Origin of the sequence: Hymenobacter aerophilus DSM 13606 (genome assembly GCF_000382225.1) — a bacterium.
Classification (GTDB): Bacteria; Bacteroidota; Bacteroidia; order Cytophagales; family Hymenobacteraceae; genus Hymenobacter; species Hymenobacter aerophilus.
In genome coordinates, this window is sequence record NZ_KB907826.1 from 1 (window position 1) to 47,532 (window position 47,532).

Consider the following 47,532-nt stretch of genomic DNA (forward strand, 5'->3'; position numbering starts at 1 on the left):
TGGCGCATGGAAAGCGCGTGCTTTTGCATACGCAAGTCAGACAGTGATGCCATAAGTTAACCAAGTTTTTGGTCAACTTTTTCTAGGACGAGACAATCTTCAACATGGCCGCCGGCGAGTCGCCAAACTTGCACAGGGCCTCGCAGTGCTGGCGCAGTTCCGAGAACCGAACGTAACGAATGGTGGCTCCGGCGGCCCGGATAGCGGGACGCGTGAGCTGCGCTTGCACTTCCTTTTCACGGGCATCGGGTACTACCAAATACAAATCGGTTTCGTGCTCGGGCATGGAAAAGGCTAAATCCGTCAGGCGCAGGATGCCGCTGTAGATGCTAGTGCTTTTCTCTACTTCGAAGGCCGCTACTACGCGGCTGGTGCCGGGCGCGAACCACACAATGTCAATCAGGCGAATGGTGCTGGCCACGTCGGCCGGCACGGGTAGTTCGGGGTGCTGGTCGAGGCACAGAAACGAAAGTTTCTGGCCCCCGCAAAGACGGTTGCGGTCGTTGATAGCCGTGGTTACGTCGCAGCCCAGGGCTTTGCCAATCCGCAGTAAGTGGTGCTGCATCTCGGTGTGCTGGTTTTCCTCCTGAACTTCGTTCTGGACTTCTTTGTGGCGCTTCTGGGCCTGCTGCTGGTACTTGTCACGGTCTTCATCGGTGGCAAATTGCTGGTCGCCCACAATCAGCTTCTTAACACCCACGTCGAAGAGCAGGCCGCTCAGAGCGCCATAATCCAGACTCAGATGCTGGCGGTGTTCTTGATTGAGGTCGCGCAGCCGAGCACGCATTCGCAGGTATTCGGACCAGGAGCCAAGCTTGATTTTCTCCCCGAACAAGGCATTGAACCCGTTGACGATGGCCGTGTTGCAGGGCGGCATCAGGGTAGGATGCAGGAAATAGAGGATGCTGGCCACGGCTGGTCCCAGCCCCTTTATTTTGCGACGGTCGAGAATATCGATTTCGCGCAGCAGCTGCTGTTCGGTAGTGGCCGCCAGGCAGCTTTCCAGAAACTGGCCGAAGGCCCGCTTGTTGTCCTCGTGCTCGTAGATGTCGGGGATGCGCAGCTTGGGCTTCCAGTAGAACGGGTGGGCTGCGCCCTGAAACACCTGCTTTTGCTCGCTGATGACGCTGAGCACGAATTCGAGCGAAGTACCCTTGAAATCGTTACCGAAACTGCCGACCTTGATGTCCTTCACCACCTGCTGCACCCCGCGCCGGATGGAGCGGAAGGCCTTCAGCCGGTCCTCGTTGTTGATGAACCACGTATTATAGACGGACTCGGAATCAGCTTTGTAGGACTGGATGAGGGGTGGGAGCGCGGCAGACATAAGAAGACGTAAGACCAATAAAGCAGCTAAGTTGCCTAGAACTCGCGCCCCAACCACTATGCTGCTGGCGTAAGTAGATGCCGACCCCGGTCGGGCCGGCTACATCCGGTGGCCGGGCATCGGCATGCCGGGCATTTCGTCCATGGCTTCCCCCGGCCGCATGGACAAGTCGCCGTAGCGGGCAGCCAGGTAGTAGCCTGCTGCCAGCATCAATACCGTAAGCAGGGTAACGAAGGCCTTGCGCCACCCCGAAACCTGCGCTTCCTCGTTCAGGTTCATGCCCGGAAGCACGGTGCTGTTGTGGCCGGAGTGGGTGGCAGTTGATGCGGTGGGTAGGCTGTTGGAACTTATGCGCATTGTATCCTTATTGTGGTCCATATGCGCTGGAGCGGCTTCTTCTTGTAGCGGGGAGCCACCGTGGCCCAGGGCCCGCTCGGTGCCCATGCCGTGTTTGAGCTTATTTTTGACCAGCCAGTAATTAACCGGATAGGCCACCACCACGCCAACCAGCGTGGCCGCCGACATGGAGGCCCAGAACCAGGGCGAGGTGGCTTCCATGGCCCGCATATCGCTCGTCATCAGAATAACCATGGTAAGTAGCATGCCAGCCATCATGGCGTTCATCGACATCCACTCCGGCAGCAAGGAGGTACGCAATGCTTCGCCATAGCTCACGCCCATCATATCCTTCATAAACAGCGCCTGGAAGATGAGCAGGCCAAAAGCGAATCCAGCCACGTATTCCACCCAGATGTCTACGCCCATCCGCAGGCTGAAAAAGCTGGTGATGACCGCCGCCACGATAATGCCCGTGGCGTCGCCTGCCGCGCAGTGGATGGTGGAGCCCACTGCCTGCTTCCACAGCGGGGCGATGAACTGCTCGTGGGTGCCCGGGGAGGGCTCGCGACAGGAAAACCAGTAAATCAGCAGCCCTACTGGCCCGGTATAAAGCAGGACGAGCACCCAGCCCCATTTCATTACTTTCATCTCCGGAGTGCGCGTAAACAGGTCCCAGGCCACATAGGCAACAGATAACAGCGTGAGCCCAAACCAAATCCAGAGCGCCCAAGCCGGAGCCCAGGGGGTGTCGTGCATGTTCATAGGAGTAGGGATAAGGATGAAAAAAAAAGGCAGCGGCCTGAATTGGTCCGCTGCCTTTTTAAAAGTTAAGCCGGGGCCTAGTAGCCCTTATTCTTGAGCAGCCATTCCTGCATCTCCTTGATTTCCATCATCTGCGAATCAATAATTTCCTGGCCCAAGACTTTGGTTTCCGGGTGGCGGCCCAGGTCCAGGATTGCTTGCGAGGTTTCGATGGCACTCTGGTGATGGTCCTGCATCAGCTGGGCAAAGTCGCGGTCGGTGTTGCCGGTAATGACGCGCAGGTCGTTGGCGCGCATCATTTTCTCCATAGCCATCTTCTGGCGCGCATTGAACGCCGGCACAAGGGGCGTTTCAACCTTATGCCCGGCCAGGAACGTATTGAAGCGGGCAATTTCCGCTTTCTGGGCAGCAATGATGCGTGTCGCCAGGTCGCGCATCTGTGTGTCCTTTCCGTTTTTGAGCTCCTCCTGCGACATGTCAATGGCACCCTGGTGGTGCATGACCATCATCATGGAGTAGTCCTGGTCGGGGTCCTGGGTTCTGGGCATCGCATCCATCATTTTCATCATGTCGTGCATGATGGTCATCATGGTGTTCTGGTCGTGGGCCTGCACTGCCAGGCTATCAGAATCGTCCTTGTTGCACGAAGAGACAGTCAGCGAAACGGAGGCCAGGGCCAGGGCTAACAGAGGAAGGCGGAGTAGCTTTTTCATAAATCAGGTTGGAATGACGATTTTTTGATGGCTAAAACGCAGTGCCTGCAGCCAGGATTTATGTGAACGAACCTGCCGCTTACATAATTTGCGGCTCAAATCAACGAATCCAGCCCGCGGCGGGCGGCGGGGCCGGGGCCAAGCTGCTGGAAGTCGGTCGGCGTTAGGCCGGTTACCTGCCGGAACTGCCGCGAGAGGTGCGCCGGGCTGCTGTAGCCCAGTTGCTGCGCTACTTCGGCCATGCTCATCTCAGCGTAGCTGATGAGCTCCTTGGCCCGCTCCACTTTCTGGCGGATAGTGAACTTCTCAATCGTCAGGCCTTCGGAGGCGGAGAATAAGTGGGACAGGTAGTGGTAGTCCTTCCCCAGGTGCTCGACCAGGTAATCGGAGTAGTTGAGCAGCCGCGGGCTCGGCGGAGGGTAGTGAATCAGGGCGACCAGCAGGGTTTTAATGCGGTCTACCAGCTGGTCCTGGGGGTCTTCCAGCAGCTCGAAGCCTGCCTCGTGTAAGCGGCTCCGGATGGCCGCCCAGTCAGGGGCCGCGCCGTCGGGCGTTGATACGTCGGCTTCGCCCAGCGCCACGCGGTGGACCTGTAGTCCCAGGGCCGCCAGGTCTTCGTCTACCACCCGGATGCACTGGGGGCAGACCATGTTCTTAATCAGCAGCCGGTACGCGCCCGGCGGCGGCAGCACGTGGGCGATACTGACGTCGACTTTCATAGGATGCCGCATTATTTCACCACCAGGCTGCCCCGCAGCATGCCCATTCCGCAGGTGAACGTAAACGTGCCCGCCTTTTCGGGCAGCAGCTCCACCAGCGTGGTTTTGAAGGCCGGCAGGTCGCGGCGGATGCTGAAGTCGGGCATCAGCAGCTCCTCCGAGCAGCTATTCTCCTCGTCGCGGTAGAAGCTGAGCTGCACGGGCTTGCCTTTTTCGACCTCAATAATGTCGGGTGAATAGCCGCCCTTAACGGTGATATCCACCTCCTGCACGCCGCTCGATGAAGAAACGGCGCTGGTCGTCTGGCGGGCCGAGAAGAAGAAGTACCACACGACAAACGCCGCCAGGCCCAAGCCGACGATGGTAACGATGATTTGAGAAGTATCCATGATAGGCGAGAGTTAGTGGTTGTCGAAGGAGCGCAGGCGCAGCGAGTTAGTGAGCACCGAAACCGAGCTGAGGGCCATGGCGGCCGCTGCCAGCATGGGCGAGAGCAGGATGCCAAAGAAGGGGTAGAGCAGCCCGGCCGCCACGGGAATGCCCAGCGTGTTGTAGATAAAGGCGAAAAACAGGTTCTGCTTGATGGTGCGGATGGTCTGACGGCTCAACTCGATGGCCGTGACCACGCCGTTCAAATCGGAGCGCATGAGCGTAATGCCGGCCGCTTCCATGGCCACGTCGGTACCTGAGCCCACGGCCAGGCCAATGTCGGCCTGGGCCAGGGCGGGTGCGTCGTTGATACCGTCGCCGACCATAGCCACGATGCGGCCTTCACCCTGCAGCTCCTTGACCTTGCCGGCCTTGTCGGCCGGAAGTACCTCGGCGAAGTAGCGCGTAATGCCCACCTGGCCCGCCACCTGGGCGGCCGTCTGGGGGTTGTCGCCCGTCATCATCACCACCTCGATGCCCAGGGCCTGGAGCTTTTTGATGGCGGCCACCGACGTGTCGCGCACCGTATCGGCGACGCCCAGCAGGCCCACGGCCTGCCCGGCGACAGCCACATAAAGCACGGTTCGGGCCTGGCTCAGCAGCTGCTCAGCCTGGGCAGTCAGCTCGGGCGATAGGTCAATGCCCTCTTCAGCTAGCAGGCGGCGGTTGCCGATGAGCACGGCCTGGCCATCCACGGTGGCGGCGGCGCCTTTACCTTCCACGGCCCGGAAGTCGGTGGCCGTCATTTTATCCCCGCTCTGGTCGTCGGCGTGGCGCACCACGGCCTCGGCCAGCGGGTGCTCGCTCTGCCGCTCCACGGCGGCCACCACCTGCAACAGGCGCGGAGCGTCCTGGCCAGGCGCCACGAAGTCGGTTACCGCCGGCTCGCCCTTGGTAATAGTACCGGTTTTATCCAGCAGCACGGTGTTTACTTGGTAGGCCTTTTCGAGGGCCTCGGCGTTGCGGATGAGCACGCCATGCTCGGCCCCCTTGCCAGTACTGACCATAATGGCCGTGGGCGTGGCCAGGCCCAGCGCGCAGGGGCAGGCAATAATGAGCACGGCCACGAAGTTGACCAGCGCCAGCGGCAGGCGCGTGTCCGCCGGGGCCAGGTCAAACCACAGCACGAACGTGAGAATGGAAATGACCACCACCGTGGGCACGAAGATGGCGCTGACCTTGTCGGCCAGCCGCTGAATGGGGGCGCGGCTTCCCTGGGCATCTTCCACCAGCTTCACAATCTGCGAAAGCATGGTATCGGCCCCAACTTTGGTTACCTCGAAGCGGAAGGAGCCGGTTTTGTTGAGCGTGGCCCCAAATACGGGGTCGCCGGTTTTCTTTTCTACGGGCAGGCTTTCGCCGGTGAGCATGGCCTCATCCACGGCCGACTGCCCCTCGGTAATGCGGCCATCGGTGGCCACTTTTTCGCCGGGGCGCACCACCACGATGTCGCCGAGCTGCACCTGCTCAATGGGTACATCCGCTTCCTGGCCACCGGAGCGCACCACGCGGGCGGTTTTGGCCTGCAGGCCAATGAGGCTGCGCATGGCGGCCGAGGTCTGCGTTTTGGCCCGCAGCTCCATTACCTTGCCCAGCAGAATAAGGGCAATGATAGTGGCCGTGGTATCGTAGTACACTTCGGGCATCAGGCCCCGGCTGGTGAAGAAATCCGGCACCACGGTAGCAGCCAGACTGTAGAGAAATGCCGCGCCGGTACCCACGGCAATGAGCGTATCCATGTTGGCCGACCGGTGCTTGAAGCCGTTCCAGGCCGACACGTAGAACTCGCGCCCGCTGTAGAGCAGCACGGGCAGCGTGAGTAGGAGCAGGGCGTAATTCAGCAAGGGCATGTTTACCCGCGCCATCATGGCCGGCCAGAGCATCAGCATACTCAGTGGCATGATGATTATGGCCAGGACCGTGGCCACCCAGAAGCGGCGCTTGAGCTTCTGGTAGGCCAGGGCCTTCTGGCGGTCGATTTCGTCGCTACGCTCGGCCGCGCTGGTATCGGGCGCGCGCTCCAGCACGCCATAGCCGGCATTGACCACGGCTTCCTTGAGAGTAGCTGGGCTGGCCTGGCCGGGAACGTATTGGATGGTAGCCTTCTCGGTGGCGAAATTAACCAGCGCGCTCTGCACGCCGGGGGCCCGGCTCAGCGACTTTTCGATGGCCGAGGCGCAGGAGGCGCAGGTCATGCCTTCGATGTCGAGGGTTTCAGTTTTGGTGGCGGGTTCCATGAGTAGTTATGTATAAAACAGGGTAGCAACCTTTTAGCCGGTTGGCCAAGCGTTACCATCCCTCTACAAAGAAACGGCTTACCGCGGCCGGGGTTGGTACTGAATCCGGCCACAGAATAGCATAATTTGACGGATACCCTGAAGAAAACCGTCCTACAGACCAAGGAGGCATTTCTTACCGCTACTCCAGATAAGGCATGCAAAATTGCGGCGGCCACTTGTATAATTTTGTGCTCGGCGGGCAGCCCGCACGCGAGGCCTAACCTGCTAATTGCCAGGCGTAGCCTCAGAATGAACCCTTTGGCGCAATAAATCAGTTAGAATAAGACAAGTAGCATCACCTTCTACTGGCATTACCAGTGGGCAGCCCGTCAGCTTTTTCGGGATATAAGCCTATTTTTGCAGTTGCTTCGTGCTCATTTATGTTCCGTAACCTGTTCCCCTTCCGCCGTTTGCTGGCGACGAGCTTTCTGCTCGTCTTCATCAACGTGTTCGTGGGGCAGTGTGTATGCGCGATAGTGAATCCGGAGCCAGCGATGCAGATGGCAGTGGCGGACCACCCCGTTGCGGCTAAACCAGCGCACCCGGGCTGCCCGGGCCACGGGGCCGTAGCCGAACACTCTACCAAGCCGGACCAGCACCCTGCCAAGTCGGCCGGCAGTCAGGATGACTGCTGCAAGGATAATTCGGCGGCGCTGCTTTCGGCGCTGACGACCCCGGCTCAAAAGGCCCTGTTTACCCCCGCGCCGGCCGTGCTGCCGACAGCCATAGAATTTCATTACCGCCCCTTGGCGGGCAAGTGGGACCAGACGGCTACCGTTGCGCTGGTTCCGCCGCGGCAGCTAAAACCCAAAATTCCGGACATCCGGATTTACATTCAGTCGCTGACTGTCTGATTCTTTCGACGCGCTGAGGCTCGCGCCGGCATAGCTACGCTATGTCCGGGGCGGGCCTTTTCGTTTGCTCGTCCGCGCGGCCTGGCCGCGCCCCTCCTCCCTTATTTCCTGGTTTTACCGCCCCTGCAATGAAGAGTTGTTGTGAGGCGGCCAGTGGCTCGGCCCCGTCGGGGCCAGGTCGCCGCTGGCCCTCCTACCTGCTCTACGCCGTAGTGGCTGCCGCCCTGGGCTTCGTGCTCTGGCAGCAGTGGCAGGCGTAGCCTTCCGGGCCCTGGCCGGGCCCTATTTCCCACCGTTTTCCGCCATTTCCCTCTTTCTATATGAAGCGCCTATTTGTTCCGCTGCTGGCCGTGGTCAGCCTGTTTACCGTTGCCGGCTGCTCATCCGATACAGCTTCGAGCAGTGACACCGTTACCACGCCCACCGAAGGCCCCGCGGCGGGTACCGACGAGCACGCCGGTGGCCACATCTATTCCTGCCCCATGCACCCGGAGGTGACCAGCACCAAGGCGGGCGAAACGTGCCCCAAGTGCGGCATGAACCTGGAGCACACCGACCTGCCCGCCAGCAACGGCAAGACCTACCAGATGAAGTTTACCCCCCAGCCCATGCAGCTGGTAGCCGGGCAACCCGCTAAACTTTCTTTCACCCCCCAGGAAACCGGCAACGAAGCCGCGCCGGTGCCGCTGGCCGTGGTGCACGAGAAGAAGATTCACCTGATTATCGTCAGCAAAGACCTCTCGCAGTTCTACCACGAACACCCCGAGTACACGGCTCAGGGCGACTACCAAGTGGATTACACCTTCCCTAAAGGTGGTGAGTTCGTGCTGTTCCAGGACTACTCGCCCACCGGGGGCGGCCACCAGCTGGGCCGCCAGCCCGTGACGGTGCAGGGGCCGAAATACGCGCCCGTCAAGTTCAAAAACGACGATATGGCCTGGGAGCAGGATGGCTATACGGCCACGCTGGCCTTCGATAAACCACTGAATACCGGCCAGCTGCTGGGCATGAAAATCGTCATCAGCAAAAACGGCCAGCCCGTAACCGACCTCGACAACTACCTGGGCGCGCTGGGCCACGTGGTGGTCATCAGCGAAGACACCGAGCGCTACCTGCACGTGCATCCGAACGACCAGGCCGACAAAGGCCCCGCTATCGGCTTCAACACCAACTTCGAGGCGCCCGGCCTCTACCGCGTGTTCCTGCAGTTCAACCACGCCGGCAAAATCCACACCGGCGACTTTACCATCAATGTAAAAGGCCCGGCCGCCAGCTAGGCGGTTCTTTCGGTCGCGCTTTTTCCCTTCACTAATCCCCTGAACTCATGAAAACCCAAGCATTTCTTTTTGCCCTGCTGTGCTCCGGCACGTTGCTGCTGAGCAGCTGCGACACTAAAACCGCCACGGAAACCGGCGCCGCCACGGAAACCGGCGCGGCCGACGACATGGCCCCGATGGACCACTCGACGATGGACCACTCCACGATGGGCGGCGACTCGCCCCTGAAGGCCTCAATGGATGAGATGATGGCCAAGATGGACGCCATGAAAATGAAGGGTAACACCGACCATGACTTTGCCCACATGATGCTGGAGCACCACAAAGGCGCGGTGGCCATGGCCGAAATCGAGCTGCGCGACGGCAAGGACGCCACTATGCGGCAGATGGCCGAGAGAATTAAGGCCGACCAGCAGCAGGAAATCGGGGAGCTGGAAGCCGTGGCCACCCGCCTCGACAATGCCCCGACCAACTACAAGCCCCAAGACCCGAATGACCCGTTCACGGCCCAGATGAAGACGTCGATGACAACCATGATGCAGAACACGTCGGCTACCGTGGCTAACCCGGACATGAACTTCAATATGATGATGACGACTCACCACCAGAGCGCCATGGATATGGCCAAAGCTGAAGTGACCCACGGCAAAGACAGCAAGCTCAAGGCAATGGCTGAGAAGATGATTGATACTCAGCAGAAGGAAATAGACGCCTTCAAGACCTGGCATGCCCAGAATGCCGACAAAATGTAGCCTTCCGCGCTTCCTGCTTTTTTCTCTCAACCCACTTTTCGTTTTCCCATGAAGATTTCCCAAATCCTGCTCGCCGCCGCCCTCGTGGCCACCGCTTCTTTCTCGGCCCAGGCCCAGCACAGCCACCAGCCCGGCGCAGCCGCGCATGGCAATAAAGCGGCCGGCGAAACCCACGCCCATCAGTCGCCCCACGGGGGTGTAGTCCGGACAGCCGGCGCCTACCATTTGGAGCTGGTGCAGCAGACCGGCGAAGTACACGTGTACCTGCTCGATGGCAAGGAGGCCCCCATGGCCCTCACAGGCACCACCGGCACGGTAATGCTGCTGACCACGGCCGGCAAAACCAGCACGGTAGCCCTGACAACCGCCGGCGACCACCTCGTAGCGCAGGTTCCGGCTGGCATCACCGTACGCACGGCTATTGTCAGCCTGAAAGCCCAGGGCAAGTCGCTTTCGGCCCGCTTTGAGAAGCTGGACGGGGCGGCTAAAACCAGCAAGGCCGCGGGGCCTGCTTACGAGTGCCCCATGCAGTGCGAAGGCAGCGCCAGCGACAAGCCCGGCTCGTGCCCGAAGTGCGGCATGGCCCTCGTGAAAAAGGCGTAGGCGGAGCCTGTTTTTCGGACGCCCGGCGTCCGGAACCTCTCCGTCCCGGGCCGTCTGCTGCTGCAACAGCGGGCGGCCCATCGGCGGATCCTAACCTGACATTATGAAGTATCTAAAAACCCCAAGCGGGGCCAGGGGCATGCTCCTGCTGGCTTTATTGATGGCCCTGTTGCTAGGGCCAGGCCGGGAAGCAGCCCATGCCCAAACCACTATCCGCCTCGATAGCGCCGAAGCCCGGAGCCTGCGCCGCCATCCGCGACTGCGGCAGTCGGACCGCGAGATTGAGGAGCAGCGGGCCCTGAAGCGGGGCTCGTTTGCGCCGGCCAATCCGGATGTGCTGTTTTCGGCGCCCACGGGCGAGCGGTGGGCGCCGGGCGTGGTGCAAACCATTGACCTGCCCAACGTGTACCGGCGGCAGCGCCAGGTAGCGGAGGCGGGCATCGGCCTGGCCGAGCGTAACCGCGAGGTAAGCCGCGCCACGGTGCTGCGCGACACCCGGCTGGCCTACCTGAGCCTGCAGTTTGCAGAGGCCCAGGTCCGGCAGCTCACCTACCAGGACAGCCTGTATCAGGCACTGCGGGTGGCCACCGAGCGACTGTTTACGGCTGGGGAAATCACGTCGCTGCAACGCATCAGTACCGAAGCCGAAGCCCGGCAGGTAGCCGTGCAGCTGCTGCAGGCCTCCGCCGATTTGCGCGCCGCCCGGCGCCGCCTGGGCTTGCTGCTGGGCGAGCCCACAGCCGACTTTATTTCCAGTACCGACCTACGCCGTAGCGGACCCGAGCTGGTGCAAACCGGCGGGGCATTGCTCAGCGTCCTGCCCGCCGAAGACAGCGCGGCCCTGGTGCGCAGCCCCACGCTGGCGGCCGCTACCCAGAACGTGGCCCTGAGCCAGTCGGGTATCAGTCTGGTGCGGGCCCGGCGCACGCCGGCCCTCACGGTGGGGTACCAGAATCAGGCCTTTGAGAACTCGGCGCTCCGCTACCGCTTCCAGTTTGGCGTGTCGGTGCCTGTCTGGTTCTGGACCTACCGCTCGCAGCTGCAGGCGGCCACGGCCCGCAGCGAGGCGGCCGGCTACCAGCTGCAGGCCCAGCGCCTGGAGCTGAGCAGCCTCTACCAGCAGGCGCTGGCCGATACGCGCAAGTTCTCGGCCGCACTGAGCTACTACGAGCAGACCGGCGTGCCGCAGTCGGGCGCCATCATCAGCCAGTCGCAGCGCCTGTTTAGGGCCGGCGAAATCAGCTACCTGGTCCTAATTCAGAGCCTCAACCAGGCCTTTACCATCCAAAATACTTACCTGACCACCATCCGCGACTACCGTCAGGCCCTCATCGAACTTAACTACCTGCGGGGTGAATAACATGAAACAACTCCTGATTTTGCTGCTGGGCCTGTTGCTGCTGAGCGGGACAGCCCGCGCCCACGGGGGCGAGGACCACGGCGACGGCGCCAAAGCGGGCACGGCGGCCGGCGCGACATCGTTTTCCGTGGCGGCGCTCTCGGAACAGTTCGAGGTGCTGCTGCGCTACGAGCCGCTGGAAGGCGGCCAGCCCGCCGACCTGCGCCTGTTCCTCTCCGACTACGCCACCAACGTGCCCATCAAGGGGGCCAAGCTCACGCTCACCACGCCGGAAGACGCCAGCCTGCAGTGGGCCGTAACGGAGCAGGAGCCGGGCATCTACCTGGTCGAAGGCCAGTTTCCGGCCGACAAGACCTACAGTTTCACGGCCAACATCGTGGCCGGCGACAAGGCCGATTTGCTGCTGCTCGAAGGTATTAAGGTGGGGGAGAAACTGCCCGTGGCTACCACGGCTCCGGCGGCCGCCGTCTCGCTTTTTTCCTCCTGGAAAACCATTATGGCCCTGATCGGGGCCTTCGTACTCGGCATCGGCCTGACGGCCCTGCTGCTGCGCCGCCGCCGCCCTGCCGCGCCGGTTTCCACCCCTAATTCTGCCGTTTATGAAAACCAAGCATAAGTTTCTGGCCCTTACGGCTGCCACCGGTCTGGTGCTGAGCGTGCTGCTGCCGCCCCCGGGCCTGGTGCAGGCCCACGGCGGCGAAGACCACGGCGGCGAGGCCAAGGCCAGCACCGGTGTGGCCCTCACCGACGAGGTACTGCTGCCCAAGGAAAGCCAGTTCCTGTTTCAGGTGCAGACCAACCTGGCCGCCTACTCCACTACATACAGCCGGGCCACGCTCTACGGCACGGTGTCGGCGGCGGCGGGCGGCGAGGGCCGCGTGGTGGTGCCCCAGGGCGGCCGTATCGTAAGCCTGGCCGCGCGGGTGGGCCAGCAGGTGCGCGCCGGCCAGACGCTGGCCGTTATCGAGCAGACGCTCGATGCCACCCAGCAAATTGGGCTCAGCACCGAGCGGGCCAACGCCCAGGCCGAGCTGCGCGCGGCCCAGCAGGACTATGCCCGCCTGCAGAGCATTGCCGACATCGCCGCCCGCAAAGACGTGGTGGCGGCCGAGCTGCGCCTGCGCCAGGCCCGCCAGAACGCTGGTATTCAGAACGGCCAGGCGGGCCAGCGCCGCGTCAGCATCAGCGCGCCGGTAAGCGGCACCGTGGACGTGTTCAGCCTCGCCGTGGGCCAGCAGGTCAGCCAGGGCGACGAGCTGTTCCGGGTCATCAACCCCGGCAAGCTGCGGGTAGAAGCCCAGGTATTTGCCCAGGATTTGGCCAAGGTGACGCCGGGGGCCGCTTTCCGGGTGGAGGGTCTGCAGGGCCAGGCGGGCGTGCCGGCCCGGCTCGTGGTGTTCAGCAACGTGGTGAACCCCGTCAATCAGGCCCGCCAGCTGGTGCTGGAGCTGGATGCCACCGAAGGCAGCGCCTACCGGGCCGGCCAGGCCGTGAACGTGCAGGTAGTGGGCCAGACCGGCGGCGGCAAGCCCCAACTGGTGGTGCCCACCTCGGCCATCACCGACCTCAACGGCAAGCCCGTGGTGTTTGTGCACACCGAACCCGAGCGGTTCAAGATTCGCTACGTGCAGCCCGGCGCCGTCAGCGGCGAGCAAACCGTGCTGGTGCAGGGCGAAGTGAATGAAAACGACCGGGTGGTGACGGCCGGTACCTATCAGCTCAAGTCCATCTACCTCAACCAGTAATTTGAAGCTATTAGCTGATGGCTATTGGCTGTCAGCTTTTTTCTGAACGAGAGCTATCAGCGAAGGGCCAAAATGAGACCCCTGCTGTGAGCTAACAGCTAAAAAAGATGCTTGACAAGATAATTCGCTTTGCCCTGCAAAACCGCCTGCTCATGCTGGCCTTTGCCCTGGGCCTCATCATTGCCGGCACCTACACGGCGCAGCAGCTGCCGGTGGATGTGCTGCCCGACCTGGACCGCCCCCGGGTAACCGTGTTCCTGGAAGCGCCCGGCATGGCCCCCGAGGAAGTGGAGGCCCTGATAACGCTGCCCGTGGAAACGGCCCTAAACGGGGCCACCGGCGTGTCGGCAGTGCGCTCCAACTCGGCCATCGGCCTGGGCATGGTGTTCGTGGAGTTCGACTACGGCACCGATATTTTTACGGCCCGCCAGATTGTGAGCGAGAAGCTGCAGACCACCGCCGGGCAACTGCCGATGGGCATCACGCCGGTACTGGGACCCATTTCGTCGGTGATGGGCCAGATAATGCTCGTGGGCCTGTCGGGCGGTAAGGAAACCAACGCCGCCGATTTGCGCACGCTGGCCAACTACACCGTGCGCCAGCGCCTGCTCAGCATCCCCGGCATTGCCCAGGTAATCCCCATCGGCGGCGACAATTTGCAGTATCAGGTATTGCTGGATATGCCGCGCCTGAATGCCACCGGCCTCACGGCCAACCAAGTGGAAGAGGCCCTGCGCAAGTCGAACCTGAACACCACCGGCAACTTCTTCGACCGCAACGGCTCGGAGGTGCTCATTCGTAACCTGGGCCGGTTGCGCTCGGTCGAAGACATTGAAAACATCGTGGTGGGCTACCGCGAGCAGTCGCCCATCCGGGTGGCCGATGTCGCCAACGTGGAGTTTGGGGCCCGCTTCAAGCGCGGCGACGGCAGCGTGAACGGCCAGCCAGCCGTGATTCTGAGCATCGAGAAGCAGCCCGGCGCCGCCACCGTGGGTTTGACGGAAGCCGTGGAAAAGGCCCTGGTGGAGCTGCAGCCCTCTTTGCCCCCCGACGTAAAAGTGAACACGCGCCTGTTCAAGCAGTCGGAGTTTATCGAGTCCTCGATTACCAACGTGGAGGAAGCTTTGCGCGACGGGGCCATTCTGGTGGTTATCGTGCTGTTTGCCTTCCTGCTGAACGTGCGGACCACCTTTATTTCGCTGGTCGCCATTCCGCTCTCGCTGCTGGTTACGGCGCTGGTGTTCAAGGCGGCCGGCATCAGCATCAACACCATGACGCTGGGCGGGCTGGCCATTGCCATTGGCGAGCTGGTGGATGACGCCATCGTGGACGTGGAAAACGTGTACCGGCGCCTGCGCGAAAACAAGCAGCGGCCCGACCCGCAACCGGTGCTGCGCGTCGTGTATTCGGCCTCGTCGGAGGTGCGCAACTCCATCGTGTACGCCACCATTATCGTGGTGCTGGTGTTTTTGCCGCTGTTCGCCCTGGAAGGCATGGAGGGCCGGATTTTCGCGCCGCTGGGCGTGGCCTACATCACCAGCATCGTGGCCTCGCTGTTCGTTTCGCTCACCGTGACGCCGGTGCTCTGCTACTACCTGCTGCCCAAGATGAAGCAGATGGACCACGCCGAAACCGACGGCGGGCTGGTGCGCTGGCTCAAGAAAAAGGATACCCGGCTGCTGGGCTGGGGCCTGGCTCATCCTAAAACGGTGCTGGGAGTTACCGGCGCGCTGTTGGTTGGGGCCCTCGCCTTTATTCCCTTCTTCGGCACCGAGTTTCTGCCGCCCTTCAACGAAGGCTCCCTGACGGTGAATTTCTCGGCCCCGGCCGGCACCTCGCTCACCGAGAGCAACCGCCTGGGCACGCTGGGCGAGCAGCAGATGCTCAAGATTCCGGAAGTGGCCTTTACGGCCCGCCGCACCGGCCGCGCCGAGCTTGATGAGCACGCCGAAGCGGTGAACAACTCGGAAATCGAGGTGGCCTTCAAGACCGAAGCCGAGCTGGAAAAAGAGGGCAAAACCATGCGTAGCCGCGACGAGATTCTGGCCGACATGCGCGAAAAGCTCAGCCTGATAACGGGCGTGAACGTGAACATCGGTCAGCCCATTTCCCACCGCCTCGACCACCTGTTGAGCGGGGTACGGGCCCAGGTGGCCATTAAGGTATTCGGCAACGACTTGCTGGAGCTGCGCCGCTACGCCAACGAGGTGCGGGCCGCCGCCAGCACCGTGCCCGGCGTGGTAGACCTGCAGGTGGAAAAGCAGGTGCAGATTCCGCAGCTGCTGATTCGGCCCAAGGACGACGCCCTGCGCGCCTACGGCATGGGCCGCGGCGAGCTGGTGCGCGACCTGGAAACGCTGTTTCAGGGCACCGTGGTCTCGCAGATGGTCGACGGCCAGAAGCGCTTTGATTTGGTGGTGAAGCTGCCCGAAGCCCAGCGCAACGACCTGGCCGCCATCAGCCAGACCCGCATTGAAACTCCCAGCGGCGCGTTGATACCCGTGAGCCAGGTGGCCGATATAGTGTACGAGCCGGGGCCCAACACCATCAACCACGAAAACACCCAGCGCCGCATCACTATCTCGCTCAACGTGGCCGAGCGCGACCTGGGCTCCACGGTGAAGGAGATTCAGGCCAAAATTGACCAGCAGGTGAAGCTACCGCCGGGTTACTACCTCACCTACGGCGGGCAGTTCGAGAGCCAGCAGTCGGCCTCGCAGAAGATTCTGTGGCTGAGCCTGTTTTCGCTGGCCGGTATCTTCCTGGTGCTGTTCTCGCACTTCAAGTCCTCGCTGATGGTGGGGCAAATTATGCTCAACATCCCGCTGGCCCTCATCGGCTCGGTGGTGGCGGTGCTGCTCACGGGCGGCACGTTCAGCATTGCCTCGCTGGTGGGCTTCATCACGCTCACCGGCATTGCCTCGCGCAACGGCATCATGATGATTTCGCACTACATCCACCTCGTCGAGCACGAAGGCGAGAAGTTCGGCATGCCCATGATTATCCGCGGCTCGCTCGAACGCCTCGTGCCGGTGCTGATGACGGCCCTGGTGGCCGCGCTGGCGCTGGTGCCGCTCACGCTGGCCAAGGACGCGCCGGGTAAGGAAATCCTCTACCCGGTCGCCACCGTGATTCTGGGCGGCCTGCTGTCCTCCACCTTCCTCGACATCATCGTGACGCCGGTGGTTTTCTGGCTGGTAGGCGAAAAAGCGTTGGCCCAGTACTTCGCCTCCCATCAGGAAGTGAGCCTCGACGCGCACCCGCAGGAGCTGGACGCGCCGCCCTTCACGCCCCCGGCCGACCAGAATATCATTCAGCCAGTTGCCTAACGTCCCTATCCGTGTCCTTTCCCTTTAGATATTTACCCAATAAGGCCGGCTGCATATTGTATGTCAAGCATATGGTGTGCGCGCGCGGTATTCGAGTGGTATGGCGGGAATTGGAAAAGATAGGCCTGACGGTACATGATGTGCGCCTGGGAGCCGTCACGGTAGCCCACGCGGCCGACGAGTTGGATTGGCAACGTATTCGGGAAGCGCTGGCCGAAGCGGGCTTCGATTTGCTGGCTGACCCTGAGTACGCAATGGTGGCGCAGGTAAAACGAACGGTCAATGAACTGCTGCGCCGCCCCAATGCCATCCGACACCGGGACTTTGTTCCGACTCTGACGCAGGCGGTAGGCCTGAGTATGCGCCAACTGCACCGCCTGTTTATCCAGCTGCCTGACCAGGAAAGCCTGCTCGGCTACATTACCCACCAACGGTTAGCCTACGCGCAGCAGCTGTTGGCCGCTTCCCAATGGGATGTCGGCCGGATTGCCCGGCAGCTGGGCTATAATAGTCTGGCGCACTTCTCGGGGCAGTTTCGACGATTCATGCACTGCGCACCGTCTGTTTATCGCCAGCAGCTCCACGCCGTGGAAGAGGCGGCGAACAGTAAAGCAGCAACGCCAAATGATGCAAGCTGAAGGGTAGCCAGCGCAAAACCGGCCGCGCAGCACAGAGTATACCAAGGAAGATTCCACTAACCCTTTTAAGCTGTTTCCCATGCATAACAAGAACCAATCCCTGCTCGACGCCCTCAACGCCTGCGTCGCCTCGTGCGAGCACTGCGCCACCGCCTGCCTGCAGGAAGATGATATCAAGATGATGGTGCGCTGCATTCAGCTCGACCGTGACTGCGCTGACATTTGCGCCCTGACGGCCCGCTACGTGGCCCGCGGCTCGGACCATGCCAAGCATCTGCTGAGCCTGTGCGCCGACATCTGCAAAGCCTGCGGCGACGAGTGCGCCAAGCACACGCACATGCAGCACTGCCAGGAGTGCGCCGACGCCTGCCGCCGCTGCGAAGAAGCCTGCCGGGCAGGTATGGCTGCTTAACCGCGGGCCCTCCTTCGTTCTCAGCAAAGCCCGGTCGTTTAGCGACCGGGCTTTGTCGTTTCTACGCTGCACAATCCTTTGCCGGCCATGAATGACGAAAATCGTGCGTCTGCCTGCTGCTTATCATGGTAGCGCCCCCGGAAACGCCGGAAATTAGGATAGTGAAAACCAACGGCGTTTCTGGCCCATCATTTCCACTGCCGGCGTTAACCCTTTTACTGGACGACATATGGCTGCTACTGAGAACACCCTGCTGCACTTTACGCTCCGCATCTGGCGGCAGAAAAACCGGCAGGCCCAGGGGGCGATGATGGAGTATGTAGTTGAGGGTATTTCTGCCGAAATGTCGTTTCTGGAAATGCTCGATGTACTCAATGAAGACCTGCTGCACGCCGGCCACGACCCGGTGGCTTTTGACTACGACTGCCGGGAAGGCATCTGCGGCTCGTGCTCCCTGTTTATTAACGGACGCGCCCATGGCCCGCAATTTAACACGGCCAGCTGCCAGCTGTACATGCGCACGTTCACCGACGGCTCCACCATCACCATTGAGCCCTGGCGGGCCCGGGCCTTCCCCCTCAACAAAGACCTGAGCTGCGACCGGTCGGCGTTCGACCGCATCATGCAGGCCGGCGGCTACGTGAGCGTGAATACGGGCGGCGCGCCCGACGGCAACGAAATCCTGATTTCGAAGGCCATTGCTGAGCGGGCGTTTGAGTCGGCGACGTGCATTGGGTGCGGGGCCTGCGTGGCGGCTTGCAAGAATTCGTCGGCCGTACTTTTTGTGGGGGCTAAAGTGAGTGAGCTGGCGCTGTTGCCCCAGGGCCAGCCCGAACGCCAGAGCCGCGTGGAGAACATGGTGGCTCAAATGAACCGGGAGGGGTTCGGCTCCTGCTCCAATATTGGCTCGTGCGCGGCCGAATGCCCGGCGGGCATCACGCTGGCCGACATTGCCACCCTCAACCACGAGTACCTAATGGCCAAGGCCACGTCCGAAATGCTGGCTTAACGGTGGTGGCCAGCCGGCTACTGCCCGATTTTACCCTTACCACCCAATGCAAATGATACCCATGACCACTGTTTCCGAGGTGCTGAACCATCTGAATCGAGAAGGCTATACCGTCGACTTCAACCTCCACGCCAACTGCCTGGTCTGCCACGGCAATGCCCTGCAGATTTCTCCGAACGATTTCCTGGTCGATAAGCACTACCGCTTCGAAGGCATGTCGGACCCCGGCGACGAGGCGGTGGTGTACGCCATTTCCTCGGTCCGGCACGGCGTGAAAGGCACGCTGGTGGACGGTTACGGCATTTCAAGCGAGGCCCTGAGTTCGGAGATGGTTCAGGCCCTGCGAGAAAACCCCGCCTTCTCCGCCTCGCACGATGAAACGGTGGCCCCAGCCTAAAAATCAAGGGCAATCCTTTCCAGCCGAAGCCCACTCGGTTGGTAGTTGGGCTTTGCCGTTTTGGCCTCCTCCTTTCCTGCTGCTTCCTTGATACTGCCGAAACTGGACGATTCGGCCAGTGATAACACTTTGTTTATCAACGATTTTCTCACCAACACTACTTCCCCCTTCCCCATGAAAAACGCACTGAAACCATTGCCCGCGCTGCTACTGCTGCTCAGTGGCGCTTGCCTGCAAGCCCAGGCCCAGACCACCCCCGCCACCAAGCCGATGAGCGGCCAGATGTCCAAAGACCAGATGGCCAAGGACGGTTGCACGATGAAAGACGGCAAAATGATGACGATGATGGATGGCAAAATGATGCCCATGACCAAAGACATGACCATGAGCGACGGTAGCGTCTGCAAAACCGATGGTACCTGCACCATGAAAGACGGCACCACCATGACGATGAAGGACGGCCAGTGCATGATGATGGACGGCAAGATGACCACGATGGAAGAGATGCACAAAAATGGTAAAATGAAGCGGGGCGCCAAGATGGGCAACATGAAAATGTAGCTGCCGCATCTACCCTGAAAAGGGGCGCGCTGGTGGCGGCGCGGCCCTTTTGCATTTAGCTGTCTTGCCAGCCTCCTGGTCGCAGAATCATGCAAGCTCTAAGCTTAATCCTGCACCCTTACCACGGCACTGGCCGCGTACCTTGTTTGTTATAAACCCGTAGCCTGACGTGCTCAGCTACCCTAGCTTTTACTTACCATGCAAACCCTGAAATTCAAAACTAATATCAATTGTGGCGGCTGCATTAAGTCGGTAACGCCCACGCTGAACCAGGAAGCCGGAGCCGGCAATTGGCAAGTGGATACGGCCAACCCCGACAAGCTACTCACGGTCAGTTCCGACAAACTAACGGCCGAGCAGGTAGTGCGGGCCGTGGAGGATGCCGGATTCAAGATTCAGACGGTATAAGCGGTGAACTCGCAGAACGAAAAAGGCCCGGCAAGACCGGGCTTTTTTGTTTTCAGACGCTGGCATTCAGGCGACCTAGCTGGGTTAAAAGGCGCTCGAAATTATGCAACAGTCCGTGGAAACAGCAACCAAACGGCCCCCACGCTACGGTCGTAAACCAAGCGCTTTCCAACTAGCCGCCCTCTTGAATTCAATTCTGGCAGGCCAATTACCCAACGGGTATCTTAACAACATCGACATGAAATTTAATCTGCTACTCCTTCTTCCACTGCTGACGCTGCTGCTGGCTGGCCCGCCGGCCCGGGCCCAGACGGACACGACCGTGTACACCCTGACCATGCGCCAGGAGGCGGTGAACAAGGCCGGTAAGCTGGTGCCAGCCATGACGGTGAACGGCGGTATTCCCAGCCCTACCATTCGGTTCAAGGAGGGTGGCTACGCCGTTATCTACGTCAAGAACGAGATGGACGTGGAAACGTCGGTGCACTGGCACGGGCTGTTGGTGCCCAATTTCTACGACGGCGTGCCTTACCTCAACACGCCCCCCATCCAGCCGGGCCAGACGCTGAAATACGAGTTTCCGCTCAAGCAAGCCGGCACCTACTGGTACCACTCGCACACTATGCTGCAGGAGCAGAGTGGCGTGTACGGCTCCATTGTGATTGAGCCCAAGCAGGAGCGCCTGACCTACGATAAGGACCTGGTGCTGGTGCTCTCGGACTGGACCAATCAGAAGCCTAAAAACGTGTTGCGCTTCCTGAAGCGGGGCACCGAGTGGTACAACATCCGCAAGGGCACGGCCACGCCGCTCAACCGCGTAATTGCCTGCGGGGCCCTGGGGGCCCAGCTCAACTTCTGGAAGCAGCGCATGGAAGGCTTCGATATTGCCGACGTGTACTACGATGCGTTCCTGGTGAACGGCCAGCCGGTGCAGCACTACCCCGAGTTCAAGCCCGGCGAGCGGGTGCGGCTGCGCATTATCAACGGTTCGGCCTCGACTCAGTTCTGGATGACATTTGGGGGCGAGGACCCGCTGCTGGTGGCCGCCGACGGCCAGGACGTGGTGCCAGTGAAGCACAACAAAACCTTTATCGCGGTGGCCGAAACCTACGATTTCCTGGTTACCGTGCCGGCCAATGGTCAGCTGGAGCTCCGGGCCATGGCTCAGGACGGCTCCGGCACTACCTCGGCTTACATTGGTGCGGGCCCGGTGCTGGCCTCCCCGGTGCTGGCCAAACCCGACAAAATCGGGCTCATGCAGCAGATGGCTAAAATGAAGATGCGCATGGGCGCGCCGGCCCTTAAGTTCCGGCCTAACCACGTCGACCCCCAGCAGATGAAGGAGAACTGGGGGATGCAGATGGATATGAAGGGGAAAAGCGGAAAGATGGGTGGTATGGATATGGGCAGCAACAAGATGGGCGCTGACAAGCCGATGGCTGGCATGGACATGGGCAGCGGCGACAAGATGGACGGCATGAAGATGAACGACCAGCCCGCGCAACCCAAGCCCGCTATGGCCGGCATGCCAATGAAGGATACCCAGAAGATGGAGGGCATGAACATGCCCGCCGACACGGCCCACGCCGGGCACCAGATGCCGATGAGCGGCATGAAAAAGGGTGCCGACAAGCCGATGGCTGGCATGGACATGGGCGGCGGTCAGAAAAAGGGAGGCATGAGCGGCATGGCTATGGGCGGTATGGACATGTTCTCGGAGTACGGCTACGACTACCTGCGCGCCCCGCAGAAAACGGCCTACGCCGACAGTCTGCCCGTGCGTGAAATCCTGCTCAACCTCACCGGCAACATGCAGCGCTACATCTGGAGCATGAACGGCGTGCCGTTGTCGTCGGCCGATAAAATCCCGATTCGGGACCACCAGGTTACGCGCATCACCTACAACAACCTGACGATGATGCACCACCCCATGCACCTGCACGGGCACTTTTTTCGGGTCATCAACGAAAACGGCGAGTACTCACCCCTCAAGCACACGGTGAATGTGCCGCCCATGAAGCAGGTCACGATTGAGGTGCTCGGCGATACGTATGGAGACTGGTTTCTGCACTGCCACATCCTCTACCACCTCACTGGCGGCATGGCCCGCATCGTGAGCTACGACACGCCCCGCGACCCGCGCCTGAAGGGCTCCCCGGTGAGCAAGCTGCTACGCGAAACCAACCGCTACTACACCTGGGGCCGGCTTGATGTGGCCTCGCACATGAGCAGCCTGAACCTGATGTCGTCGGATATCCGCAACCAGTTCAACCTGAGCGTGGAGTACGGCTGGAACCGCAATATGGAAACGGAGGCCACCTACGAGCGTTACCTCTACGATTACCTGCGCGTGTTCGGGGGCGTGAACGTGGAAAACACCCGTCGCCGGGCCGCCCCGGCCCCCACCGAGCAGGGGCCGGGCCGGATGATGACCGAGACTTCCACCACGGCCGTGGCCGGCCTGCGTTTTCTCACGCCCTACCTGTTCAGCCTCGACGCCCGCATCGATAATAAGTTGCGCCCCCGCCTGAGCCTGGGCCGCGAAATCATGGTTTTCCCCCGCCTGCTGGCGTTCGGCTACTATGAGTTTCAGGCCGACTTCGGCTGGGTGAACAAGCTGGAAAACAACCGGAGCTTCACGAAGGAAGTGGTTTGGAACACCGGGTTGGAGTACATGCTTTCCCGCAATTTCTCGCTCATGGGCAGCTACGACAACCGCTTCGGCGGCGGCGGCGGCCTGAGCGTCCGGTTTTAATTCTGGCCCGGCGGTTTTGCCGCCTGCTTGATAAATGACTCATAATTAGCGTCTTTCATTGTTTGTTTGCTCACATGACTATTACCCGTCAAACTTTGCTGCTGTGGTGGGGCCTCACTGTTACGGTGTCCTACCTGATAACCGAGTACATCGGCCGCACGATGGAAGAAGGTCACAGTGCCGTACTCTGGACCTGGATACTGGCTATGCTGATTCCGGTAGGCATGACGCTACTGCTCGACAAGCGCAATGCCTTGGTGTGGGTGTGGGCCGGGGCCACGGTGCTGGCCACGGCCGAGAACTACTGGGCGCACGCGGCCGAGGCCAAATCCATTATGCCTTTCAGCTTCCATACGCTCTGGTTTCTGTTCGGGGCCCTGGGCTTCGCCTACACTGCCACGGCTGCAGAGGGCACCCGCCGCAAACAGCTCTACGGCCTGGCCGCCCTGCTCAATTTGGTGGGGGCCGTGGCCCTGTTCTTCAACCACGAGCTGCTCGAAGGCTACCAGTATATCATCCTGGCCGTAATCCAGGGTTTGCCCATGCTGCTCGATGTGCCCCTGCGTCGGCAGCAACATCAGGCGAAGCCGGCTTAGCACGGCCCTTCACTGCTTCGCCTCCGGGCGGAGCAATACCTGCTCCGAGGCAAACCGTCGGTGCATTCATACATTCAGCACAACCGCCTGTTTTCGAGCAGTAACTCCAACAGCTGGCGGTTAAGCACTCACTTCTTTTTTTCTTCCTAATCCCGCCCTCTATATGGAGCACAAAACCCCCTATTCCCGCTTTTTTCTGATGCTGGGCGCCTCGCTGGTAGCCATGTATGTGGTGATGTACCTGAACGTGTACGAGTGGGACCACGTGTATTTCAGCCTCACCCGCCTGTACATGGCCCTGCTGATGCTGGTGCCGATGACCCTGGTTATGATGGGCTTCATGTGGAAAATGTACCCCAACAAGCAGCGCAATGCCCTGATTATGGGCGGCAGCCTGGTGGCGTTCGTTATCGTCACGTTTATGGTGCGCTCCCAGACCTTCGTGGGCGACACGCTGTGGATGAAGGCCATGATTCCGCATCACTCCATTGCCATCATGGTCAGCAAGCGGGCCGATATCCGGGACCCGGAGGTACGGAAGCTGGCCGATGAGATTATCGAGGCCCAGGAGCGCGAAATCAAGCAGATGAAGGAGATGATCGGCCGGTTGGAGCGCGAGCGGGCGGCCCGATAGCTGGCCCGCCTGTGCCAGTCAGGGAACGTTGGACAACAGGGCGGTACGCTGCTATTTTCTGTAGTGGGGGTAGCACAATAGTAGGAACAGAAATTCCCGGTAAGCATGGAATTGCTTTGAGGTATGCGGACCCTGATGCCCTGGACGGGCTTCCGGCTCGCCTTAGGCTCAACAGAACCCACTAGAGTTGCGTACCTTTATCCCAATGCGCCTGCTCACGTTGCTGTTCTCATTTTATATCACCTGCCTGTCCTGCCTGCCGTGCATGGACGAGGCTGTGGGGTGCGTGGAACAGGTGGGGCAGACAACCGTAGCGGCGCATTCCGACCTGGACGGGGCCAGCCGCGCCGACTGGTGCTCCCCATTATGCCAGTGTCACTGCTGCGCTGGCGTTGTAGCCCCGGCTGCCCCCGCCCCGTTGTGGACCGCCGCCCCGGCCCCGGCCTGGAACGTAGGCCCGCATCGGGCCCGGCTGGTGAAACAAGCGCCGACCCGGATGCCGGGCGGCGTGTGGCAGCCACCCTGGGTTTAACCCTTTCTTTTTTTCCTGCTGACCCCACTGGGCCGCCGGACGCTTTATGCTGTCCGGCTGGTCAGGCTTAGCGCGTATTCGTGCTGGGTCGGGTCATGTCGCCGCCGCTCCCGCCCGTTGGGCCGGGGCCGCCGCGCCGCAGGGTTTCACTGAAAGCGTTAGACCTAACCCCCCAGCAACGGATGTTCGACCGGCTGATTCATTTTTCCATTCACAACAAACTTATTATCGGGATTTTGACCCTGGCCCTGATGGCCTGGGGCAGCTACTCGCTCTACCGTCTGCCCATCGACGCGGTGCCCGATATCACCAACAACCAGATTGTCGTGTACACGGTGGCCCCTTCGCTGGCGGCCGGCGACATCGAGCGGCTGGTTTCTTTTCCCATCGAGCAGAGCGTGGCTACGATTCCAGGCGAGCTGGAAGTGCGCTCGTTTTCCCGCTTCGGACTCTCGGTCGTTACTATCATCTTCGAGGATGGTATTGATATCTACTGGGCCCGCCAGCAGATTTCGGAGCGCCTACGCGAGGCCGAGAGCCAGATTCCGGCCGGCGTGGGCCGGCCCGAAATGGCCCCGGTTTCGACCGGGCTGGGCGAAGTCTACCAGTACCTGGTGCGGGCCAAGCCCGGCTACGAGAGCCAGTACGATGCCCGCCAGCTGCGCACGATTCAGGACTGGATTGTGCGCCGGCAGCTGCTGGGTACGCCCGGCGTGGCCGACGTGAGCTCCTTCGGGGGGCTGCTCAAGCAGTACGAAGTATCACTTACCCCGGAACGGCTGCGCTCGTTGAACATCACCATTGAGGAGGTGTATCAGGCCGTTTCGCGCAACAACCAGAACACGGGCGGGGCCTACCTCGACCGCAACCCCACGGCCTACTTTATTCGCACCGAGGGGCTGGTGACTAGCCCGGAGGACATCGGCAATATCGTGGTGAAGAACACGGCGGCCGGGCTGCCCATCCTGGTGCGCGACGTGGCCAGCATCCGCCTGGGTTCGGCCGTGCGCTACGGGGCCATGACCCGCAACGGCGAGGGCGAGGTGACGGGTGGTATCGTGCTCATGCTCACGGGCGCCAATGCCAACGAGGTTATCAAGGCCGTGAAACAGCGCATGGAAACCGTGCGCAAAAGCCTGCCCGAGGGCGTAACCGTGGACGTGTACCTGGACCGCTCCGATTTGGTGGGCCGGGCCATGAGTACCGTCACTAAAAACCTGATTGAGGGGGCGTTAATTGTAATTTTCGTGCTCATCCTGTTTCTAGGTAACTGGCGGGCGGGCCTGGTGGTGGCCTCGGTGATTCCGCTGGCCATGCTGTTTGCCATTGCCATGATGCGACTGTTTGGCGTATCGGGCAACCTGATGAGCCTGGGCGCCATTGACTTCGGGCTGATTGTGGACGGGGCCGTCATTATCGTGGAGGCCATCGTGCACCGGCTGCACGGCGGCGGGCTCCGGGTGCCCGGCAACCGCCTGAGCGCCGGCCAGATGAACGCCGAAACCTACCAGGCAGCCAGCAAAATCCGGAATTCGGCCGCCTTTGGCGAAATCATCATCCTCATTGTGTACCTGCCGCTGCTGGCGCTGGGGGGCATTGAGGGCAAGATGTTCCGGCCAATGGCCGAGACCGTCATGTTCGCCATCCTGGGCGCTTTTATTCTGAGCCTGACCTACGTGCCCATGATGTCGGCGCTGGCCCTGAGTCGCAATACGCAACACAAGCCGAACTTCTCCGACAAAATGATGCGCTGGCTGGAGGCCCGCTACCAGCCCGTAATCAGCTGGGCCCTGCGGAGCAAAACGGTGGTCCTGAGCACGGCCGGAGCCCTGCTGGTTGGCACTATTCTATTGTTTCGCACGCTGGGCGGCGAGTTTATTCCCCAGTTGTCAGAGGGCGACTTCGCCATCGAAATGCGGGTGCTCACGGGCTCGTCGCTGAGCTATACCATTGAAAAGGCCACTCAGGTCGGGGGTATTTTGAAGGAGCAGTTTCCGGAGGTGAAGGAAGTGGTGGCCAAGATTGGGGCCGCCGAGATTCCCACCGACCCCATGCCGGTGGAAGCGGCCGACGTCATCGTGACGCTGAAGGACCGCCAGGAGTGGACTTCGGCCAAAACCCAACCGGAGCTGGCCGAAAAGATGGCCCAGGCCCTGAGCGTGATTCCGGGCGTAACCTTTGGCTTTCAACAACCTATCCAGATGCGCTTCAACGAGCTGATTTCCGGGGCTAAGCAGGATGTGGTGCTGAAGATTTACGGCGAGGACCTCACCCAGCTCGGCGACTACGCCGCCCGCACGGCCGCGCTCGTGCGGCAGGTGCCGGGGGCCGAGGACGTGTACGTGGAGCAGGTAACGGGCCTGCCCCAGATTGTGGTGCAGTTCGACCGCGGCAAGCTGGCCCAGTTCGGCCTGAACGTGGAGGACGTGAACCGCACGGTGCAGACGGCTTTTGCCGGGCAGGTGGCCGGGCAGGTCTTCGAGCAGGAGCGCCGCTTCGACCTGGTGCTGCGCCTGCCCCCCGACCTGCGCCAGGACATCAACAGCGTCCGTCAGCTGTTCGTGGCCACCCCAAGGGGCGAGCAGATTCCGCTGGAGCAGGTGGCCGACGTGGCCCTGCGCGAAGGGCCCAACCAGATTCAGCGCGACGACGCCAAGCGCCGCATTACCGTGGCCTTTAACGTGCGGGGCCGCGACGTGGAAAGCGTGGTAGAAGAGTTGCAGGCCAAGGTTGACCAGCAGCTGAAGCTGGCCCCCGGCTACTACGTGGCCTACGGCGGGCAGTTTGAGAACCTGCGCCAGGCCTCGCAACGGCTGGGCATTGCCGTGCCGGTGGCTTTGCTGCTGATTTTTGCTTTGCTGTATTTCACCTTCCGCTCCGTGCTCCAGGCCACCATCATTTTCACGGCTATTCCGTTGTCGGCCATTGGCGGGGTGCTCTCGCTGTGGCTGCGCGACATGCCTTTCAGCATCTCGGCCGGGGTGGGCTTTATTGCCCTGTTCGGCGTCGCGGTGCTCAATGGAGTAGTCTTGATTGGCTACTTCAACCAGTTGAAGCAGGAAGGCGTGGCCGACCTCACCGAGCGCATTATGCAAGGCACTGCTACCCGTCTGCGCCCGGTGCTGATGACGGCCGCCGTGGCCTCGCTGGGCTTTTTGCCGATGGCGCTGGCCACCTCGGCCGGGGCCGAAGTGCAGCGTCCGCTGGCGACGGTGGTGATTGGCGGGCTGGTAACGGCCACGCTGCTCACGCTGCTGGTGCTGCCCGTGCTGTACGCGCTGGTGGAAAGCCGCCGACGGGCCGCCACCCCGGCTACCCCGGCGGATGAGCCCGGCCAAGGGCTGTCGGGAACTGCTCCGGCGGCTCCGCTGCTGGCGGGAGTCGTGTTGCTGCTACTGTTGGCCGTCCCGCTTACCGGTCGGGCGCAACAAGCCCAGCTGTCAGTGGGCGGCGCGCCGTTTACGGCCCAGCAAGCCGTGGCCCAGGCGCTGCAAACCAACGGCACCGTGCAAGGAGCCCAGCGGGCGCTGGAAGCCCAGCAGGCCCTACGGCGCACGGCTACCGACCTGGGGCGCACGACCATCGGCGTTACCTACGGGCAGTATAATACCTACCGCAAGGACAACCAGTTTAACCTTAGTCAGACCTTCGCGCTGCCGGGCGTGTACCGCCGCCAGGCCCAGCTGCTCGATGCCCAGACCGGCGGCCAGCAGCTCCAGCTGGCCCAAGCGCAGGCGGAATTGCGCCGGCAGGTGCGCCTCAACTACGAGCAGGCCGTGTATGCCCGCCACCGCCTGCGCATCCTTCAGGGCCAGGACAGCCTCTACACGGAGTTTTTGCGCTACGCCCAGCTCCGGTTTAAAACCGGCGAAACGGCCCGGCTCGAACCGGCCACGGCCCTGGTGCGGCAGGGCGAAACCCAGGCGCTGATTCGGCAGGCGCGGACGGGCTACCAAGTGGCCCAGCGCCAGTTGCAGGCCCTGCTCCAGCAAGCCCAGGCCGTAGCCGTGGCCGACAGCCTGCTGCGCCCCCTTGAACCGGTGGTGCTACCGGCCTTGGGTGACACCACTCGCCTGGCGCAAAACCCGGAGGCGCAGGTGCTGCGCCAGCTAATTGCCCAGCGGCAGGCGGCCATCCGCGCCGAGCAGGCCCAGGGCCTGCCCAACATTACGCTGGGTTATTTCAACCAGTCGCTCATCGGCCCGCAGACCATTGGCGGCATTGGCGGGGCCGAACGCTACTACGCGGCCGGCCAGCGGTTCCAGGGGGTGCAGGGCTCGGTGGGCATTCCCCTTTTGCGGGGTCCGCAAAAGGGCCGGGTGCAGGCCGCCCGGCTCCAGGCGCAGGTGGCGACGGTGGCCTACCGCCGCCAGCTGGCCGAGCTGGCCGGCCGGCAGGACGAGCTGATTGCCCGGCACGCCGAGCAGCAGCAGCGCCTGAGCTTCTACCAGCAAACGGCCTTGCCGCAGGCCACCATCATCGTCCGGCTTAGCACGCTCGCTTTCAAAGCCGGCGAAACCGGCTACAGCGAGTACCTGCTCAACCTGGATAGGGCCCTGAGCCTGCGCACGGCCTATCTGGAGGTGCTGCTGGAACACAACCAAACCGTTATCGAATTGGACTACCTGCTCGGCGGACCGGCCCAATAAATTTCTCTTTCTCTTTGACTTCTTCTCATGCATAAGATAGCAATGCTGCTGCTGCTGGCCCTGGCCGGGTGCGGCAACGATACGCCCGAAAACACCTCTGACGCCACTACGCCACCCGGAACTCCGGCGGGCACCCAGGCGGCCACGCCCGCGGCGGACGAGGATAAAGCACCGACCGACGTGACGCTTTCCCCCGCCGAGCAGCGCGCGGGCGGTATCCGGCTGGGCCAAGTGCAGGACCAGGTGCTGAGCGGCGGGCTGAAAGTGAACGGCACGCTCGACGCGCCGCCCGAAAACCAGGTGGCCGTCAGTGCCCTGCTCGGGGGCATCGTGGAGCGAACCACCCTGCTACAGGGCTCGCGCGTGCGGGCCGGCCAGGTGCTGGCCACCATCCGCAACCCCGAATTCCTGACCCTGCAGCAGAACTATATGGAAACCCGGAGTCAGCTTGAATTTGCCCGGGCCGAGTATGAGCGCCAAGCCGAGCTGTACCGGCAAGAAGTGGCTCCGCAGAAAAACTTCCAGCGGGCCCGCGCCGAGTACCGGGCCCTGCAGGCCCAGGCGGCGGGCCAGGTGGCGTACCTACGCCTGGCCGGACTGCCCGTGGGGGGTAAGCTTACGGCCTCGGCCCCGGTTACGGCCCCGCGCGCGGGCTACCTGAAAGCCGTTCGGGTAAGTGCCGGACAAAATGTAACCCCCACCGACGTGCTGTTTGAAATCGTGGACCCCGGCCACCTCGACGTGGTGCTGAACGTGTTTGAGAAAGACGTGCCGCTCCTGCGCCAGGGCCAGACCGTGCGCTACAGCCTCGCCAACGACTCGGCCGGGCAAAGCCACCAGGCCAGCATCTACCTCATTGGCCGGACGGTGGACCAGGACCGCACCGTGCGCGTGTATGCGCACCTGCGCCGGGAAGATGCCAGCCGCCTGCCCGGCACCTACGTGCGGGCCGTCATCGAAACCAACACGGCCACTGTACCCGCCCTGCCCGATAAAGCCCTGGTGCAGTTCGAAGGTCGCTCCTACATCTTTCTGGCCACCGGCCAGCCCGCCGGCCCGGACGGCAGCACCTACCGCATGACCCCGGTGGAAGCGGGGGTGAGCGAAAACGGCTATACCCAGGTCACCATGCCCGAGGGCCTGAACTCCGCCACGACCCGCGTGGTGGTGGAAGGGGCTTACTCGCTGCTGGCCAAGCTCAAAAACGCCGAAGAGGAAGAATAAGGCGCCACTTCAGCGGCTCATATCATCAGTTGTCTCCCTTTCTCCTACTCAACTTACTATGCCCGATTCATCTTCTGACAACCTCAACGAGGAGTTGAACACTGCCAAACAGGTAAACCCCGAAAACGTGGGGGCCCTTACCCGCGAGCAACTCACGCCCGAAGCCGCCACCGCCCCCCGCGGCCAGGACCACGCGCCTACCAATACGGCCGACCACGACGACCATGACGGGCACGACCACGGCCCGGCCGGTGCCCACCCCTACCTAGTGCCCAGCATCAGTCTGGCGCTGCTGCTAGCCGGCATTGCGCTGGATTACTTTGATGTTCCCTTTTTCGTAGGTGCCGTGCGACTCGTCTGGTACGGGGTAGCGTTCCTACTGGTGGGCTGGAAGGTGCTGAAAGCGGCCGTGCTCAGTATTCCCAGCGGCAACGTGTTCAACGAGTTTCTGCTCATGAGCATCGCCACGCTCGGCGCGTTTGCTATTGGCGAGTACCCCGAGGGCGTGGCCGTGATGCTGTTTTATACCGTGGGTGAGCTGTTTCAGGATGCGGCCGTGAACCGGGCCAAGCGTAGCATCCGGGCCCTGCTCGAAATTCAGGCCACCGAGGTGACAGTGGTGCGCGACGGCCGGCCGTTGGTACTGGACCCCAAACAGGTGCAGGTGGGCGACGTGATGGAGGTGCGCCCCGGCGAGAAAGTGGCCCTCGACGGCACACTCAACTGCGTGGCGGCCAGCTTCAATACGGCCGCCCTCACCGGCGAGTCGGCCCCCCAGACCAAGCAGCCCGGTGAGGCCGTGCTGGCCGGCATGCTAAACGAGGGGAGCCTCGTGCAAATCACTGTCACGGCGGCTTTTGCCGACACCAAGCTGAGTAAGATTCTGGCTATGGTGCAGGACGCGGTGGGGCGCAAGGCCAAAACCCAGCAGTTCATTACCAAGTTTGCCCGCATTTACACGCCCATCGTGGTGGCGCTGGCCGTGCTGCTGGTGCTGGTGCCGTTCTTTGTCGTAGATGATTACGTGTTCCGCGAGTGGCTGTACCGGGCGCTGGTATTCCTGGTGATTTCCTGCCCCTGTGCGCTGGTTATCAGTATTCCGCTGGGCTACTTCGGCGGCATTGGGGCGGCCTCCAAAAACGGCATCCTGTTCAAGGGCTCCAACTTTTTGGATGTGCTGCGCGACATTGATACCGTGGTGATGGACAAAACCGGCACGCTCACCGAGGGCGTGTTTGCCGTGCGCCAGGTGCAGCCCGCCGCCGGCACCGATGCGCCCGACTTGCTGCGGCTGGTAGGGGCGCTGGAAACCAAATCGACCCACCCCATTGCCAAAGCCGTGGTAAAATACGCGGCCGAAGCGGTGCACGGCGTACCGGTGGAAAGTGTATCGGAAATTGCCGGCCACGGCCTGCGCGGTCGGGTGGATGGGCGCGACGTGCTGGCCGGCAACACCAAGCTGCTGCGCAAGTTCGACGTGACGTATCCGCCGGAAGTGGATGAAGTCGTGGACAGCATCGTGGTGGTAGCCGTGGATGGAAAATACGCCGGCTACCTCACCGTGGCCGATGCCCCTAAAGCCGACGCCGCCCAGGCCGTGCGCGAGTTGCGGGCCGACGGTATCACCAAGCTGGTCATGCTCTCGGGCGACAAGGACAGCATCGTGCAGCGCGTAGCCGCTGAGCTGGGCATTACCGAAGCCCACGGCGGCCTGCTGCCCGAAGATAAGGCCCGCTACGTGCAGCAGTACCTGGATGCCGGCCGCAAGCTGGCCTTTGTGGGCGACGGCGTGAACGACGCCCCCGTGGTGGCCCTGGCCGACGTGGGCATTGCGATGGGCGGGCTGGGCTCCGACGCGACCATCGAAACCGCCGACGTGGTTATCCAGACCGACCACCCGAGCAAAATTGCCACCGCCCGCCGTATCGCCCGCGCTACCCACACGGTGGTGTGGCAGAATATCTGGCTGGCGTTCATCGTGAAAGGCGTGGTGCTGGCGCTGGGCGCGGGGGGGCTGGCCACCATGTGGGAGGCCGTGTTTGCCGACGTAGGCGTGGCCCTGCTTGCCATCCTGAACGCCGTGCGGATTCAGCGGATGAATTTCCGCTCATCCGCTGACTCACTGGTGGCAAAGCCAGCTAGCGAACTGAGCGACAAGCCTAACCATCCTAACAACCAAGCGACATGAGTGGCAACCACGGACTAAGCGGTAGCGCCGCCGGCCGCAACAAGCGGCAGCTCACCGTCGTCTTCTTCCTGACCCTGACTTACCTAGTGGCCGAGGTCGTGGGCGGATTCTGGACCGGCAGCCTGGCTTTGCTGGCCGACGCTGGCCACATGCTCACCGACGTGGCGGGCGTGGGGCTGGCGCTGCTGGCCATCCGCTTCGCCGAGAAGCCGGCTACGCCCCAGCGGACCTACGGCTACTACCGTTTCGAAATTCTGGCCGCTCTGACCAACGCGGTAGTACTGATTCTGATTTCGATTTACATTCTTTATGAAGCCTACTTCCGCTTCCGCAATCCGGTTCAGGTAGAAAGCACGGGCATGTTATGGATAGCGGGCATTGGTCTGGTCATTAATCTATATAGCATGTACCTGCTACGCGAGGGCAAGGAGGAGAGCCTGAACATGAAGGGCGCCTATTTTGAGGTGCTCAGCGATATGCTCACCTCCATCGGGGTCATTGCCGCCGGCATCATCATGCTCACTACGGGCTGGTATTACGCCGACCCGCTGCTCTCGGCCGGCATTGGGCTGTTCATTCTACCCCGCACCTGGACGCTGCTCAAGGAGGCTGTGAACATCTTATTGGAAGGGACCCCGGCCGATGTGAACCTGGAGGAACTGCGGCAGGGCCTACTGCAGGTGCCGGGCGTGGCAGCCGTCCACGACCTGCACGCCTGGGTGCTCACCTCCGGTGTTAACGCCCTCAGCGGCCACGTGGTGCTTGCCGACGGAGCCACCCACGACGACGTGCTCACCCGCGCCCACGCCTACGTCACCACCAAGCACGCCGTGCAGCACGCCACCATTCAGGTGGAGCGCGGCGACTTCACGAAGCACGAAACCCACCTATAAATTCTACAAGCCTTTTCCCAACTAAAATCTACCCCATGACTACCTACGACGTTATTATCATCGGCTCTGGCCCCGGCGGCTACATCGCGGCCGTACGCTGCGGCCAGTTGGGCCTGAAAACGGCCATCATCGAGAAGTACGACACGCTGGGCGGCACCTGCCTCAACGTGGGCTGCATCCCGAGCAAAGCCGTGCTCGAATCCACTGAGTACTACCACAAGGCGGCCCACCAGTTTGCCGAGCACGGCATCGACCTCGACAACCTGCGCGCCGATTTGCCCCGCCTGATGGACCGTAAGGACCGGGTGGTGCAAAAGGTGTGCGACGGGGTGGTACATCTGATGAAGAAAAACAAGGCCGATGTCATCCACGGCGTAGCAGCCTTCGTGGATGCTCACACGCTTACCGTCACGGCCGCTGACGGCAGCACCCAGCAGCTCACGGCCAAGAACATCATCATCGCCACCGGCTCCAAGCCCAGCACTTTGCCTTTCGTGACGCTCGACAAGGAGCGCATCATTACCAGCACCGAGGCGCTGACCCTGCGCACACTGCCCAAGCACCTGATTATCATCGGCGGGGGCGTCATCGGCTTGGAGCTGGGCTCGGTGTACGCCCGGCTGGGCAGCAAAGTGTCGGTGGTGGAATACACCGACGGCATCATCCCCACAATGGACCGCGCCCTGGGCAAAGAGCTGCTCAAGTCGCTGAAGAAAACCGGCCTGGAATTTTACCTGAGCCACAAAGTAACCGCCGTCACTCGCGTGGGCGATAAGGTGAGCCTGGTGGCCCAGGGCGGGCCATCGGCCGAGCTGCAGCTGGAGGGCGACTACTGCTTGGTATCGGTGGGCCGCCGTCCCTACACTGACGGGCTGAACCTGGCCGCGGCGGGCGTAGCCGTGGATGAGAAGGGCCGGGTGCAGGTTAATGAGGATTTGCAGACCACCGTGCCCGGCATCTGGGCCATCGGCGACGTGGTGCGCGGGGCCATGCTGGCCCATAAGGCTTCTGATGAGGGCGTGTACGTGGCCGAGCTGATTGCCGGCAAGTTTCCCGAAATCAATTATTTACTCATTCCTAACGTGGTGTACACCTGGCCCGAAGTGGCTGGCGTGGGTTATACCGAGGAGCAGCTAAAAGAACAAGGGCTGGCGTATAAAGTAGGGTCCTTCTCGTACTCGGCCTCGGGCCGGGCGGTGGCCGGCGGCGAAACGGAAGGCTTAGTAAAGGTGCTGACCCAGGCCGGGACCGATGAGATTTTAGGGGTGCATATGATTGGTCCCCGTATTGCCGATATTATCGCTGAGGCCGTGAGCATCATGCACTTCCGCGGGGCGGCTGAAGACGTGGGCCTGATGTCGCACGCCCACCCCACGTACGCCGAAGCCTTCAAGGAAGCCTGCCTCAATGCCGCTGGCATCGGGGCGCTGAACATGTAATTCCGACATCATGCCTTTTCTGCTCTCCGCTGCGCCCGCCGTTACGCCTTCCTGGTCCCAAGTACTACTCTACGCGCTGGTGCCCGCCGCCGTCATGGTCGTGGGAGCCGTAATTGCTGTTCTCCGCACGCCGGGCGCAGCCATCCGTAGCGCCATTCTGCATTTTGCCGCCGGGGTAGTTTTCTCCGTGGTCGCCGTCGAGTTGCTGCCCGATATTGTGGCCCGGCACCGGCCGCTGGAAGTAGGCCTGGGCTTCGCCATTGGGGTCGTGGTAATGCTGGCGTTGCGCTATTTCACCCGCAAGGCAGCTAAGCAGGAAGAAGCCGCTCCCACCCCGACCCGGCCTTCGGAAGGGCTGCCGTCCTCCGAAAATGAAGTCGATAAGGCGGTAGCGGTCAGTCCCGCAACGCTGCCGATGGGCTTACTTACTGGGGTAGGTATCGATATCCTTATCGATGGTCTGCTACTGGGCATTGGCTTTGCGGCTGGAGCCGAAGAAGGGCTGTTACTGGCCGTTGCGCTAACCATCGAAGTGCTGTCGTTAGGCTTGGCCACGGCCGTAGAACTGCGGCAGCAGGGCCAGGGTAAGGCCCGTTCCGTAGGCATTGTGGCAGCGTTGTCGGCGCTGCTGGTGGTTGGGGCCGGCGTTGGCATTGCCGTGCTGAAAGGAGCCTCTGATAACGTTATGGAGCTGGTGCTCTCCTTCGGGCTGGCGGCGCTGCTGTTCCTGGTAACGGAGGAGCTGCTGACCGAGGCCCACGAGGAGCCCGAGTCGCCCTGGCTGACGGCCATGTTCTTCGTGGGATTTCTCGTGTTTCTACTGCTGGGCATGGTTGCCTAGTAGCTATTTAGCAGTTCCTTATGCTCTTACGAAGGCTGCGCTCTGGTTCAACGCTGCCCTTCGCTTTTTTTCGAACCATTTATTTTTCACCTTTTCCCTTTACGACGATGGCCGACCATCACGAAGAACACCAGAAAATCATTGAGGCCCACCAGAAGGCCGCCCACTACTTCGAGCACGCGGTGCAAAACCACCGCGCCGCCGTGGAGCACCTGAAAAAAGGGGACCACGAGAAGGCCGCTCACCACGGCTACACCGCCTACGGCTTCGCCTCGCACGCCCAGAAGCACGCCGAGGAAGCCGCCCTGCAACACTCGCACGAGCACGGCGACCACGAGCCCCTGCACGCTCACGAGCAGGGTGGGGTCCAATAGCTTTCACTGAAGAAAGGCCCTTTTCCGGCTGGAAACGGGCCTTTTTATGGCAATTTGTTCCCCTTTTTAGTATGCCGGTCGAATTTCTCAGCGACGAGCAGGCGGCCCGCTACGGGCGCTTCCACACCGACCCGAGCCCGGAACAGTTGGCCCGCTTCTTTTATCTGAGCCCCGATGACTTGGTGTTCGTGGCCCGACGGCGGCGGCGGCCTTCATCAACGGACAAGCAGGAGTGCAAAGGGCATTCGCAAAACTACTGTTTCTCGGATGAGTTTGCCACCCGCCTTCTCCGCCCCGAGAAGGGCGTTTTGGCGGGTTATTTTCGGGAGGGTTTTTCGAACGCTTTTTTCAGTACCTACGCCGGGTGCTTTTCCGTACCAGTCCTCAGATTATTAGAGATGTCATAACTCTTAGCGGGAATTTCTGTTCCTACTATTGTGCTACCCCTAGTGTTGCGTAAAGCGCCCACTTGGAGCTTGACCCGAGTGGGCGCGTTTGTAGCGGCTGCCAAAGCTTCTGGTGTTGTTGCGAATTCTGTACGCCGGCCGCCGAATTGTATAAGCCCGGGACCGAGGTATTTACGTACCTTTATGATAATACCCATCCACTTCCTGCCCTTTTGAAACGCCTCGCCGGCCTCCTAATGCTTTTGCTGTATCTGTGTTCCAGCCCTGGGCTGGTGTACAGCCTGCACCTGTGCGGCGAGCTAGTGACGGATGTGCGGCTGAGTGGCGTTGGGGAGCCCGCCGGCTGCTGCGCTAAATCAGCCAGGCCGGTGAAGGGGATGAAGAAGGACTGCTGCCACGACCAGAAAGTGAGCAGCCCGCTCAAGGACGTGAAGCTGACCACTGCCCAGCTGAAACTGGTGGCCCCCGTGGCCCTGCCGACGCCACCCGCCGTGCGCTTCGTGCGCCACCTGGCCCTTACTTACCCGGCCGACGAGCCGGCCCCGCGCCCGCGCATCACTTCCGGGCCGCCCCCGCCCGCCTGCCCTGCCTACGTGCGCGGCCACGCCTTCCTGATTTAGCTTCCTGGCTTTCCCCACTGCCCCCGGCCCCAAGCCGTGGGCTTTAGCGCGTGTGTTTTTAAGCTGTTAGCTGACAGCCATTAGCTGTTAGCTCTCCGTTCAGAAAACGCCGCCAGCCAGGATTTCGACCCGTCCTGAATCCGGTCGAAAAAAAGCTAACAGCTAATAGCTAAAAGCTCAGGTAAAATGATTGAACGGCTTATTTCCCTTTCCCTGCGCAACCGCGGGCTGGTACTGCTGCTAGCCACCGGCCTGTTCATCTGGGGCGTGTTTTCGGTGCGGGCCAGCAAGATTGACGCCATCCCCGACCTGTCGGAAAACCAGGTAATCGTGTTTACCGAGTGGGCCGGGCGCGGGCCCCAGATTATCGAGGACCAGGTAACCTACCCGCTCGTAACCAACCTGCAGGGCCTGGCCCAGGTGCGGGCCGTGCGGGCCGCCTCCATGTTCGGCATGAGCTTCGTGTACGTCATTTTTGAGGACGATACCGACGTGTATTGGGCCCGCGAGCGGGTGCTGGAGCGCCTCAATTACGCCCAGCGCCTGCTGCCGGCCGGCCTCACGCCCACCCTCGGCCCCGACGGTACCGGCGTGGGCCACGTGCTCTGGTACGTGCTTAAGGCCCCCAAGCTCGACCTGGGCGAGCAGCGTGCGTTGCAGGACTGGTACGTGAAGTTCGGCCTGCAAACCGTGCCCGGCGTGAGCGAGGTGGCCAGCTTCGGCGGCTTCCAGCCCGAATACCAGGTGACGGTCGACCCCACCAAGCTTACCTACTACAACGTGAGCCTGCCCGAGGTGCTGGCGGCCGTGCGCAGCAACAACAACGAGGCCGGGGGCCGCAAGTTCGAGCAGGCGGGGGTAGGCTACATCATCAAAACCAGCGGCTACATCCAGGATGTGGCCACGCTCGAAAACGTGCCCGTGCGCACCCGCGCCGGCGGCGTGCCGCTCCGCCTGGCCGACCTAGGCACAGTGCAGATGACGGGCGAAAGCCGTTTGGGCATCTTCGACCATAACGGCCAGGGCGAGGCCGTGGGCGGCATCGTGGTGATGCGCTACGGCGAAAACGCCGACGAGGTCATCAAGCGGGTGAAAACCAAGATGCAGGACGTAGCCAAGGGCCTGCCCGCCGGCGTGTCGTTCGATATCGTCTACGACCGCAGCGGGCTGATTGAAGAGTCGGTGACCAACATTCAGCACACGCTGCTGGAGGAAATGGCCGTCGTGTCGGTGGTCGTGCTGCTGTTTTTGTTCCACTGGCGCAGCGCCCTGAGCATCCTGCTCCAGATTCCGATTACCATCGCCACGAGCTTCATCCTGCTCAACGCCTTCGACATCTCGTCCAACATCATGTCGCTCACCGGCATCGCGCTGGCCATCGGCGTCATCGTCGACAACGGCATCGTGATGACCGAAAACGCCTACCGCAGTCTGGCCCTGCACCAGGCCGCCGAAGAAGCGGGTACCCTACCTGACGACGGCCCGCCAGCCCCCAAAACCCCCACCACATGACCAACGAAGAGCGCCTCGCCATTATCGAGAAGTCCAGTAAGCAGGTGTCGCGGGGGATATTTTTCTCCACCATCATCATCGTTACCTCGTTTCTGCCGGTGTTTCTGCTCACCGGGCAGGAGGGCAAGCTGTTTCATCCGCTGGCCTACACCAAAACGTTTATTTTGATGATTGACGCCATTTTGGCCGTCACGCTGGGGCCGGTGCTGCTGTCCTTTTTCATGAAGGGCAAGTTCAAAACCGAGGAGCAGAACCCCATCAACCGGGGACTGGAGCGGGTGTACGCGCCCATGATTAACTGGTGCCTGACCTGGCGCAAAACCACCATCGGCATCAACCTGGCGCTGCTGCTCATCAGCATTCCGCTGTTGCGTAGCCTGGGCACCGAGTTCATGCCCCCGCTCGATGAGGGCTCGATTCTGTTCATGCCCATCACCCAGCCCGACGTGTCGAACACGGAGGTAAAGCGCATTCTGCAGGTCCAGGACCGCATTATTATGCAGGTGCCGGAGGTGAAAAGCGTGCTCGGTAAGGCCGGCCGGGCCAGCACGGCCACCGACAACTCCCCGCTGAGCATGATTGAAACCATCATCCAGCTCAAGCCCCGCAGCGAGTGGCGGGCGGGTATGACCAAAGCCAAGCTCATTGCCGAGCTCAACCAGAAACTGCAGATTCCGGGCGTGGTCAACGGCTGGACCCAGCCCATTATCAACCGCATCAACATGCTCGCCACCGGCATCCGCACCGACGTGGGCGTGAAGGTGTACGGCCAGCAGCTCGACACGATTTTCCAGGTGTCGCAGCGGGTGCGGGCGGCCCTAACCGGCGTGGCGGGCGTTGAGGATTTGTACGTGGACCCGATTACCGGCGGCAAGTACCTGCAGATTGACCTGAAGCGCGACCAGCTGGCCCGCTACGGCCTGAGCGTGGACCAAGTGAACGAGCTGGTGGAAACGGCCATCGGGGGCGCCCCGGTGGCCACCACCGTGGAGGGCCGCCGCCGCTTCGCCATTGCCGTGCGCCTGGCCGAGGACTACCGCAACAGCCTGGCCGCGCTGGGCCGCATTCCCATCCAGACCACCGACTATGGCCCGGTGCCGCTCTCGGCGGTGGCCGAGCTGCGCTTCGAGAACGGGCCGCCCATGATTAACTCCGAAAACGCCCAGCTCCGGGGGGCGGTGCTGTTTAACGTGCGGGGGCGCGATTTGGGCAGCACCGTGGAGGAGGCCATGCAGCGGGTGCAGGAGCGGGGCGGCCAGCTGCCGGCCGGCTACTACCTGGAGTGGAGCGGGCAGTACGAGAACCTCATCAGCTCGCAACGGACGCTGCTCTTCATTCTGCCCATCGTGCTGGTCGTGATTTTCGGCTGCCTGTACTTCGCCTTCCACTCGGTGCGCGAGGCGCTGCTGAGCCTAGTCACGATTCCGTTCGCGCTTATTGGCGGGGCCTACCTGGTATACTTCTACGGGGTGCATTTGTCGGTGGCGGTGGCCGTGGGCTTCATTGCTTTGTTTGGGCTGGCCGTCGAAACGGGCGTCATCATGGTAATTTACCTCAACGACGCCATGCAGCAGCTGGTGGCCCGCAAGGGCAACTCCCGCGAAACCATCACGAAGCAGGATTTGCGCGACGCCGTGTTCCACGGGGCCGCCAAGCGCCTGCGGCCCAAGCTGATGACCGTCTCGGTGGCTTTGTTCGGCCTCGTGCCGGTGCTCTGGGCCACGGGCACGGGCTCCGACGTGATGCTGCCCATCGTGCTGCCCATGATTGGCGGCGTGTTCACGTCCTCGACCCATATTCTGCTCGTCACGCCGCTTATCTTCCTGATGACCAAGGAGTACGAGTTGCGCAAATTCGGCAAGATTGACGTGCTGGAGGTGACGCATTAGTTCACCCCACCCCCGGCCCCTCCCCTCCGGGAGAGGGGGAACCAGCCGCCCATACTACTGATTATAACTACTGACCACAACTTGATTAGCCGAACCACAGCCCGAAAAACCACGTCGCCGTGGCTCCCCCTCTCCCCCTAGAGAGGGGGCCGGGGGGTGAGGCCACCATCAGCACGAAAATTATGAACCGCTACCTTCTCCTGCTACTTCTCCTCACCAGCGCCCCGCTGCACGCCCAGCAGCAGCTGCCGCTGGATTCGGTGCTGAGCGCCGTGCAGCGGGCCAACCCGGCTTTGCGCCAGTACGACTACCGGGCCCGCGCCAAAGCGGCGGCCGTGGCGGGGGCCACCAGTTGGGAAGCGCCCCGCATCAGCGCCGGCTACTTCATGAAGCCCTACAGCTCGCCCCGGACTGCCGAAATGGCCGGCGAGCGGGGCATGCGCATGGTGGGCGTGGAGCAGATGATTCCGAACCCGGCCCGGCAGCGGGCCAAGCGGGCCTACCTGAGCGGGCAGGCCGCCGTGGAGCAGGCCGACCAGGGGGCCTTGTTCAACACGTTGCGTAGCCAGGCCCGCGGGCTGTACTTCAACCAGGTGATTCTGGAAAAGAAACAGCGGGTGCTCAGCCGGAGCCAGCAGTTGCTGGAGTTCCTGCTCAAGATTGCCCAGGCCCGCTACCCGTATAACCAGAGTAGCCTGGCCGATATCTACCAGGTGCAGTCGCGGGTGGCCCTGCTGGGCAACGACCACGCCGAGCTGGCCGGCCAGCTGCGCCAGAACCGCATCGCCCTCAACACCCTGATGGCCCGCGACCCGGCCGCCGAATTCGCCGTCGATACGCTGCTACCCACCACTGCTGCCGCGTTGCTGCCCGCCGACACGGCCGCGCTGGCCGCCGCCCGTAGCGACGTACGCGGCCTGAATGAGCAGCTCAACGTGCTGCGCCTGGGCCGCGACGTGGAGGTCAACCGCCGCCGCCCCGAGTTTGCTATTCGCTACGACCACATGAACGGCATCGGCCCCCGGCCCAACCAGTTCACGCTAATGGGCATGGTTACGCTGCCCTTCGCGCCGTGGTCGGCCCGCGAGTACAAGGCCAGCACCGCCGCGCTGGGCCTGGAGGCCCAGGCCGTGCAGCAGCAGCGGGCCAGCCTGCTCAACGACGCCACCGGCCGGCTGCGCACGCTGCAGTCCAACCTGCAAACCCGGCAGCAGCAGGTGGCCAACTTCGAGAAGAGCATCCTGCCCGCCCTGCACAAAAGCTACCAGGTAACGCTGCTGGCCTACGAGCAGAACACGGCCCAGCTGCCGGCCGTGGTGGAGGCCCTCGACAGCTGGCTGCGCATGCGCCTCACTTACCTCGACACCCAGAATGAACTCCTCACCCTGCGCGTGCAATACGACCAGGAACTTGAGCAATAAGGGCATGGACAGACAACATCGACATCAGAAAACGAGGAACGCCCTGCTTCATCCGGCATCCGCTTTGCCTAAGCAGGCCCACGGCTTCGCCGGACTGCTGAAAAGCATTTGTGGGGGTTGGGGGGTGAGGGGCGCTGTGCTGCTCCTGCTGCTGGCCGGCTGCCAGGGCAAGGCCCACGGCCCCGAATCGACGGCCCCGGCCCAGCCGCTGGCTACCTCGGCGGCCCAGCAGTACACCTGCCCGATGCACCCGCAAATCATCCGCGCGGAGCCCGGCAGCTGCCCCATCTGCAACATGGATTTGGTGCCTAAGGTGATGAGCAACGTCGCCGCGGCAGCCGCCCCTGAAGTGGGCCTCGACAACGTACTGGCCGAGCCCAACGCGGCCGTGCTCAGCAGCATAGCCACCGTACGGCCGGCGCCCGTGGGGGCCGCTGCCGCCGCGGATGCTACCGGAGCCGGGATAATTGTCTCGGATACGTTGAGCCTGCCCGGCGTGGTGGCCTACGACCCGCGCCGGAGCCGGGTGGTGGCCGCCCGTTTCGGCGGGCGCATCGAGCGGCTGCTGGTGCGCTCCAACTACCAGCCTGTGCGCCGGGGCGAGAAGCTGCTCGACCTCTACAGCCCCGAACTGGTAACGGCCCAGCAGGAGTATATTTTCGTGCTGGAAAATGACGCCGACAACGCCGCGCTGGTCGGTGGCGCCCGCCACAAGCTGGCCCTGCTGGGCCTTACCGAAACCCAGCTGCAGGGCCTGGCCCGCACCCGCCACCCCACCTACCGGGTGGCCGTGTTCAGCCCCTACGATGGCTACGTGGTTGAAACGCCCGCTGGTGCAGGTAGTAGCGCCAGCCCAGCGGCCGCCTCGCCCGCCAGCCAGCTAAGCCTTACCGAAGGAGCCTACGTAACGACCGGCCAGGCCCTGTTTCAGGTAATAAACACCAGTCAGGTCTGGGGCCTGTTTCAGCCCACGCCGGCCGAGCTGGCCCGGTTGCGGCCCGGCCAGCAGCTGCAAATAGCGGTGGAAGGCCAGGCCAAGCGGCTAACTGCCCGCCTCGATTTCGTGGAGCCCGAGTTCCGGACCGGCGAAAGCACGGCCGCCGTGCGGGTGTACCTACCCAACCCTCAGGGCGAATTGCGCCGGGGCCAGCGCCTCACTGCCCGAATCGTAGCCGGGGCCGCTGCTGCTACCAACGCTACCGCCTCATCCGGCGCAACGGCCCCGGCGAATCCCGGCGCGTTCTGGCTGCCCCGGGCGGCCGTCGTGGACCTGGGCACCCGCCAGATTGCCTTCGTGCAGCGTGGGGCCACCTTCGTGCCGGTGCTGGTGCAGGTAGGCCCGCGCACCGCCACCCAGGTGCAGGTGCTGAGCGGCTTGCGGGGCGATGAAAACGTGGCGGCCAACGGCCAGTATCTGATTGACAGTGAAGGTTTCATTCAAGCAACTACCCATGATGTACCCGCCGCTAACCGCCGCTAAGGCCCCGCTGCCCCGCCTCCCGGCCCGGCACGGGGGACAACCCGGCCGGCTGTGGCTGCTGGCCCTGCTGTTGATGCTGCTGGGCGCGGCCGCCTGCCAGAAAAGCCCGCCCGACACCACGGCCGTAGCCTACTACACCTGCCCGATGCACCCGCAAATCCACGATGACGAGCCCGGCAGCTGCCCCATCTGCAAAATGGATTTGGTGGCCGTTGCTCCCACTGAAAAGGGTGGTACGGCCACGTCCGAAACTACCGCGGCAGGCAAGGATACCGAAACAGCAACCCACGCGTCTCACGTCGGTGGCTATACCTGCCCCATGCACCCGCAGGTGCAGTCCGACAAGCCCGGCAGCTGCCCCATCTGTAAAATGGACCTCGTGCCCCGGCCCGCCACGCCGGCCACCGATGCCACCGGTGCGACTACCTCCGCCGACCTCATCCTGACTGCTCAACAAGTAGAGCTGGCGAACATTCAGACCCTGGTAGTGGGGAGCGAGGCCGGAGCAGGTGCGCCCGGAGCCGAAGCTTCCGGCAGCGCCCCAACGGCACCGGGTTTCGCGCAAAACCCACCCCCAGCCGTGCTGACGGGCACCGTGACGATTGATGTCCGGCGCACCACCAGCGTCAGCAGCCGGGTAGCCGGACGCCTCGACCGCCTCTACGTGCGCCAGACTGGCCAGGTGCTGCGCCGGGGGGCGCCGCTGTTTTCGGTGTACAGCGAAGAGCTGCAGGCCTTGCAGAAAGAATACCTGCTGGCCCGGGCCCAAAGCCGCGAGGCGGGTGGCGCGGGCTCCTATGCCCGCTTCGCCGAGGCCACGGCCCAGAAGCTGCGGCTGTTGGGCGTTACGGCCGGCCAGTTGCGGGCGCTGGAAAAGCGCGGCCGGCCCGAGGCCCTGCTCACCTATTTCAGCCCCCAAACCGGTACCGTGCAGGCCCTGGATGTGGTGCAGGGCCAGTACGTAGCCGAGGGCAGCCCGCTACTCACGCTCACAGACCTGGGCCGGGTGTGGGTGGAGGCCCAGGCCTATCCGGCCGAGCTGGCCCGCCTTTCGGTGGGCACCGCCGTGCGGGTGCAGCTGCCCGGCACGGCCGACACCCGCTCCGGCCGGGTAGTATTCCTCAGCCCCGAGCGCACCGGCAGCAGCCCCGTTACGCTGGCCCGCATCGAAGTAGCCAACCCCGACGGCCGCCTGCAGCCCGGCTCCCCGGCCAACGTGCTGCTGCCCTCAAGTGCCGCGCCGGCCCAATCGGCGGCCGTGGCTCCGAAACCAGTTTCCGACCAGGCCGCCACCCCAACTTCGCAACCCACTATCCTCGTGCCCCAGCAGTCCATCATCCACGACGGCGCCCTTAGCTACGTCTGGCTCCAGACTGGGGCCCGGCAGTTTAGGCGGGCGCGCATAACCACCCGAGCCGCCACGGCCAACGCCGTGCCCGTTACGGCGGGCGTCAGCCCCGGCGACCGGGTCGTCACGTCGGGGGCCTACCTGCTGCAGAGTGAATTTATCCTCCGTCAGGGGGCCGACACCGAAATGAGCGGCATGGCTATGTAATCTTGGCCAGCCGCTAATCCGCTGGGTGCTGCGGTTCAACGCCCGTTTTTCCAATCACTTACCCCCTTTTCTCATGTTGAAAATCACCACTTGGGCCCTGGCCCTCACTTGCCTCGGCGCGGCCACCGGCTGCTCCGAAAACAAACCCGCCACCACGGACATGACGCCCGAAACGTCGATGAGCGGTGCCCCGGCCATGACCACCGACACGGCGGCAATGCCGGCCACCGATATGGCCGCCGTCACCTACACCTGTCCCATGCACCCGGAAATCCGCGAAAGCGGCCCCGGCCAGTGTCCCAAGTGCAAAATGGATTTGGTGAAGCTGGAAGCGCCGGCCGCCCAATAGCGGCGGCCGCAGCCCACAGCTACGCAAGGGCACTTGGCTGGACTAGTAGCAGGCTAATTGTCCGAAAAGTAGCAGCAGAATAGTTGGGGCGCCAATTATGCCTCGCTGCTTGGATACTTAAAACGTCTAAACACAGAGAAGCGGCGTTGTGTACCTGCCATAGGTCCACAACGCCGCTTCTATTACTGGCTAATGGCTAACTCGATTCAACAGCAGCAGCCCCCTTTGCTCCGGACCGCATCTGGGGCCGCACCGTGCTCTTTGAGGTAGTATAAGAGTAGAAACAGAAAGTATGGGTAGGAGAAATTTGCGCGGGCGAGTGTCTAAAAATACGGTCGGAACCGCAAAAGTGGATAGGGGTGAACTTAGTTGCCGCATTTATACTTACAGATTATAGGAGAAAATTATCAATTATAGAATTTCGCGCGGTATCTTTGGGGCATGGTCGTCATTTCCCAGAAGCCGCTGCGGGAGTTTTGGGAGCAGCACCCCGACGCGAAAGAAGCGCTGAGTGCCTGGTACGCCTTCGTGCAGGAAAGCGACTGGGCCCGGCACGCAGACGTGGTGCAGGACTACAACACGGCCGACTACACCCGCGACGGGCGCTACGTGTTCAACATCCGGGGCAACCGTTACCGCCTGGTGGCCCGGATGCACTTCGCCACCCGCACCGTGTTCATCCGCTTTGTGGGCACACACCAGCAGTACGACCGCATCAACGCCGACACCATTTAACCAGCCGTACACTCGCTCACGTTTTACCAGCCGATTCCCATGGACATTCGCACCCCCGCCGATTACCAGCAGGCCCTGGACCAGTTCACGGCCTGGATGGACCACGAACCCGCCGACCTGACGCCCATGCTGGCGCTGCGCGACGCCATCAGCGCCTACGAGAAGGGCCAGGGCTACGAACTGCCCGCCCCCCAGACGCTGGTGGGGCGCTTGGAACTGGAGATGTACCGGCGCAAGCTCAACAAGAAAAACCTGGCCGCGCTGCTCGACATTCCGGCCTCGCGCCTGAGCGATGTGTTGCAGGGCCGGCGCATCAATCTAGACCTGGCCAAGCGCCTCTACAAGCGCCTGGGTATTCCCGCCGACTTCATTTTAGAAGCCGCGTAGCAGTCCTGGCTAAGCACCTGTTCACCCAAACGAGCCATTGATTATTATTTACCTTGAAGCTGCTTAGGAAGTAGGTTCGCCGATGTAGCGACGCATCGTTGTTTCTCGTCGTTGAACGAAAATTGCTGGTATCACTCAACGACGAGAAACAACGATGCGTCGCTACGCCGTTTTGGCGACTCTCTTCATAGCTTTTTAGTAATCGAATTCACGTAAATGGCCGTCGCCAACAACACACGCATGTCGTTAAAACAAGTTTTATGGTGCGGGTTATTTATCGTGGCGAGCTGCAAGAAGGCAGCCGTCGACCCCAAGCCGCTCACACCTGAGCAACTGCTGGTAGGAGCCTGGCAGACACAGCGATACGTGAGAACAGAAACTGCCTCAGACGGGCGCATTGTCCGCCAGGACAGCACCCTCTATTCCGCTCAGAATCCAGGGGCTTCCGTGTTTTTCAACGCCGACGGGACCCTTCCACCTCCCAGCCCCTCCGTTGTGGCGACCTATCGGTTTGACCCGCCATTCATTACCTACTTCTACAACAGCCAGCCGATTGGGGCCACCACCACCAACAAGGTGTTACAGCTTACCGCCCAAAAGCTGGTAATAGAAGCTACAACACCAACGACTACGTCGACCATCACGGAAACCCGCTCCTATAACCGATGAGTCTTGGCAATCAACACTTTCCGGTCACGCCGGTACCGCACAAAGAACGGCAGGGTTGCCGCTTCTCCTGAGCGCAAAAACTCAACCACCCAGGCTTCTTGCTCGAACACGCGGGGGGGGGTACCGAAGCACCGACTCGCGAAAGGTGCTCCGCATACATACCTTCAAACTAAAATGTCTCGTCCTAGAAAAAGTTGACCAAAAACTTGGTTAACTTATGGCATCACTGTCTGACTTGCGTATGCAAAAGCACGCGCTTTCCATGCGCCAAATGGTGGCTGAAATTCATCTGGGCAAGCTCAACATTGCCCAGGCCGCCGCCAAATTTGAGCTCACACGTAAAACCGTTCGGCACTGGATCGACCTGGTCGAAGCAGAAGCGGAGGCCAACGGCTTGCCCCCGGCTCCCCCACCATGCCCACCTGGAGCCAGGAAACGCACAACTCGTCCGGCGCCGCAGGATAGCGAAG

44 protein-coding genes are annotated in these 47,532 nt (G+C 62.1%); 38 read left to right on the top strand and 6 right to left on the bottom strand.

Annotated features, from left to right (window positions below):
- Positions 1-82 precede the first annotated feature (82 nt).
- The 6 genes from H145_RS0115780 to H145_RS21645 all read right to left on the bottom strand — a co-directional run bounded on the left by H145_RS0115780 (position 83) and on the right by H145_RS21645 (position 6,526).
- Positions 83-1,327 (bottom strand): hypothetical protein, encoded by a 1,245-nt coding sequence (locus tag H145_RS0115780; RefSeq protein ID WP_019949125.1) that lies wholly within the window; start codon positions 1,325-1,327, stop codon positions 83-85.
- 99 nt (positions 1,328-1,426) lie between these two features.
- Positions 1,427-2,422, bottom strand: coding sequence for a DUF4396 domain-containing protein (locus H145_RS0115785; RefSeq protein WP_157541678.1), 996 nt, complete (start codon positions 2,420-2,422; stop codon positions 1,427-1,429).
- An 83-nt stretch (positions 2,423-2,505) separates the two neighbouring features.
- A complete protein-coding gene (locus tag H145_RS0115790) occupies positions 2,506-3,141 on the bottom strand; it encodes a DUF305 domain-containing protein (RefSeq protein ID WP_019949127.1) in 636 nt (211 codons plus the stop codon).
- A gap of 95 nt (positions 3,142-3,236) precedes the next feature.
- A complete protein-coding gene (locus tag H145_RS0115795) occupies positions 3,237-3,860 on the bottom strand; it encodes a helix-turn-helix domain-containing protein (protein ID WP_019949128.1) in 624 nt (207 codons plus the stop codon).
- Between the two features lie 11 nt (positions 3,861-3,871).
- A complete protein-coding gene (locus H145_RS0115800) occupies positions 3,872-4,249 on the bottom strand; it encodes a cupredoxin domain-containing protein (protein ID WP_019949129.1) in 378 nt (125 codons plus the stop codon).
- A 12-nt stretch (positions 4,250-4,261) separates the two neighbouring features.
- Entirely contained in the window at positions 4,262-6,526 is a 2,265-nt protein-coding gene (locus tag H145_RS21645) for a heavy metal translocating P-type ATPase (protein WP_019949130.1), read from the bottom strand.
- 422 nt (positions 6,527-6,948) lie between these two features.
- Between H145_RS21645 and H145_RS0115810 the strand changes: the two genes are divergently transcribed.
- From H145_RS0115810 to H145_RS24270, 38 genes are all read left to right on the top strand, one after another.
- A complete protein-coding gene (locus H145_RS0115810; protein WP_019949131.1) occupies positions 6,949-7,422 on the top strand; it encodes a hypothetical protein in 474 nt (157 codons plus the stop codon).
- A gap of 128 nt (positions 7,423-7,550) precedes the next feature.
- On the top strand, positions 7,551-7,682 hold the full coding sequence (locus H145_RS24890) for a hypothetical protein (protein ID WP_262489237.1): 132 nt from the start codon (positions 7,551-7,553) through the stop codon (positions 7,680-7,682).
- A gap of 60 nt (positions 7,683-7,742) precedes the next feature.
- A complete protein-coding gene (locus H145_RS22965) occupies positions 7,743-8,699 on the top strand; it encodes a heavy metal-binding domain-containing protein (RefSeq protein ID WP_019949132.1) in 957 nt (318 codons plus the stop codon).
- A gap of 47 nt (positions 8,700-8,746) precedes the next feature.
- Positions 8,747-9,451 carry a DUF305 domain-containing protein gene (locus tag H145_RS0115820; protein ID WP_019949133.1) on the top strand — a complete coding sequence of 235 codons (705 nt, stop codon included), beginning with the start codon at positions 8,747-8,749 and terminating at the stop codon, positions 9,449-9,451.
- Between the two features lie 48 nt (positions 9,452-9,499).
- A complete protein-coding gene (locus H145_RS22970) occupies positions 9,500-10,054 on the top strand; it encodes a heavy metal-binding domain-containing protein (protein WP_019949134.1) in 555 nt (184 codons plus the stop codon).
- Between the two features lie 160 nt (positions 10,055-10,214).
- Positions 10,215-11,414 (top strand): TolC family protein, encoded by a 1,200-nt coding sequence (locus H145_RS0115830; protein WP_169513204.1) that lies wholly within the window; start codon positions 10,215-10,217, stop codon positions 11,412-11,414.
- Position 11,415: 1 nt separating this feature from the next.
- Complete coding sequence (locus H145_RS0115835; protein ID WP_019949136.1) at positions 11,416-12,030, top strand: hypothetical protein; 615 nt, start codon at positions 11,416-11,418, stop codon at positions 12,028-12,030.
- Complete coding sequence (locus H145_RS0115840; RefSeq protein ID WP_019949137.1) at positions 12,014-13,159, top strand: efflux RND transporter periplasmic adaptor subunit; 1,146 nt, start codon at positions 12,014-12,016, stop codon at positions 13,157-13,159. The genes H145_RS0115835 and H145_RS0115840 overlap by 17 nt, the downstream gene beginning before the upstream one ends.
- A gap of 107 nt (positions 13,160-13,266) precedes the next feature.
- Positions 13,267-16,488 (top strand): efflux RND transporter permease subunit, encoded by a 3,222-nt coding sequence (locus H145_RS0115845; RefSeq protein WP_019949138.1) that lies wholly within the window; start codon positions 13,267-13,269, stop codon positions 16,486-16,488.
- 11 nt (positions 16,489-16,499) lie between these two features.
- Complete coding sequence (locus H145_RS22975) at positions 16,500-17,126, top strand: helix-turn-helix transcriptional regulator (RefSeq protein ID WP_157541680.1); 627 nt, start codon at positions 16,500-16,502, stop codon at positions 17,124-17,126.
- A 79-nt stretch (positions 17,127-17,205) separates the two neighbouring features.
- Positions 17,206-17,538 (top strand): four-helix bundle copper-binding protein, encoded by a 333-nt coding sequence (locus H145_RS0115855; RefSeq protein WP_019949140.1) that lies wholly within the window; start codon positions 17,206-17,208, stop codon positions 17,536-17,538.
- A gap of 229 nt (positions 17,539-17,767) precedes the next feature.
- Complete coding sequence (locus H145_RS0115860; RefSeq protein ID WP_019949141.1) at positions 17,768-18,547, top strand: succinate dehydrogenase/fumarate reductase iron-sulfur subunit; 780 nt, start codon at positions 17,768-17,770, stop codon at positions 18,545-18,547.
- A 61-nt stretch (positions 18,548-18,608) separates the two neighbouring features.
- Positions 18,609-18,944, top strand: a complete 336-nt coding sequence (locus H145_RS21665) for a hypothetical protein (protein ID WP_019949142.1) — start codon at positions 18,609-18,611, stop codon at positions 18,942-18,944.
- 174 nt (positions 18,945-19,118) lie between these two features.
- The gene (locus H145_RS0115875) at positions 19,119-19,505 is read left to right on the top strand and encodes a DUF6799 domain-containing protein (RefSeq protein ID WP_019949144.1); all 387 of its coding nucleotides are present in this window, start codon (positions 19,119-19,121) and stop codon (positions 19,503-19,505) included.
- A 198-nt stretch (positions 19,506-19,703) separates the two neighbouring features.
- Positions 19,704-19,913, top strand: coding sequence for a heavy-metal-associated domain-containing protein (locus H145_RS0115880; protein ID WP_019949145.1), 210 nt, complete (start codon positions 19,704-19,706; stop codon positions 19,911-19,913).
- A 238-nt stretch (positions 19,914-20,151) separates the two neighbouring features.
- On the top strand, positions 20,152-22,668 hold the full coding sequence (locus tag H145_RS0115885) for a multicopper oxidase domain-containing protein (RefSeq protein ID WP_019949146.1): 2,517 nt from the start codon (positions 20,152-20,154) through the stop codon (positions 22,666-22,668).
- Positions 22,669-22,742: 74 nt separating this feature from the next.
- Positions 22,743-23,264 carry a hypothetical protein gene (locus H145_RS0115890; protein ID WP_019949147.1) on the top strand — a complete coding sequence of 174 codons (522 nt, stop codon included), beginning with the start codon at positions 22,743-22,745 and terminating at the stop codon, positions 23,262-23,264.
- 163 nt (positions 23,265-23,427) lie between these two features.
- Positions 23,428-23,898 carry a DUF305 domain-containing protein gene (locus H145_RS0115895; RefSeq protein ID WP_019949148.1) on the top strand — a complete coding sequence of 157 codons (471 nt, stop codon included), beginning with the start codon at positions 23,428-23,430 and terminating at the stop codon, positions 23,896-23,898.
- A 205-nt stretch (positions 23,899-24,103) separates the two neighbouring features.
- The gene (locus H145_RS25070; RefSeq protein ID WP_215137426.1) at positions 24,104-24,430 is read left to right on the top strand and encodes a DUF6660 family protein; all 327 of its coding nucleotides are present in this window, start codon (positions 24,104-24,106) and stop codon (positions 24,428-24,430) included.
- Between the two features lie 182 nt (positions 24,431-24,612).
- Positions 24,613-29,079, top strand: a complete 4,467-nt coding sequence (locus H145_RS0115900; RefSeq protein ID WP_019949149.1) for a CusA/CzcA family heavy metal efflux RND transporter — start codon at positions 24,613-24,615, stop codon at positions 29,077-29,079.
- 27 nt (positions 29,080-29,106) lie between these two features.
- Positions 29,107-30,303, top strand: coding sequence for an efflux RND transporter periplasmic adaptor subunit (locus H145_RS21670; RefSeq protein ID WP_083937814.1), 1,197 nt, complete (start codon positions 29,107-29,109; stop codon positions 30,301-30,303).
- A gap of 58 nt (positions 30,304-30,361) precedes the next feature.
- The gene (locus tag H145_RS0115910; RefSeq protein ID WP_019949151.1) at positions 30,362-32,491 is read left to right on the top strand and encodes a heavy metal translocating P-type ATPase; all 2,130 of its coding nucleotides are present in this window, start codon (positions 30,362-30,364) and stop codon (positions 32,489-32,491) included.
- On the top strand, positions 32,488-33,384 hold the full coding sequence (locus H145_RS0115915; RefSeq protein ID WP_019949152.1) for a cation diffusion facilitator family transporter: 897 nt from the start codon (positions 32,488-32,490) through the stop codon (positions 33,382-33,384). Before H145_RS0115910 ends, H145_RS0115915 begins: the two co-directional genes overlap by 4 nt.
- Positions 33,385-33,419: 35 nt before the next feature.
- The gene (gene lpdA / locus H145_RS0115920; RefSeq protein WP_019949153.1) at positions 33,420-34,823 is read left to right on the top strand and encodes a dihydrolipoyl dehydrogenase; all 1,404 of its coding nucleotides are present in this window, start codon (positions 33,420-33,422) and stop codon (positions 34,821-34,823) included.
- Positions 34,824-34,833: 10 nt separating this feature from the next.
- The gene (locus H145_RS0115925) at positions 34,834-35,664 is read left to right on the top strand and encodes a ZIP family metal transporter (protein ID WP_071595219.1); all 831 of its coding nucleotides are present in this window, start codon (positions 34,834-34,836) and stop codon (positions 35,662-35,664) included.
- 107 nt (positions 35,665-35,771) lie between these two features.
- Positions 35,772-36,038, top strand: coding sequence for a hypothetical protein (locus tag H145_RS0115930; RefSeq protein WP_019949155.1), 267 nt, complete (start codon positions 35,772-35,774; stop codon positions 36,036-36,038).
- 71 nt (positions 36,039-36,109) lie between these two features.
- Positions 36,110-36,445: a DUF4158 domain-containing protein gene (locus H145_RS0115935; RefSeq protein ID WP_019949156.1), complete on the top strand. Its 336-nt coding sequence runs from the start codon at positions 36,110-36,112 to the stop codon at positions 36,443-36,445.
- 212 nt (positions 36,446-36,657) lie between these two features.
- The gene (locus tag H145_RS24265) at positions 36,658-37,065 is read left to right on the top strand and encodes an HYC_CC_PP family protein (RefSeq protein WP_215137420.1); all 408 of its coding nucleotides are present in this window, start codon (positions 36,658-36,660) and stop codon (positions 37,063-37,065) included.
- Positions 37,066-37,251: 186 nt separating this feature from the next.
- On the top strand, positions 37,252-38,577 hold the full coding sequence (locus H145_RS24895; protein ID WP_019949158.1) for an efflux RND transporter permease subunit: 1,326 nt from the start codon (positions 37,252-37,254) through the stop codon (positions 38,575-38,577).
- Entirely contained in the window at positions 38,574-40,466 is a 1,893-nt protein-coding gene (locus tag H145_RS24900; protein ID WP_019949159.1) for an efflux RND transporter permease subunit, read from the top strand. The genes H145_RS24895 and H145_RS24900 overlap by 4 nt, the downstream gene beginning before the upstream one ends.
- Before the next feature lie 182 nt (positions 40,467-40,648).
- Complete coding sequence (locus H145_RS0115955; protein WP_019949160.1) at positions 40,649-41,887, top strand: TolC family protein; 1,239 nt, start codon at positions 40,649-40,651, stop codon at positions 41,885-41,887.
- A 136-nt stretch (positions 41,888-42,023) separates the two neighbouring features.
- Entirely contained in the window at positions 42,024-43,367 is a 1,344-nt protein-coding gene (locus H145_RS0115960) for an efflux RND transporter periplasmic adaptor subunit (protein ID WP_019949161.1), read from the top strand.
- 73 nt (positions 43,368-43,440) lie between these two features.
- A complete protein-coding gene (locus tag H145_RS0115965; protein WP_456236133.1) occupies positions 43,441-44,922 on the top strand; it encodes an efflux RND transporter periplasmic adaptor subunit in 1,482 nt (493 codons plus the stop codon).
- Positions 44,923-44,995: 73 nt separating this feature from the next.
- Positions 44,996-45,271 (top strand): heavy metal-binding domain-containing protein, encoded by a 276-nt coding sequence (locus H145_RS0115970; protein ID WP_026351565.1) that lies wholly within the window; start codon positions 44,996-44,998, stop codon positions 45,269-45,271.
- Between the two features lie 441 nt (positions 45,272-45,712).
- Entirely contained in the window at positions 45,713-46,006 is a 294-nt protein-coding gene (locus tag H145_RS0115975) for a type II toxin-antitoxin system HigB family toxin (protein ID WP_019949163.1), read from the top strand.
- A 39-nt stretch (positions 46,007-46,045) separates the two neighbouring features.
- Positions 46,046-46,393 (top strand): transcriptional regulator, encoded by a 348-nt coding sequence (locus tag H145_RS21680; protein ID WP_019949164.1) that lies wholly within the window; start codon positions 46,046-46,048, stop codon positions 46,391-46,393.
- 216 nt (positions 46,394-46,609) lie between these two features.
- Complete coding sequence (locus H145_RS0115985; protein WP_019949165.1) at positions 46,610-47,062, top strand: hypothetical protein; 453 nt, start codon at positions 46,610-46,612, stop codon at positions 47,060-47,062.
- A 217-nt stretch (positions 47,063-47,279) separates the two neighbouring features.
- Positions 47,280-47,532, top strand: a 253-nt coding sequence (locus H145_RS24270; protein WP_240471711.1) for a helix-turn-helix domain-containing protein, incomplete at its 3' end; no start/stop codon positions are given.

What these genes read in the sequence shown, in the direction of transcription:
- H145_RS21680 (WP_019949164.1), top strand. Translation starts at nt 46,046, where the DNA reads ATGGACATTCGCACCCCCGCCGATTACCAGCAGGCCCTGGACCAGTTC.
- H145_RS0115790 (WP_019949127.1), bottom strand. Translation starts at nt 3,141, where the DNA reads ATGAAAAAGCTACTCCGCCTTCCTCTGTTAGCCCTGGCCCTGGCCTCC.
- H145_RS21665 (WP_019949142.1), top strand. Translation starts at nt 18,609, where the DNA reads ATGACCACTGTTTCCGAGGTGCTGAACCATCTGAATCGAGAAGGCTAT.
- H145_RS21670 (WP_083937814.1), top strand. Translation starts at nt 29,107, where the DNA reads ATGCATAAGATAGCAATGCTGCTGCTGCTGGCCCTGGCCGGGTGCGGC.
- H145_RS0115810 (WP_019949131.1), top strand. Translation starts at nt 6,949, where the DNA reads ATGTTCCGTAACCTGTTCCCCTTCCGCCGTTTGCTGGCGACGAGCTTT.
- H145_RS0115915 (WP_019949152.1), top strand. Translation starts at nt 32,488, where the DNA reads ATGAGTGGCAACCACGGACTAAGCGGTAGCGCCGCCGGCCGCAACAAG.
- H145_RS0115890 (WP_019949147.1), top strand. Translation starts at nt 22,743, where the DNA reads ATGACTATTACCCGTCAAACTTTGCTGCTGTGGTGGGGCCTCACTGTT.
- H145_RS0115930 (WP_019949155.1), top strand. Translation starts at nt 35,772, where the DNA reads ATGGCCGACCATCACGAAGAACACCAGAAAATCATTGAGGCCCACCAG.
- H145_RS0115985 (WP_019949165.1), top strand. Translation starts at nt 46,610, where the DNA reads ATGGCCGTCGCCAACAACACACGCATGTCGTTAAAACAAGTTTTATGG.
- H145_RS0115835 (WP_019949136.1), top strand. Translation starts at nt 11,416, where the DNA reads ATGAAACAACTCCTGATTTTGCTGCTGGGCCTGTTGCTGCTGAGCGGG.
- H145_RS0115975 (WP_019949163.1), top strand. Translation starts at nt 45,713, where the DNA reads ATGGTCGTCATTTCCCAGAAGCCGCTGCGGGAGTTTTGGGAGCAGCAC.
- H145_RS0115900 (WP_019949149.1), top strand. Translation starts at nt 24,613, where the DNA reads ATGTTCGACCGGCTGATTCATTTTTCCATTCACAACAAACTTATTATC.
- H145_RS22970 (WP_019949134.1), top strand. Translation starts at nt 9,500, where the DNA reads ATGAAGATTTCCCAAATCCTGCTCGCCGCCGCCCTCGTGGCCACCGCT.
- H145_RS0115820 (WP_019949133.1), top strand. Translation starts at nt 8,747, where the DNA reads ATGAAAACCCAAGCATTTCTTTTTGCCCTGCTGTGCTCCGGCACGTTG.
- H145_RS0115895 (WP_019949148.1), top strand. Translation starts at nt 23,428, where the DNA reads ATGGAGCACAAAACCCCCTATTCCCGCTTTTTTCTGATGCTGGGCGCC.
- H145_RS0115845 (WP_019949138.1), top strand. Translation starts at nt 13,267, where the DNA reads ATGCTTGACAAGATAATTCGCTTTGCCCTGCAAAACCGCCTGCTCATG.
- H145_RS0115860 (WP_019949141.1), top strand. Translation starts at nt 17,768, where the DNA reads ATGGCTGCTACTGAGAACACCCTGCTGCACTTTACGCTCCGCATCTGG.
- H145_RS0115800 (WP_019949129.1), bottom strand. Translation starts at nt 4,249, where the DNA reads ATGGATACTTCTCAAATCATCGTTACCATCGTCGGCTTGGGCCTGGCG.
- H145_RS24900 (WP_019949159.1), top strand. Translation starts at nt 38,574, where the DNA reads ATGACCAACGAAGAGCGCCTCGCCATTATCGAGAAGTCCAGTAAGCAG.
- H145_RS0115885 (WP_019949146.1), top strand. Translation starts at nt 20,152, where the DNA reads ATGAAATTTAATCTGCTACTCCTTCTTCCACTGCTGACGCTGCTGCTG.
- H145_RS24895 (WP_019949158.1), top strand. Translation starts at nt 37,252, where the DNA reads ATGATTGAACGGCTTATTTCCCTTTCCCTGCGCAACCGCGGGCTGGTA.
- H145_RS22965 (WP_019949132.1), top strand. Translation starts at nt 7,743, where the DNA reads ATGAAGCGCCTATTTGTTCCGCTGCTGGCCGTGGTCAGCCTGTTTACC.
- H145_RS0115965 (WP_456236133.1), top strand. Translation starts at nt 43,441, where the DNA reads ATGCTGCTGGGCGCGGCCGCCTGCCAGAAAAGCCCGCCCGACACCACG.
- H145_RS0115855 (WP_019949140.1), top strand. Translation starts at nt 17,206, where the DNA reads ATGCATAACAAGAACCAATCCCTGCTCGACGCCCTCAACGCCTGCGTC.
- H145_RS25070 (WP_215137426.1), top strand. Translation starts at nt 24,104, where the DNA reads ATGCGCCTGCTCACGTTGCTGTTCTCATTTTATATCACCTGCCTGTCC.
- H145_RS0115935 (WP_019949156.1), top strand. Translation starts at nt 36,110, where the DNA reads ATGCCGGTCGAATTTCTCAGCGACGAGCAGGCGGCCCGCTACGGGCGC.
- lpdA (WP_019949153.1), top strand. Translation starts at nt 33,420, where the DNA reads ATGACTACCTACGACGTTATTATCATCGGCTCTGGCCCCGGCGGCTAC.
- H145_RS0115830 (WP_169513204.1), top strand. Translation starts at nt 10,215, where the DNA reads ATGGCCCTGTTGCTAGGGCCAGGCCGGGAAGCAGCCCATGCCCAAACC.
- H145_RS0115840 (WP_019949137.1), top strand. Translation starts at nt 12,014, where the DNA reads ATGAAAACCAAGCATAAGTTTCTGGCCCTTACGGCTGCCACCGGTCTG.
- H145_RS0115955 (WP_019949160.1), top strand. Translation starts at nt 40,649, where the DNA reads ATGAACCGCTACCTTCTCCTGCTACTTCTCCTCACCAGCGCCCCGCTG.
- H145_RS0115875 (WP_019949144.1), top strand. Translation starts at nt 19,119, where the DNA reads ATGAAAAACGCACTGAAACCATTGCCCGCGCTGCTACTGCTGCTCAGT.
- H145_RS0115910 (WP_019949151.1), top strand. Translation starts at nt 30,362, where the DNA reads ATGCCCGATTCATCTTCTGACAACCTCAACGAGGAGTTGAACACTGCC.
- H145_RS21645 (WP_019949130.1), bottom strand. Translation starts at nt 6,526, where the DNA reads ATGGAACCCGCCACCAAAACTGAAACCCTCGACATCGAAGGCATGACC.
- H145_RS0115785 (WP_157541678.1), bottom strand. Translation starts at nt 2,422, where the DNA reads ATGCACGACACCCCCTGGGCTCCGGCTTGGGCGCTCTGGATTTGGTTT.
- H145_RS0115925 (WP_071595219.1), top strand. Translation starts at nt 34,834, where the DNA reads ATGCCTTTTCTGCTCTCCGCTGCGCCCGCCGTTACGCCTTCCTGGTCC.
- H145_RS24890 (WP_262489237.1), top strand. Translation starts at nt 7,551, where the DNA reads ATGAAGAGTTGTTGTGAGGCGGCCAGTGGCTCGGCCCCGTCGGGGCCA.
- H145_RS0115970 (WP_026351565.1), top strand. Translation starts at nt 44,996, where the DNA reads ATGTTGAAAATCACCACTTGGGCCCTGGCCCTCACTTGCCTCGGCGCG.
- H145_RS0115880 (WP_019949145.1), top strand. Translation starts at nt 19,704, where the DNA reads ATGCAAACCCTGAAATTCAAAACTAATATCAATTGTGGCGGCTGCATT.
- H145_RS0115795 (WP_019949128.1), bottom strand. Translation starts at nt 3,860, where the DNA reads ATGAAAGTCGACGTCAGTATCGCCCACGTGCTGCCGCCGCCGGGCGCG.
- H145_RS0115780 (WP_019949125.1), bottom strand. Translation starts at nt 1,327, where the DNA reads ATGTCTGCCGCGCTCCCACCCCTCATCCAGTCCTACAAAGCTGATTCC.